Genomic DNA, 57671 nt, shown 5'->3' with positions numbered 1-57671 from the left:
CCCTATCGTGTATGGAGAGAAGATGATAAATCCTGATCTCCCTACGGTTTTAGTATATGGACATTATGATGTACAGCCACCAGATCCAATTGATCTTTGGGATAGTCCCCCTTTTGAACCAGTTATTAAAAAAACAGAATTGCATCCTGAAGGAGCAATTTTTGCAAGAGGTTCTTGTGATGATAAAGGGCAGATGTATATGCATGTCAAGGCAATGGAATTAATGACTAAAACGGATCAACTTCCTTGTAACGTAAAGTTTATGATCGAGGGAGAAGAAGAAGTAGGAAGTAATAGTCTTAGTTGGTTTGTAGAAAGAAATCAGGAGAAGTTATCCAATGATGTAATTCTTATAAGTGATACGGGTATGATCGCTAAAGATGTTCCGTCAATTACTACAGGATTACGAGGATTAAGTTATGTAGAAGTAGAGGTTACAGGCCCCAATAGAGATTTGCACAGTGGGTTATATGGAGGAGCAGTAGCGAATCCAATTAATATCCTAACCAAAATGATTGCCTCTTTGCACGACGATAATAATCACATTACTATTCCTGGTTTTTATGATAAAGTAGAAGAGCTATCTAAAGATGAGCGAGCAGAAATGGCGAAAGCTCCATTTTCTTTAGAAGCATATAGAAAATCACTAGATATTAACGCCGTATATGGAGAAGAAGGATATACAACCAATGAACGTAACTCTATTCGTCCTACATTAGATGTAAACGGAATTTGGGGCGGATATACTGGAGAAGGGGCTAAAACTGTGATCGCTAGTAAGGCATATGCGAAAATTTCTATGCGTTTGGTACCAAATCAGGACTGGAAAGAAATCACCGAGCTGTTTAAGAATCATTTCGAAAGTATTGCTCCAGAAGCAGTAACGGTAAAAGTTACGCCACATCACGGTGGACAAGGATACGTTACTCCAATAGATAATATTGGATACAAAGCTGCAAGTAATGCATATCAGGATACTTTTGGAAAAACTCCGATACCACAAAGAAGTGGAGGAAGTATTCCTATTGTTTCTCTATTCGAAAAAAAATTAAAGAGCAAAACAATTCTTATGGGATTTGGTTTGGACAGTGATGCAATCCATTCACCAAATGAACATTTCGGTGTTTGGAATTACTTAAAAGGGATTGAAACGATTCCTTTATTTTATAAGTATTTTACAGAGTTAAGTAAAGATAATTAGGGCGTTACCCCGATTCTAATCGGGGTCGGGCTATTCGCTATATCTTATTTATTAAGCACCCTTCGAGAACCTCAGGGTACTTGATAAATAAGGATGCCGCTACTATCCCTAACGCAAATAATAACATACCTGTTGGGTTTTTAAGACCCAACAGGTATTTTTTTTATTAAAATATTTGGAAATATAAATTTTTACTCTACATTTGTAGAGTAAATTCTAATAATGTAGAGCAATGCAATTATCCAAAGCCGAAGAACAATTAATGAAATACCTCTGGAAACTAGAGAAAGCTTTTATGAAAGATTTACTCGATGCTTTTCCAGAACCCAAACCAGCAACCACTACGGTAGCTACTTTGCTTAAGAGAATGGCTGATAAAGGATTTATAGCGTACACCTTATATGGAAAGTCTAGAGAATATTATCCTTTGGTAAAAAAGGCTGACTATTTTTCTAAACATGTAAATGGTTTGATAAAGAATTTTTTTAATGATTCTGCATCCCAGTTTGCATCGTTTTTTACTTCAGAAACGAACTTATCAACTTCAGAATTAGAAGAACTGAAAAAGATTGTAGATCAGGAACTTTTAAAGAAACAAAAATGATAGCCTACATAATTAAATCATCACTTTGTCTAATGCTCTTGTGGGTGTTTTATAAGTTGTTTTTAGAAAAGGAAAATATTCATTTTGTCAAAAGATTTTACCTTCTTTTTAGTTTAGTTTTTGCATTGATCATACCATCGATAACGCTTACTTATGAAGTAGAAGTAATTACTCATCCAGAAATAATTTCAGAAATAACAACTCCTTTGATCATAGTGCCTGACACAGAAATAACTCGGGGATCGGTTGATTATCTACCAACTGTTTTGTGGAGTATTTACGCAATAGGTGTTTTGGTATTTGGTTTCAGATTTGTCCGAAATATACTTGTTATTTCTAAAAAGATCAGAGCCAATGAAAGACTGAAAGAACCATCGCATATTAATGTGTTATTAAGTAGTTCAATAATTCCACATACATTTCTGAGTTACATTTTCGTTCCTAAAAAAGAATTTCAGAATAAAAATATTCCTGAAGAAGTATTGCTTCATGAAAAAACACATGCATTACAAAAACATACACTAGATATACTGTTTGTAGAGGTTTTGCAAGTAATTTTTTGGTTTAACCCCTTGTTTATTTTTATAAAAAGATCTATAAAGTTAAATCATGAGTTTCTTGCAGACCAGAATGTGTTGAAACAACGATTTTCAATACAAAACTATTTTAATTTGCTCCTTAATTATCCCAACAGCTCTAATCAAGCTGTATTATCGAGCCCTATTAATTATTCATTAACAAAAAAACGATTACAGATGATGACAAAAGAATTTTCGAAAAAAAGAACAATGCTAAAGCTAGTAACTTTAGTACCGGTTTTATCACTATGCGTATTATTTTTTAACAACGAAATAGTGGCTAAAGAAGTAGAACGATCACTTGATGAAATTAGGTATCCTGATGTTGAAAAATTTCATACATTAGAAAAATCCTCAATTATTGTTTTAAGAAATGATGAAAAAACAGCTATTTCTGAAACAGCTATTCAGGAAGCGATTACCAAGGAAATGATAAAAGAGTATAATGTCTGGGCAAAAGATTTAAATGCTAAAATCAAGGGTAGTAAACAGATTACTATCAGAAAAAATGAGGTTGATCGCATGGAATATATTTATAAAAACATGACTTCCGATCAACGCAAAGGAGCTGAGCAGTTTCCTGAGATACCATCTCCGCCTCCAGCCCCGAAAGTAATGAAAGGAGAGAAAAGCGATATTCCACCACCTGCTAAGGCTCCTAAAGTGAAAAAAGGAGAGAAAAGTAATATTCCACTGCCTCCACCACCTCCAGCTCCAAAAGAGAATTGGACGGAACAAGAAAAGGAAGAAGTAAAAGAACAAGTTGAAAATGAACTAGCAAGAGAAAGAGCAGAGGTTGAAAGAGAACGTGCAGAAATTGAAAGAGAAGAAGCAATGCTTAGGGTTGAGGAAGCAGAAAATGCGCAAGAACTTGCTTCTGAATTGGCAATGCTGAATGCCGAAAAGGCTCGAGAAGCTGCAGAAAATGCAAGGGCTAACGCTCTAGAAGCATCTCAGGAAGCAAGATTAAGAACTCGAAACCGATCTAGAGAGTCAATGAGAGAGGCTGAAATGCAAGCTCGCAAGATCGAAAAAGAAATGCGTAAGGCTGAAATGGAGACAAGAAAAAACGCTATGGAAGTCGAGTTGGAAGCTAGAAAAGCAATGAGAAAGGCAGAAATGCAAGCTCGTAAAGCTGAGATGGAAGCAAGAAAAAGTGCCAGAAAAGCAGAAATGAAGGCTAGACAAGCTGAGCATAGAGCAATGCAAGCTGCTGAGAACCATTCACCCGATAAATTAATAGAAAGGATGGCTGAAAAAGATGCTGATTTTTATTATAATGGGAAACAAATTTCCGCCAAAGAAGCACTAAAACTAGTAGAAGATTCTAATAACAACCTTTCTATAGATGCGTCCACAAAAAATGGTAAATCAAAAGTAAGACTTAAAGATTGATTAACATTTAACTGTTATTAAGTGTACAAATTATCTTAAACCTCACCTCGGTGGGGTTTTTTGTGCAACATTTAGTTAGAAATCAGCGTTATAAGTCTGTCTATCAATCAAAAACACCCTTAGATTATGTTAAAAAGATTTTTTATTATGTGCTCTGGTGCTGATGCCGATATATTGGCTGATAGTTCTAATGGAGAACAAAACAAGTATGCAGGTATTGGTGCAACTGTATTTTTTACTGCACTTATGGCATTTTTGGCAGCGAGTTATGCTTTATATACTGTGTTTGACAATTATTTTACTGCCGTTTTCTTTGGATTAGTATGGGGCTTATTGATATTTAATTTGGATCGATTTATAGTATCAACCATAAAGAAAAAGGATAATTTTCTGGATGAACTTTTACAGGCATCACCTCGAATTATTCTAGCGGTTATCATTGCGGTAGTTATTTCAAAGCCTTTAGAATTAAAGATTTTTGAAAAAGAAATTGATCAAGTGCTACTGGAGCAAAAAAATGATCTAACATTAGCGAATCAAGAACAAATAGCAACACAATATACACCGGCTATCGCGGCGGTTGATGCTGAAATAATCTCTTTGAAACAAGAAATAGGTACTAAAGAAACTGAGGTTAATAACCTGTATGAAACCTATATCGCCGAAGCAGAAGGTCGAAAGGGAACAGAACTTGTAGGTAAAGGTCCTGTATATAAAGAGAAAAGAGAAAAACACGATACAATGCTAGCTGAGTTGGTAGCACTCAAGAAGACCAACGCAGAGAAAATTACTGGTTTAGAAGCACAAAAAACTGAATTAGCTGTTCTGTATGATAAACAAATAGAGAGCTCGCAGCCAATAATTGATAATTTTGATGGATTAATGGCACGTGTAACTGCACTTAATGAATTGCCTTGGCTACCTTCATTTTTTATCTTTTTGTTGTTTTTGGCTATTGAAACTTCTCCTATTTTTGCAAAGTTACTTTCACCAAAAGGCGAATATGATTTTAAAATTGAGGATGTAGAAGGTGAGGTAAAAATATGGACAGCACAGAAAGCGGATCAACGAAAAATTCTATTAGCAACTGATCATACCGTGAATGATCGAGTATATGGTGATATTGCAGAAGAAGATGAACTGTATCAATACAAAAAGAAAATAGCAAGAGAATTAATGCAGAAGCAACAAGATGCTTTTTATAAGAGGCAAACGGATATATTGTAGCATATAATAAAAAGACCTAACAGGTTTCCAAAACCTGTTAGGTCTAACTAAATAAAGGCTTTTTTTAAAACCGTCGATCAGGGTGATACACCTCTAAGCTTAAGGATGGTTTTTTATCCGAAATCAGTTCCGAAACTAATTTACCGGTAGCTGGCCCCATACTCCAACCCATCATAGCATGTCCAGTGGCGATGGTTAAATTGATACATTTACTAGATTTGCCAATGTAAGCCATACCGTCAGGAGAAACAGGTCGTAAACCACAGGCAGCATCATTCTTTTCGTTATTAGTGAGAGTAATATCTGGATAGTATTTATGAGTAGCATTGGCAATGGCTTCGACTCTTATTTTATTAATAGTATGATTGACTCCAGCGATTTCCATGGTTCCCGCAAAACGAGTAAATCCTTGCATTGGAGTAACTGCAACTTTAGCTTCCGCTAGAATTGTAGGCATAGTAATTCCTAAATCTCTTTTAGAGTTTATTCGATATCCTTTTCCTGCTTCTAGTAATAATTTGATTCCAAGTTTTTTACTCAATAATTTAGACCAAGAACCAGCAGCCAATATAAATTCATCTGCGTTATATGTATTGGAAGCACTTCTTACCGAAACGATTTTGTCATTACTTACATCAATATCATTGATCTTTTCATTTTTTCGAAATGTAACTCCAGAAACTTCCAGATAAGATTTCATTTCTTCCATAAATAGATGTGGTGTGGTATGTCCATCACATTCATATAATACAGCACCTTTAGCATTTAGTTGTATGTTAGGTTCTATTTGTTTTAATTCTGGGAAAGAAAGATTTTTAACTGGTAAACCCTCTTTTTGAGCCATTTTTCCTATGTGGATTTCCTCTTCTAGCATCTTATCTGTCTGACAAAGCATTAATAATCCTTTTCGTTCTAAATGAAAGTTAAAATTCTCTTGTTCCTTAATTTCAGTATATAAATCTCGACTTAATAAATTTATATCCTTAATAGAGGAAATACTGCGCGTCACATTTTCTGAAGAGCAGGATTTATTAAAAGCCCAGGTCCATCTCAAGAAATCAGATGTTAAGCGAGGTTTTATAAATAATGGACTACTTGGATTGAACATCCATTTTAATCCTTTTTTCATAACTCCTGGAGCTGCTAATGGGATAATATGGCTTGGAGTTAAATATCCAGCGTTCACATAAGAGGCCCCAAAATCCATAGAGGATTGATCTATAACGGTTACCTTATGGCCCTCTTTATACAAATAGTATGCGGAACAAAGTCCAATAATTCCACCTCCTATGACAATAACTTCTTTCATTTTTTAATTAAAACATTATCATATTGTATTATTGATCATCTAAATCACTTGAAAACCAAGAGCATAAGGATCATTTTGATCATCAATAATAATTGTATTGTATCCGTAGATTTTTGCCCATCCTTGTATACTAGGAATGATAGCTTTTTGATTAACTAACTCAGTTTCTTCTTCGATTCTTCCTATAAATTTAGAACCAATAAAACTTTCGTGTATGAATTCCTCTTCTTTTTTTAATTTTCCTTTAGCATATAGTTGGGCCATTCTTGCGGAGGTTCCGGTACCACAAGGAGAACGATCTATAGCTTTATCACCATAAAAAACAGCGTTTCTTCCGGAAGAACTAGGATCGATTGGATCTCCTGTCCAGAGGATATGACTAACATCTCGGATAGTTTGATTTTCTGGATGAATAAAATAATCAGGATATTTTTCATTAATTCGATCTCGAATAATCTGAGAATATTGGATCAATTTAGAAGCAGTAAAATCCTGTATACCACTGAAGTTTTTCTGAGGATCTACAATTGCATAATAATTACCGCCGTAAGCCACATCGAATCTAATCTCATCGAGTTCTGGACAGTTGATAGTTAGCCCTTCTTTAGCCAAATAAGATTTCACATTCTTTAGTTTTACCCAATCTACTTTTTCATCTGTTTGTTGATATTCAATTTCTACCAATCCTGCAGGAGCTTCCATTCGTATTTTCCCAGGAATTTTAGGTTGTATTAAACCCTCTTCTATAGCAATAGTAATAGTTCCGATAGTTCCGTGACCACACATTGGTAAACAACCTGATGTTTCTATAAAAAGAATAGCGAAATCATTTGCAGGATCGTGTGGTTCAAATAAAAAGCTACCACTCATCATATCATGACCACGAGGTTCGAACATTAATCCTGTTCTTATCCAATCATACTCTTGTAAGAAATGTTGCCGCTTTTCGCTTATAGAATTGCCTTTAAGATCAGGATGTCCTGTAGTAACTACTCTAACCGGATTTCCGCAGGTATGAGCATCGATACATGTATAGGTGGTTCTGGGCATAACTAGATCTTATCATGAGTTTGCTTACCGTTCACTAAACGTGATATCTCTAGCGGATTTTCATTTTTAAGTTCCTCAGGTAATAGATTGTTTGGCCAACTTTGATAACTGAATGGTCTAACCCAACGTTTTATAGAATCAATCCCTACTGCTGTAAATCTACTATCTGTGGATGCCGGATATGGCCCTCCATGAAGCATAGCTGGGCAAACTTCTACTCCGGTAGGTACGCCGTTGAAAATCATTCTTCCCACGCGATTTTGGAGTGCTTCTATTACAGAAGGATACATTACAATTTCATCATTTTCTGCTAGTATCGTTCCTGTAAGTTGACCTTCAATATTATTAATAATAGTTTCTAATTCATTTGCATCTGCACATTGTACTACCATAGAAAAGGGGCCAAATACTTCTTGATGTAAAGTAGCATTTTCTAAAAAAGTTTTTCCTTCTACTTTGGTTACTGTTTGTCTTGCGTGATTAGTTGCTACATCATTTTTATAATCTGCGGTAACCGTTAATCCGTTTTGCTGTAATGCAATGGATTTGTTTTTTTCATAATTGCCTATGATATTAGGATGTAACATACAAGATGATTCAATTTTTATAATCTCATCAGAAAGGATATTGATAAAATTATCAAGTGCATCGCCTTTTATTCCTAAAATGAGTCCTGGATTTGTGCAAAATTGTCCAGTTCCGAGTGTGATAGATTGGGCATATGTTTTAGCGAGAGCTTCACCTTTTGATGCTGTTGCTTTTGGAAGTAGAATTACAGGATTAATACTTCCCATTTCTGCAAAGACAGGAATAGGTTCTGGTCGCTGTGATGCTAAATCAAAAAGAGCTCTACCTCCTTTAATACTTCCTGTAAATCCGACTGCCTTTACTTTAGGATGTTTTACTAATTGGACACCGACTTCTATTCCTGAACTGTTAAGGTTAGAAAACACACCGTTAGGCATTCTGGTTTTTTGAGCAGCCTTAATAATAGCAGATGCAACTAATTCTCCAGTTCCTGAATGCATAGGATGTGATTTGACAATCACTGGGCATCCTGCGGCTAATGCAGCAGCAGTATCGCCACCAGCTGTAGAATAGGCTAATGGAAAATTACTAGCTCCAAAAACAACAACTGGACCTAAAGGAACTAACATTTTACGTATATCTTGTTTCGGGATTGGTTTTCTATCTAAATCAGCGGTATCTATAGTAGCTTCCACCCAAGAACCAATTGCTACTAGTTCTGCAAACATTCTTAATTGTCCAATAGTTCTGCCACGTTCCCCTTTTGCTCTTCCTTCTGGTAAGCCTGTCTCAGATGTATAAGTTTCAATAAGTGTTTGATCTAGTGCTAAAATTTCATCGGCAATAGCATTAAGAAACTCAGCTTTTTTAATACCAGATACTTTTTTGAAAGATCCGAATGCTTCAGATGCTAGTGACACTGTTTTTTCTATTTCATCTTTAGAGGCTTCAAAAAAAGTATGTTCATTTTCGATATTCAACTTAGGGTTAAAAGTTGTGTATGTTTTGTGCCCTTCCGAAGAAAGTTGATTTCCGATATAGTTTTTGCCAGTGATCATGATTAGTGATTTAGTGAGTTTTATAACGATTTAATAAACTAATGATTTATAATTTGGTAGAGATGGTCTTGTCTTTATCCCATTTTCAATAATCTCTAATACTTTTTTACGTTCTTCGTCAACCAAAGGAAGTCTGGGAGCACGGACATTTTCTGTACCAATACCAGTAGCAACTTCTGCCAATTTAATGTTCTGCACTAATTTAGGGTTTATATCCAATTCCAGCAATGGTAAAAACCAACGATAGATAGCTATAGCTTTTTTAATTTTTCCTGCTTTTTGTAGTTCATAAATAGCCACTGTTTCTTCAGGAAAAGCGCAAACTAATCCAGCAACCCATCCATCTGCACCCATCAATAGACTTTCAAGTGCCAAGGTATCAACTCCGCTAAGAATTTTTAATCGATCTCCAAATCGATTTTTCAAACGAGTGATATTCGAGATATCTCTGGTAGATTCCTTTACTGCCTGAATATTATCAAGTTCAATAAGTTCATCAAACATGTCCAAGGTTACTTCAATTTTATAATCTACAGGGTTATTATAGATCATAATAGGTAGATCAGTGCTTTTTGCCACTTCTTTAAAATAAGTTACAGTTTCTCTATCTCCAGCTTTATACCGCATCGGTGGTAGCATCATTAATGCATTTGCACCGTCTTCTTCTGCTTTACGAGCTGCTTCAATAGCACCTTTTGTACTTTGTTCTGCAATATTAATAATAACCGGAATTCTACTCTTCACAATGTTTACCGTAGTTTTTACCAAAGTACTTTTTTCAGCATTATCCAGAGTACTGGCTTCTCCTAAAGTTCCTCCCAGGATGATACCATGAACACCAGCATCCAGCTGTGCTTTGATATTTTTAGTAAACATTTCTAGATCCAAAGTGTCTTCATTTGTAAACTTTGTAGTAACAGCTGGCATTACGCCTTTCCAATCTATAACCATTCCTTATAATTTTGGTTCAAATATATTGTCAATTTAGATGTAAGGATATTATGAAATTATCTTATAGTGATACTATATTATCTCTTATTGTGTTGATTTACTTAATTATGACTAATATTGAAGTAGATATTGCTATAAATGAAAGTTTTACCTTTTAAAATACCAAAATCTTCAACTGATACGTTAATCGTCCAAGAAGATAAGGAAATTGTCTTATATGATAAATTTCATCAGCATAAAGAAATTCAGATTTCTATTATTATATCGGGAGAAGGTAGCGTAATAGTTGGTGATACTATTACTGATTATAGACCGGATGATATTTTAGTTTTTGGCAGTAATGTTCCTCATGTATTACAAAGTGCAGTTTCAGATCAGGAATCTTATATGATTTCTCTTTTTTTTACGAAAGAGTCTTTTGGAAATATGTTTTTTGACCTTCCGGAATTTGAAGATTTATCGAATTTTTTTAGAAGTTCTGTATACGGAATTAGAGTGCTTTCAAAAAAGCGAAAATTAAAAAAACAATTTCTTAGAATTCTTAAAACAGAAGAAAGATTGGACCGTTTTACGATTTTTATGAAGATATTAAAACTATTAAAAATAGCAAAGATAGAAACGATATCTTCATTTATCTCAAAAAGAGCGTATACGGATAATGAAGGGAAGCGGATGGCTAAAGTTTTTCAGGCAGTGATGAATGAATTTAACCGAGATTTTTCGCTTAAAGAAGTAGCAGATCTAGCGCATATGACTCCAAATGCTTTTTGCCGTTATTTTAAACAACGTACAAACAAAACATTTTTTCAATTTTTGATTGAGGTCAGAATTGAAAATGTTTGCAGATTACTATCTAAAGAAACTGAGATCACTATATCCGAAGCTTCCTATAATAGTGGTTTTAAAAATTTATCCAACTTTAATAGAAAGTTTAAAGAAATAAAAGGAATTACCCCTTCTAATTATAAAAAGAGATTATACGATTCCCATTTTGTTTAATAAAAAGGAAGCATTCATGTTTTGACAAATACCATCTTTAAATTTATAATCAAAATATAGTTCATCATCTACGATCTGCGCATCAAAGAATCGGTTTTTTACTTCATCTAGTTCTGATGCTATTTCGCATAAACTTAAATCATGAGTGGCTATAATTCCTGTTGCGTTGGCTTTGACTAGTTTCTCTACAAATTTACGAGATCCTGCTGCCTTATCTTTACTGTTCGTTCCTTTTAATATTTCATCCAAAATGATGAAATATTCATTTTTTTCTAGTGCATCAACAATTCTTTTGAGTTGTGTTAATTCTGAAAAGAAGTAAGAAGCATCATCACTTAGTGAATCAGAGGTTCTCATACTAGTGATCAATTTAATCGGTCGATATACACAAGATTTTGCGCAAATCGGCAGACCGATATTAGACATTACAATCTGTAACGCTACAGTTCTTAGAAACGTACTTTTACCAGCCATATTAGCACCGGTAATAATAAAAAATTCTTCTTTAGTAATGGTGATATTGTTATCTACTCGTTTCTTTTGATTTAGCATAGGATGCCCTAATTCTCGCGCATTAAGGATTGTATTTTCTGCAGTCAACTCTGGATATATATAATCAGGATTATTAAAAGCAAAATTTCCTAATGAGTTATACGAGTCAAAAAAGGCAATAACTTCAAACCATTTATCTACTTTATCGTGATGAGTAGCGATCCATTTTTCAATACGATAACACTGAATGATATCCCAAAGAAATAAACCATTTGCTAAAACTCCAAACATCATATTGTTTCGTTGATCCAAAGCATTGAGGATACCGGCAAACTGTTTTAGTATTACCGATGCTTTTTCTTTTTCATTGATTACATCTTGTTGTTTTTCTTGGAGGAAAGTAGATTCGAAATTACTTTTCTCAATCTGATCTACCAGTTTGTAATATTGTTCGAAAGTATCTTTTACTTTATTAGACCTGCTATATAAACTGTTGATTTTTTTAAGTTGAGATCCTGTAATCCCTAAACCTATAAAAAACCATAGTAAAAAAACTTGGAATGTAACAACTTCTAAAAATAATAAAACTAGCATCACCACAGAAATTACCGAAACAACTGTAGGAAGTATTCGCATTACTTTAGGGACAAAAGGGACGTAATGTTGTAACCATTTGCGGATGGTAGAAACCGAAGCCGATACATCAACCAAAGATGCAATAGCACTGAATTCCTGTCGCCATTCGGGAAGTTTAGAAAGGTTTTTTATCGCTTCTTGTTTATGTTGTATATCCTCAATATCATTACTTCTTAATATAGCGGCTAATTTATTTTTTCCGGCAGCTGTTGTAGTTCGATTGATATATTGAAAGAAAGAGCGATCTCCAAATAAATCAATATCATGACTATATGGATGGGAAGGATCGATATATTTTTTTCCTGTCGGCAGTTTACTGAAATCACCGTCAAAAACATCAAGTTCCAGTTGATTAAGTGCAATCAATTTCTGAAGCTTATTTTTTATATATGAAAGATCAGTATGACGATTTACTAAAATAATAAACAGTACAATACCTATTACAATACTTCCTACTATAATTTGAGTATTCGGATACCCGAAATAGATGCTTGCTATGATGCCTAGAAATAGAAATAGTCTAATTGTACTGGAAAAGGCAAGTTGTTTTTTTACCTTTTTTAAAGATACCTTATGTTGTTCTATTTGTGATCTATAAAATTGTTGTGGGTTATTCATATTTATATTAGAAGGAGGATGCGATAAAAGAACCTTTCCTTTTAGTTTTTTTTAATTTGTAAATTTTCTAATTCTTGTTTTGCTTTTTTGGTTAAACCGCTTACAACTAGGTCATAAGAGTGGTCAGTCAATTCGCATATCATATTAGTAGCTAAACTGCCCGAAAAGTTAACGGTATTCCAATGTTTTTTATTCATGTGATATCCAGGCTCAATTTCTGGATGGAATTCTCTAAGTTCAATAGATTTGTCCGGATCACATTTTAGGTTTGCACTAAAAGGAAGTCTATTCAATCCTGTTAAGGCAAACATCTTTCCCATTACTTTAAAAACTAATGTTGTTTCATCAAAAGGGAATTCTTCGGTTACTCCTTTTTTTGATAAACAATACTCTCTAAACGCTTCTATATCCATGTATTGTTTTATTATTTATCAATCCTGGCCATAATCAGATTTGGATCTTGAGGCGCATCAAATCCAAATTGTTTATATAATCCGTGAGCATCTGCTGTGGCTAACATCCAGCGGTGAACTTTTTGTAATTCGGGATGTTCTAAAATTGTTTTCATTAATTTTTTCGAGTACCCTTTTCCTCTGTGGTTTTCTGCAATGAAAACATCCATAAGGTAACCGAATACAGTATAATCAGTAAGCACTCTGGCAAAACCAATCTGTTGCTCGTCTAAATAAACGCCAAAATTAAAGCAATGTTCTATGCTTGTTCGTACTTCTTCTTTTGTTCTTCCTTTTGCCCAGTATGAATTAGTCAAAAATTGATGAATAAAGTCGATATCTAATCTCGAATTCTCTGTAGAAATAATAATGCTCATTAGTTTTAATTTATAAGCTTTTGATCAGGGTCATTGTTCAATTCTAATGCAGAATAATCTAATGTCCAACCAATAGATTCTGCTACAGTTTCCATCAAAGAAATCACGGTAAGCAATTCTTTTCCGGCCGATTCGATTAGTCCACTTTCAGGAATTTTGTCTATAATAAATTGCTTAGCTTCTTGATTGATATCAGTAAGATCATTGGAAGTCATTGGGTTAAGCCACCCTTCTTTTTTGTCATAGTATTTAAAATCGGTTTCTATCGTTAGTAGTTTTGGCTTTGGAAATTGAGTTAAAACTATTTTTTTATTTTTAGTATCACTATTTAATTTTATTTTAGAAAGATCGAAACCTACATGTGCTTTTGCATCAATAAGGATTAAGGCTTTTTTCTTTCCTCTAATGGTTTTAAAGAATTTTTCTTTAACACTTTCATAGTGATAGATCTCGGCAAAATCTCCTTCGACAGTGACAAGTTTACAAACACTTCTAATTTTTTCCATTAGGATAGTGGATTGTGTTTGTATACCAGCTCTTTTTTTTGCCGCATTAAATCTGGAGAAAACAAAATATGCCAAAACAGAACCTATCAATAATCCAATAAATAATAACTCCATATTAATTCTTTTTACCTATCTCACCAAGGTGTGTAAATTTAAACCCTTTTTCATATTTTAATCCATAACCTAAAACTCTATCAAAGGCAGCATGCGAAAATAAAATAATTCCGCACAGTTGTATGAGCTCGTTTGATAAATATATTCCAACACAATACATAAAAACAGCTAAACCTTTATGATGAAATATGTTGTAGAGAAGTGCACCAATTTTGTTATTAATAAGATATCCTAACATTCCTATATCTGGTACCAAAAATAAGGCCAAGAATAACCACCAAGAAAAAGATAGTAGGCTGAATAGATAAATTCCTAACCCTAACATAGCAAGTTCTTCTAGTCGTAATGTAGTTTTCATTATGATTTCAGTATTTTATATAAAATTGGTTTGCTTGGTGAAGCGTCATTCTCGAAGGATGCAATCTGAAGATTTAGGATGTAATTACCATCTAGTATTTCGTTTTTTACAAAAATCATTTCAGTAATAGTAGCTTCAAGTCGTGGAGCTTCTGGATGGTTCCAAAAAGCTTTATGAGCTAGTAGTTTACCATCATCTTTTTCTTTATCCACTGATGGTAAATCGATCAAGAGGTGATCAATTCCTCTTTCTTTTATATATATTGCAGCCTCTTCAGACAGATAGGGCCAGTTGGTATGAGAATATTGTTTGCTACGTTTTTCTTCCATATTAGGAAGTGTTCGGATAATTAAAGCTCGTGGGTAAGATTGCAAAGTTGTCTTTATTTGATTTTTAGTAATGACAAAATCGTTTCCCCTTTTTTCCGGGTTTATGGTAACAAGTTCGGCTGTAAAAAAGAATTGTTTTAATGTTTGATTAATACTGTAAAACTCTTTGGTTATATGTCCAACACATTCCGTGTGTGTTCCGTGACCGTGAGGATTAAAGTAGATGTTATTGAAATTTGTAGAAGCACCTTCAGAAACTTTTCCTATCCAATCTCCATCTGTAACCGGTTCGATTTTTGGAGCTGGAATATACCAAGCATTGACGTTTTCATTGGTTGCCCTTAATGGAATTGATATGTCAAGAGGATGAGATAGATCCACCTTATATGTAATGCTTTTATAATCTATATTAGTAATCATTAAGTTGTTAATCTGTAGTTTTGACTACAAAAAACAGATAATCTCCATCTGTATTTTCATAGTTTTTTATAATATCGTTTATTTTGCCCGAATCTATATCTTTTTTTAAAGTAATTAGACCATTTTCTACCTCTAAAGCGTTAGAAAGAGATGAGAAAGATGATATTCCATGCCTTACTTTATGATTAAAATATAGTTTTGGATTGTGTTTTCCTGAATATAGAAAAAGATCTTCTAGATCAGATTTAATAAAATACTTTTCTGTTTTCTCTATAACTAATCTATTTTTATGCAGGTTTTTTTTAACCGTTTCTAGCGAAGGCATTTGATTCATGGAAGCTTCTAACATTTTCGGAAAGTAATGGCATAGCCAATATCCTTTCATTTGTTCTGGAGTAGCCGTGAAAATTACAATATTTCCCACTGGTTTTAAAACTTTACGTAGTGATGCAAAACCTTGATCCAGATTATCCCAATGATGAAGGGTTAAACTTGCTACTATTCCATCTATACTATTTTCTGAAAGCCCGAGAGTTTCGGCCTTTCCAATTTTCCATTGTATATTATTGCTAGGGATTTTAGCTTTTTCTAGCATTTCTGAAGAAGGATCAATACCTATAAATTGATATCCTTTTTTGTCAAATTGTTTTGTATAATTGCCTGTACCACATCCAATATCTAAATAAGTTCCATTGGGTAAAGGATTAAGAAGTGTAAGCAATCGATTAAAAAGATAAGGATCTGCTGAACGAGTGGTATTATAATTGGTCCCTATGAGATCATATTTTTCTTGCATTACCTAGATTTTGATTTAGGAGAATTGATTACCCTAAATTTAATAAGAAAAGATCACTTGCGATACCATCACTTAAAAACTTTCCTTTTTTGGTAACTACTAATATATCTCCATCAAGAAATAAAAGATGTTCATCAAGATGTTTCTGTGCTTGTTTCAATAAATATTCTTTATAAGTAAGCCCAAAATCATCTTCTATTTTTTGTAAAGAAACTCCCCAGATGGTTCTCAGTCCAGTCATTACATACTCATTATATTGATCTGTAGTTGTTAGTGTTTCTATCTCTCTTGGGAGTTCGTTTTTCTGAAGTGCTTTGATGTATTTTATATTATTGTTAATGTTCCAACTGCGTTCTTTTCCATTATATGAATGTGCAGAAGGACCAATCCCTAAATAGTGTTTGCCTTGCCAATAGGCTGTATTGTTTTTGCTAAAATATCCAGGCTTTCCGAAATTAGAAAACTCGTAATATTCAAATTTGGCTTGCTCCATCGTTTTCACAAGAATATCGAAATGTTCCTGAGCCAGTTCATCCTCAACAGGAGAAATGATTCCTTTCTCAATAAAAGACGATAAAGCAGTGTGGGGCTCTACTGTTAATGCATAACTAGATATATGGGGAATTCCAGTATCTAGCGCTATTTTTAGATTTTCTTGCCATCGTTCTGAAGACATTCCCGGAATTCCATAAATTAGGTCTATCGATATATTGTCAAATTCGCGAGTGGCTATAGATAAACAATCCAAAGCTTCCTGAGCGTTGTGAGCACGATTCATTAGTTTTAGATCTTCTTCGAAGAAAGATTGAATACCAATACTTAGTCGATTTACTTCAGTAGGAACTAGTGATTTTATATAAGCTTCTGTTAGATCATCTGGATTAGCCTCTATAGTAATTTCTACATCATCAGAAACAAGGTAGTTCTCGTAAATTGTATCAATAATAAATTTTAACGCAGAAACAGATAAAATACTCGGAGTTCCACCACCAAAATATATGGTTTTAATAACTTCATCATTATCAATTTCTGATCGTCGTAATTTGATTTCATTACATAATGCAAAAACCATCTGATCTTTGTTCTTAGTAGAAGTGGAGAAATGAAAGTCACAGTAGTGACAGGCTTGTTTGCAAAATGGGATATGGATGTATATGCCGCCGATGATTTTAGATTTTATATGTTGTGATGAACTATGTTACTTTAGTAATCAAAATACGTGATTCGTAATCACTTTTTTACTCTTTTTTCATTTTGTTTTACAAAAGCGGCCCAACCAGTATAACTTTTGCCAACTATATTGGCCCTACCCATATTATAAAAATGACAAACTGCTGCTGCTAATCCATCTGTAGAATCCAGGTTTTTGGGTAATGTTTTTAATTGCAAAAGACTTTGTAACATTTTTGCTACCTGTTCTTTACTAGCATTACCATTACCAGTAATAGCCATTTTTATTTTTTTTGGAGAGTATTCAGTAATGGGTACCTCTCTACTTAACCCAGCCGCCATGGCTACTCCTTGAGCACGACCAAGTTTTAACATTGATTGCACATTTTTACCAAAGAACGGTGCTTCTATAGCTATTTCGTCTGGATGATAGGTGTCAATCAGTTCGATGGTTCGTTCGAAAATTAGTTTTAGCTTTACGTAATGATCATCATATTTACTAAGCTGTAGTTCATTAAGCTGTAAAAAAGACATTTTTTTCTTTACCACTTTAATCAATCCAAACCCCATAATAGTGGTTCCCGGATCAATACCTAATATTATTTTTTCACTTTCCAAGTAACAATGAATTTTTACAAAACTAAGGAATTAAGAATAAGAAGAGGTTCTTAATTGATACGAATTACAATAGGTAATTTATAGCGCGTAGTCACAGGAGTGCTACGAGTATGAGCAGGTTCTACCTGTGGAAGATTATCGATGCTCTCCTCAATAATATTCTTGAAATCAGGAATCTGAGATACAATAATATCCGGAATCAGAAAATCTTCGAGTTTAATCTTTCCATCTTTAGTAATTAACAATGGAATCCAGACAGTGTCATTAATAGCCTGTTTTACAGTAATTGTATGATTTGTAAGATAATCGGCAACTTGTTCATTTATGGTTCTTTGAAAACAAAGCTCCAGCTCATCTTCAGATGCATTTTTACAAGCGTTAAATAATGGAGGCTCATCAACTTGGTTTTTATCAATTTCGTTCCACTTTTCTTTTAATACCTGTTGACTATCCTCTTTTTTAACAATCAAATTATCACAAGAATATAATGTGAAAATCAAAATACATATATAATAAACCCTCTTAATCATTGACAATTTTATTCGCTATAAAAATACGCGATGTATTCCTAAGCGCGTAAAATTAAAGTTTTTTATTTAGAAGGTTGATGTAATTGTAGTTAGAATCTAATAGTTTGATATATCTAAAAGATTATTTCCTTTCAGGCATTTTTTTTTCAGCTTCAATTTCTTTTTCTAATTGAGTAATTCTTTTGTTAACAGTTTCCTTTAGAAATTTTTTATATGTGTTACTATCCTTATCCGCTTCTAATTGTTTGAGACAGTTATTGTAGTGTCTTAGTTTAACTTTAGGGTCTTTAAAATAAGCATCTGTATATGTAGCTAATTGATATTTTATTTGATAAGAATTAGGTTTTTCTTTAAGGGCAAGTTTTGTATGCTTTATAGCATTTTCCCATTCTTCTTTATGTCTATATGTTTTGGCTATGTTTAATAAGTCTTCAACTATGGGAGTATCTTTTAGCTCTAGTGCCAGTTTATAAAAGAGCAAAGCTTCATCATATTTTTGAATTGATGTATAAGCGTCAGCTAAGCGTTTATGTCTTAATGGAACTTGATTATTATATTTTAGGGCTTTCAGATATTGAGGTATTGCTTTTTCCCATTCATAATTATTATGATAACACAGGCCTAAGGATGCGTGTACAAATTCATTCCCGAAATTTAAGTCGATAAGTTTTTCGAAATAGGGGATAGCCTTATCATAATATTTTCTTAGAAGATAGTTCTGAGCTAATACATTCATTAATTCAGGGTTTTCGCGATAAGAGGATAATCCTTTGTTGGCAATATTGTCTACTTTGTCGTACTTTCTTTTTTTGAGATAATGCATAGACACTTCAAAACAGCTTTTTTGATGGGTGCTATCAAGCCTAAAAGCTTCTTCGAAATATATTATCGCAGTAGAATCCTTTAGTTTTTTCTTTACTAAACCAAGACGATATTGAAAATTGGGATTCTTGTCATGTTTTAAAACAAGGTTTGAATATACACTATCGGCTTTTTTAAATTTATTCGTAGTCATTAATAATTTGGCATATTCTAATTCTGCTGAGATTATTGTTGTATCCTGACGAATGACTTCTTCATAATATTTTAAAGCATCCAAATAAGTTCCTTTGGCTCTATGGGCTTTAGCGATTTGTAAAAGAACATATTGATCTTTCGGGATTATTTTTTGATATGTATGAATCGCTTCTGAGTAATTTTCCAGTATATAAAGACTATCTGCAATTTTTAAATCCGAAATTTGCGCTCCAACTATAGACTGTGTGAGAGATGTAACTATGAATAGAATATACTTTAACTGATTATGGAGTACCATTATCTTCTTTATTAATTTCTTTAAGTATCGTTTCCAGATCTTCAATATTCATATCGTTTTTCTTTACAAAAAAGGAGACCATGTTTCTAAAGGAACCATTGAAGTAATTGTTCATCAACTTATTTAATGATTGATTACTATATTCTTCTTTTTTAACCAACGGGAAATACACATACCCTTTTCCTTCTTTACGATGAGATACGAATTCTTTGTTTTCGAGTATTCGTATAATCGTAGAAATAGTATTGTATGCAGGCTTTGGTTCGGGCATTCGATCGATAATAGCAGCTACGTTTCCTTCAGTTAGCTCCCATAAGAGCTGCATTACTTCTTCTTCTGCTTTGGTGAGTTGCTTCATTTGTTTTTTCTATATTAGTTTACGCTGAGTTTATTGAATTTTAAGAATATAAAAGTCTTCCTTAAATTGACCGTCAAAATCCGAACGTAGCATTTCTTTTGCTTTTTCTAAGGTATCGTATCTTTCTAGATATACATAGAGATAGTTGTCTTTAGGGTTTTTAAGGAATTTATATATGGTGTTCCAAAAAATAAAAGTATCCTTTTTATGAAATAAATCATATGCTAACATAAATATTAGTTGAAATAATACGGTCTGAACTATGTATTGAAGCATATCTTTTGATTCTATCTGATTAATCTATTATTTGTTTTCATTTTGCATATCTATAGTCATGGAATAAGAAGGAACATTAATACCTTTTGATGATCGTATTATATTAAAATCTAGAATATCTTCTCCTTTTTCTTCCACCTTTTTGTTAGTAAACGAAAGTAGGCATTTTTCGTTCGTTGAATTTTCTTTATACCCTTCTCCGTAGACAATTTTTAAGTTATAAATACCTTCTGGAATGTTTCTTATGAAATAATTTGTATTTTTTGGTAGATACACGGTTCTAACACTTTCTGCGCTTTCAGTAGAAACGATATCAATAATTACCTCTGCATTTTTTCCATTAGTTATTTTTAGATAATTATCTATGTTGTAGTCATATCTTAATTCGTCCTGGTTTGCGCAGTAAGGTTCTGCTTCTTTTTTGTATATCACATTGTCTCTAACTGAGTATTTGGAAGCCTTGTCTTTACTTCGACGATATTCTTCTGTTACTTTTTGGGCAATTTCTTCAGTTTTTTCGTCTTCAGTTTTTTTGTCTTTAGTATTGCTAATATTACCTGTATTATTATTCCTAGAATTCTCTGTTGGTAGATCTAATTCTAAGGAATAAGATGGAACGTTTTTACCTTGATCTGTTATAATTACATTATAATCAAGAATGTCTTCTCCGGTTTCGGAGAAAAACTCTTTTTTAAAACCACCAGAACAAGTATTGTCGGTTTCCTTTTCAGTATATTGATTTCCATATGCGGCATCTACTCGATAAATACCACCAGGTATATTTCTTATAAAATATGATTGAGACCTGAATATTATAGCTGTTCTAATGACTTCATCAGTTTCTAATGATATTATTTTAGCTATTATATCAGCATTTTTTCCATTGGTAACTTTTAAATAATTATCTAACGTATAATCATATTTAGAATCCTTATTTAGGCAATCAGGCTGATTACTAGTGCCTATATTATCTTTAGTATCTGCTTGTTCACTGTCATAAGTAGTAGAAAACTCGGTTGATTTATTGGTCTCTGTATCTTTACAAGAAGTGTAGGTGAGAATGCCCGTAACCATTGGAATTAAAAGTAGGTATTTAAATTTAGCAATGGATTTTGATTGAGATTTCTGTAACATAAGTATTCGTTTTTTGATTAATGATTGATTGAAAAATTGATTGATGAATGTTATTTTTTCTGTTTGAAAAGCAGCGTTAAGTAGCTGTTCTATATAATTTTTTTGATTGACTTTACTAATCGTAACGGAGTCTGCGATATATTCGTGAAGTAAAGTGATTCGCGCCTGATAAATATAAATCAGCGGATTCCACCATAGTGATATCTTTAATATTTCTATACCTATTTGATCAATGGTGTGTTTATGATTTACATGAACTAGCTCATGTGATATAATATTTTTCTTCTCTTCTTCTGTTAAAGAATCTCCTAAAAAGATAGTGTTCCAAAAGGAGAATGCGTGAGAGCTATTATGAAGTATTACAATTCTTTTGTCAAATGCCTTTGAGACATGGGAAATATTGCTTAGGATATGTAGTTTATGGAACTTAAGAATAAGATTTATTAAGCTAATCAATATCCCAAAAGCGTATATAATCATCAACCAATTAACTGAATGAGAAGATGTCTTAGTGCTAGCTTCGGTTTGATTAATATTGGTAATGATAGTGTTGGTAGAAGCCTTAATCGTTCTTTCTATATTTAACACATAAATTTCTGCTGAACTTGAATTTAAAAAATCAATTTCTATAAATGGTAATATCAAGGATAGAAATGGGACAGCAAGCAGATACAATCGGTTCCAATTAAAAAAAGTGTCTTTTTTATGTAAAAGATCATAAATCACAAGAAATAAGAGCTGAAATACTAAAACTTGAAGTAGGTAATGGAACATATTTTTCTTTTAAAAATTATTAGGGTGCAATGTCAATTCTAAGTCTGTTTATTATTAGTCTTTAAGACAATAAACCAGACTCAGATTGACGACCCCAATATCGCTTAATACATTCAACTAATATTTTAGTTGAATAGCAAATATATGTATTTTTTCTTTTAACTAACAATTTAGTTAAAAAATATTTCACTTCTCTAGATTAGTTTTGTAAAGTCTTTTTAATGTTCGTTAAAATAGCCTAAGGAGTTTGGGTTATAGGTTAGTGATGGTATTTTTAATCTCAAACTGAATTAATATATTATAAAACTCTTCGGAATCTATATTGGTTTCCGGAGGCGAGGTTGTAGGAAGAATATCAGTAAATGACATTAATGTTCTAAAAGCTTCTTTTTCTAATTCTGGTGAGAACCCTTTAGTTTGTATATTACTAATTTGCCCTTCATTAGTAATGTTAAATCTCATATAAATACGATTCAGACCAGATTGCGCATAGGAAGATATAGATAAAACATTGTAATTTTCTTTAACGTACCGTTCGATATCATTGCAGACGCAATGTTTTCGAACACGTTCTATGGTTTTGTCTTTACAATTAGTTGTAGTAGGTTTGTTTTGTGCATAGAAATTAAATCCAATTAATAATATCGGGATAACTCTCAGAAACTGTTTCATGATTTTGGAGGGTAGATTGGTTGGTTAAAACTTTGTACTTGTTATGACAAAAATAATTCGTCTACACCCTTTAGATGTTACCTAAAGTTTAATTATTAAGGTTGATAATAATTTATTTAACCGTAACAAAAAACAATATTCTTAGTCTAATTAGTTACAATGGATATAGTACTAGTGATTATTGGTTTTATTTTGTGCCTTGTTGGTATTATTGGTAGTTTTCTGCCCATATTACCAGGGCCGTTAACATCTTGGATTGGTTTATTAATACTTCATTTTACTGATGTCATTCCTCAGAATTGGGCTTTTCTAGGAATCACATTAGGTATTGCAGTGTTGGTTTGGATATTAGATTATATTGTTCCTGCTTGGGGTACAAAACGTTTTGGAGGAACAAAATATGGAATGGTTGGCAGTTCTATTGGACTTATTATTGGTTTGCTATTTTTAGGTCCTTTCGGCATTGTTATTGGCCCTTTTGCAGGTGCCTTTGTTGGAGAGTTGATTAAGGATAGTAATAATTCTTCTAAAGCATTAAAAGCGGCCTTTGGATCTTTTTTAGGATTCCTTGCTGGTACTTTTGTGAAATTTATAACTTCTATTGCATTTGTTATTCTGTATGTAAATAAGGTTTGGGAATATTGGAGAGAACTGTTTTAATCTTATATTGATATTAAACATAAATTAGAATAAACAAAAAAGAGCGTCTCCACGCTCTTTTTCTTCACACAAATCATCTTAATTTAGGGGCTTATTCTAAAATTAAAACTCACTTTTTATAAAAACTTTCATTTTGGGGATAATAAAAGCACTAACTCATTTTCACTTCGTAAAGATAGTATAAAATTCGTTACCACCAAACTTTTTGTGTATTTTAACCTTTAAAAATAACATTTTAGCATTTTTATTGATCTATTTATTTTTAGAAGTAGTATTAATCTTACATTTTTGTAGATATCTTGAAATTTAGAAATTACAAGTTTCTTTAAGGGCTTTAGAAATAGAAGATACTGCAAGTGTATTAGTGTATTGGTTTTTAGAACTACTTGATTTGTGTTCTTTACAAAAAGATAATATCACTATAAATTAAAAAAAGCCTCTCCATTTTCAGGAAAAGCTTCTCATTGGTTTACTAAACCACCCACGCAACAGGCGTGGGACAACACAACATTTTTAATTGCAAAAAAAAGCTTCAACCGAGATTGAAGCTTTTGCAATTTTGCGGTCTGGACGGGACTCGAACCCGCGACCCCCTGCGTGACAGGCAGGTATTCTAACCAACTGAACTACCAGACCATTGCCTTATTGCGGATGCAAATATACACCTCATTTTAATACTCGCAAATGTTTTTTCAACTTTTTTTGAGTTAATTTTCTTTATTTTATACAAATTTCTGCCTTTCAACCAAATAGGTGGTTAAGATTTTGTCGAAATCTTTTGTAACATCTGCTTCTACATATTTTATTTTATACTGCGAACATTTTAATTTAAGATCATAAAAATAAGATGAAACAGCTTTTTGATAGTTTTCCTTGATATTGTCTGCATATAAGTTTACGTGTTCACCGGTTTCTACATCAATAAATCTAGTAGGGCGATTATTAAAGTCAAAATTTAACTCCTTTCTACTATCAAAGGTATGGAACAATACTACTTCGTGTTTGTTGTATTTCAGATGTCTTAAAGCTTCAAATAGTTTTTCAGGACTTGATGTGGCTTGTAGCATATCTGTAAATAAGAATATCAATGATCTGCGATGAATTTTTTCTGCTATCTGATGCAAAAATTTATAGGTATCCGTATTTTTTGTGTCAGGTGTAGCAGTTACAATTTGACTTAACTTACTTAAAAGCATTTGATGGTGCCTCTCACTACCTTTTTCTTGAGTGTAATAATCATAAGTGTCACTATAGATACTAAGACCGATTGCATCTCTTTGCTTTTTTAAGATATTCATTAAACAGGCAGTTGCTAATGCAGAAAAACTAATTTTATTTAGTGATTCCAAATGATGTTCTTTCACTTCAGGATAATGCATAGAAGAGGAATTGTCAATAATAATATGACATCTTAGATTGGTTTCTTCTTCATACCTCTTAGTAAATAGTTTATCCGTCTTAGCATAGAGTTTCCAGTCAATATGTTTTGTGCTCTCTCCATTGTTGTATACTTTATGTTCTGCGAATTCCGCAGAAAACCCGTGGAAAGGACTTTTATGCATTCCGGAAATAAACCCTTCCACTACTTGCTTAGCTAAAAGTTCAAGATTAGTAAAACCTCCAGTTTTATTTATTTCATTTTGGATATCTATCATCCTTCTTGATTATTAAGGGGCTATGGAATTAATTTTATGCAAACAATATACGTATAACTAATCTATTTTATATAAAAAAAGGGTTGACAATACGTCAACCCTTTTTTGTTTGTTATATCAATTCTTACATCAATGAATCGAGAGCTTCTGCATATACATTTTTAGGAGAAACACCAACTTGACGACCAACTACTTCACCGTTTTGAAAAACTAGAACAGTTGGGATGTTTCTTACACCATATTTAGCAGCGAATTCTTGGTTAGCATCCACATCAACTTTACCTACAACTGCTTTCCCGTCATATTCTTCACTGATTTGCTCAATGATTGGACCTACCATTCTACAAGGACCACACCATGCTGCCCAAAAATCAACTAATACAGGTTTATCGCTTTTAAGTACCACTTCATCAAAAGTAGCATCTGTTATTTCTAATGCCATAATTATTTATTGTTTAAATTCTTATTCAGTTTTAATCTCACAAAATTAGTCAATAATTCTCCCAAAGCTTACAGTGATAATATTTGTTTTGGCTATGGGGTTATTGAATTTCCTGATACCAAATATAATATTAAATTATTCCGGCTAACAATAATTCTTTAATGGATTAATAATTTTATTTACTGTTTATGGTAGAATTGGGATAGGATTAATTCAACTTAGGAAAAAAAAATAAGATTATATTTACATCTGTAATAAACAGAATGAAAGAGATCGAACTGTCATATTGTAATCTTATTTTTAAAGAAACTCATGCTATTTTAGTAATGAAAGTAGCTTCTTCCATTACAATGGAAACGGCAGGAGAAATTACGGATCATCTTGAAGCAATTTATAAAGGAAAGAATTTCATATTTATTACTCATAGAAAATATCCTCATGATATAGACCTAAATGTTTACAGTGGACGGATATTAAAAAATATGATTGGTTTTGCCATTGTTTCTGAAAATCCTGAAGAAATAAAGAGAGCCATGCAAGAGCAACCATTGTGGAACGAAGCCTTTACTTTTTTTAAAGAGCTTAATGAAGCTGAGGACTGGGCACTTAGTTTTTTTGATTAAATATTCTTTAATTCATCCTTCTACTTATAGATTCCTATTAGGTGTGTTCTTACATCAACGGAAACTTCATCCCCATCAGGGATTTGTATTTTCATCGTTTTGCTTTTTACTAAGGGCATGTGGCATTGGATGCAATTATTTCTCGTTTTTTTAATTTCCTCTTTGTTACCAGAGCAATTGATAGGTTTTGATATTGTTGTATGGCAATCCATACATTTTTGATTAAATGAAGAAATATTTCCTCTTTCTTTTTTGTGAGGATTATGACAAGTAGTGCAGTTAAGAGAATTACTATTTGTAAAACATTTACTAGCTTTTAGTAAGCCGTATTGATTGCCGTGTACATCAAGATCTTCTAAACTAGATTCATCGTAATCGGGGGATGAAAATTTTTTTAGCGTATCTCCAATTGCAAAAGAAAATGCACGTTCTGTAGTTTCTGTTCTTAAACCAGAATGGCAAAGTGCGCAAGCATCTAGTCTTTGTTGGCGTGATAAAGAACTATATTTTATAATATGTTTAGCAATTTTATCATTTGGGTTTTGTTTATGATGTACTATGTGTTTTTTCACTGGGCCGTGACAACGTTGACAATCAATACCATATACTAAGTTTTTTTTATGAAATTTGCTGCCGTTTTTGCTTCCAGAAATATTCTGTGCGTATGTAGTATGACATTCTAGACAACGCTCTAATACGGGTCTTGCGGGTGCTAATTGATCTGGAGCACCTGGACTATTGATCCAGCTATTGGTAGGAGTGAAATAAGAAGCTTGTAATTGGAGCAAATTATTGTTGTTCCACATTAAATAAGATTGCCCTTTTGTACCAGAACCTACTACAATATCCATTTTAGCGGAGTAAAAAGGGGTGTTTTGATTATTAAATATGGGTTCTTGATAGAAACCAGAGTCTTTTTCTGTAAAGTTAAAAGTAACCTTGTCACCAAGGTTTAAGGTGTTTTTATCTTTTTCGAAACTACTCTTAATAGTCTGTTTATTTGCTGGTTGGAAAGAATTAAAATGCGCTGTTTTATAATGATCTTTCACTATTTGAGCATGACATTCTATGCAAGTAGCAGAATCTATAAAGTCCATTCCATTAATGTGAGTAGCAATCGGAGTAATCTCTATATATTCGTTTGTATAGCTTGATTCTTTTCGATGTAAAGTAAAATAACTTATGATACCAATAAGAATAATAACAATACTAATTATATATAAAACACGCTTTTTCATAAAATTTTAGAATCTCATACAAGATAGGGTTATTTAGTGTCTGATAAATTTATAAGGTGTTCAAGAATTGATATAGATCCGTTTCTTTATCTAAATTCAGTTTCTTTTTTAAACGATATTTTGATTTTAATACGCTATCCGGTAAAACATTCAGCATGGTTGCTATTTCTTTAGTAGTAAGGTTCATTCGTAAGAAAGAGGCTAATCGTATTTCTTTTTCTGAAATCTCATAATAGATTGACTTTAGTTTATTATCGAAGTTGTTATGTACATCGGCAAAGTAAGACTTAAACACTTCCCAATCTTTATCTTCTGCACTTTCCTTTTTTAGTAATAATACTAAACGTCTGAATTCTACTTTAAAAAGTTCTGGAGAATTTTTAATGCGTTCGAGGTTTTCTTTTAATTCCTGAATAAAACTATTCTTTTGTACTAAATGCAGCGTTTGCGAAGTCAACTCTTTCTTTTTGAACTCGATTTCTTGTTTATATATTTCTTCTTGTTTTTCGCGCTCTATTTTGTTCTTTTTGATGCGTTGTTTAAATCCAAAGAATAATAATCCAGAGACAGCTATAAAAGAGATCATTCCTCCGGCATATAGCGTTTTTCGAAGGTTGCTTATTTCTACTTGTTGGTTTAGGTTTTTTATTTCTTCTTTTTGTAAAGCAATTGCAGCTTCTTTTTTTTCAGTTTCATATATAATTTTCAGTTCTTCAATCTGTTTTGATTTGGTAACATTATCGAGGCTATCCGCGATTCGATTAAACTCTTTTGTATCTGATAAGGATTTTTGATACTCTTTTAAAGATTCAAACGTGGCGGCTCTTTGCTGAAAAGCATTTTTTAATTGATAGATAGCTCCCAAAGAATCTGCTTTTCGAATAGATGTCTGCAAGTATTGCAGTGCTTTTTTTTCTTCTCCTTTTTTGGTTAGCACATATCCCATAGTATTAAGAATAGAAATATGATTCAAAAAATCATTTTCAGTACTCATTTCTAGGCTTTTGTTTAGATATTCCACTGCTTTTTCATATTTTTTTTCTTCAGCATAAATTTCTCCAAGTCCGGATAATGCATTCATTATATTGTCTTTGATGTTGTATTTTTTAGCTATATCCAATCCTAAGTTGATATTTTTTTTTGCCTCTTTATAATTTTTAAGACTTTGGTAGGACTCGCCTATTTTAACATATGTATTGCTTATATAGATGTTGTCATTTGTTTCTATGTATATATTTAAAGCATTATTGTAATATTTTATAGCCTGGTGTAGATTATTGCGTCGAGCTTCAATATTTCCAATCTGAGAATTGATGTCAGCTTTCCGATAAGGTTCTCTATCTATGGTGTCTAAAATTCTTAAGGCCAATAAACTTTGTTCTACAGCTTTTTTGAAATCACCTTTATCGTTGTAAATCATTGCTTTACTGCCAATTCCAATTCCATAATTTAGATAATCGTTAGCTTCTTTAAATTCTTGGTTGCCAAAATTCCTTAATTGTAGTGCCTTTTCAAAACTTCCTTCATCCTGTGCAATCTGTGCTAATTCAGAATACGCCTTCGAGATCATAACTCGGTCTTGTGATGCTTGGGCAAGATCTAATGTTTTGTTATAATAAAACTTTGCAGAATCTAATTCGCGAACCAGATAAAAATATACGCCTATATGAAAATGGCCTACAGTCACTCCTGATGTGTAATCAATTTTTTGAGATATCCGAATTGAATTTCTTGCGTGCTTTTCTCCTTTTTGAGGGTTGGTATATACTTCTGCATAATATAATCTGGCTGATGTCATTATTTTTTCATAATTGTCAGGAAGAGAGTCATAGACTCTTACCATACTATCGATCACCTTTTGATTTTGGCTGTATATGTTTTGAATACTAAAAAGAAATATGAGTAGAATAAAAGCAGAAAACTTCATAAAAGATGATCATTTAGTTTCCATCTAAGTTAGGTAATAAATACTATAATTATAAGAGTTTGTTCATTTTACAAATAAGCTTTTTTATAAGAAAACCTCTTTTTGTAATGAATTTTTCTCCTGCTTAGAATCCTGTAAATCATTGAAAACACTAAGAAATGTACAACATGGACTTACAATAAAACAAAAGACAATGAATTCATGTAACTCATTGATTTTTAATAGCTGTCCATACTTTGTCCATACCAAAAATTAGGTACGGGGAGACTTTTCAGATAGTTTTGACTCGTTGAATCGAAAAAACATAAATCATGAAAACATCAATTTTAAAAATGCCCCAAGCATTTATTTTAATTTGTATAATAAGTACATTAATAGCATGTGGTTCTTGTAGTAAGGATGAAGATCCTATTCCAGGAGAACCTACTAATCCCGAAGCGAATACTATTAATGATTTTATTAATAATCTTGAGTATGATGCTAATCAGTTATTGGGTGTAGAAGATACAGGAGGAGAAGCATTATTAAAAACTGCCGGAGATAGTTCTACAGATACATCGTATGGTGAAGGTGTTAATACAACCTGCGTTAGAGTAAATTACAATTTGAAAGCTAATTTCGAAGATGTTGCCATTCTTCGCCCTACCAATGGAATTGTTTGGCCTGGAGCATTGGTGATTGGGAATGAATCTATGAGAGATGGCCTTCCTGAAGCATTTACCTTGGGTAGAGCACCTATGACAATCCGGTTAGACTTGCCCGGTATTGGTGAAGCTGGAAATATTAGAGTTGAGGATCCTAGAAACTCTAATGTACAATCCAAAATTGATGAAGCCTTAGAATCGTGGAATGCAGATGCATATCCAGACGGATATGTAAATGCGTCTAATTCTTCATATTCTGCAAGCACATCTTATAGTTCTAAACAAATGAGTTTAGAAGTAGGAATGAATACGGAGTGGGCAACCGGGGATGTGTCTGCGCAATTTAATTATGAAACTACATCTACTAGAAGAGTAGCTATCATGGTGTTTAAACAGGTTTTTTATACAATAACGATGGATACACCCGATAATCCGGCAGTTGTTTTTGGAGCTGATGTGCCCTTATCAAGAATAGAAGCTGCATTTAATTCTAGTACGCCACCAGCATATGTGCATTCAGTAAATTATGGTAGGATTATTATGTTTAGAATGGAAACCACTGCCGAGGCTACAGAATCAGAGTTAACAGGAGCATTTAATTATGCGAGCGGAGTTACAAACGCATCTGGAGATGTAGAAGCTAAGTATCAAGAAATATTGAATGAATCTAATATTACCACGGTAACTATAGGAGGGAATGCTGCAGTAGCTTCTGAAGCAGTTTCTGCCCAGAATTTTGGAGATTTACAATCTATTATTAAAGGAGAAAATGCAGTATATAGTAGAAACAATCCAGGAGTTCCTATAGCGTATACAATACGATTTTTAAAAGATAATAGTTTGGCAAAAATGGGATATACTACGGATTATGTAGCCTTAAATTGTACTACCGCAAAGCGTGAACATAATCGAATAATATTTAAGAACACAGTAGTTGATAATTTTAGAATAGGAATAGAGTATAAGCTAAAAGAAGGTGCTAACGTGTCTTATGATGATATTGTTTGGAAAGAAAACAAAGTAGATGGGGAGAATACTACAATTACTCCACCAGCTGGCGCTTACGATATTTTTTATTATATCGACCGAGCGAAAGCAGGTACCGGTTATGAAAACAAATGGACCGATAATATTGGGGGTTATGTCCATAATTATGAAGATTGTTTTGAATCTTATCGAGATTACTTGGAAGTAAAAGTAAGAACATGTCAATAAAAAGAAAGTATTATCCTTTTGTAAAGTCGGTGTCTAAAGTTGTGATTCAACAACTTGATGCCGGCTTTTTATATATTTAATTTTAATTAAAAAAATTGAAGAATTATAGAATCTTTCTAAAATATTTCTGAAAATGAAAGTAATAACGAATAGCTTTCGGAATAGGAGGGCTTATTTGGCTTAAATTCTATGATTGATAATTTTCTATGTAAAAAGAAAAGCTCAGTACCTATAGATTACTGAGCTTTTACAGGTTTTAAAAAAGTTGCTATTAATTGTTACGAGGTAATCCAATCTGAGTTCCAATTACACTTGCGTTTGGTTGTGTAATTACAGGGCAGTTAATGATTGCTCCAGTTGCAGTTAATAAATCAGATAATGAATTTGCAAGAGGGCTTGGATTTCCATTTCCTCTAAAAGGAATTAAAGTGCCATCTGCTAAAAGTTCATTTACTTGGTCAAAACTTCTTAAGATTGGGCGCTCATTTTCAGGAACTGTAAATTCAGTAATATGTGCATCCCACATTGGTGCGTATCTTGTGTCTCTAGGATCAATTGGAAATGTGTTAGTTGGATCTTGTACTTGTCGATCACTTAAAGAAGCAGTGTTTAAACCTTGTACACCAAAACCGTCCGTGTCTGTAGTTCTACCATTTGCTGTTGGGCTAAAAGGCAACATAGATCCTCCAGGGAATAATCCAAATGTTGGCAAGTTAGCTAATCTTGGAGCAAAAACTCCTAATTCTATAGTCGCTGGTCCTGGGTCAGAAGTATCAGTAACTATATGAAAGTAGTATGGTTTTCCATCTTGCCATCCATCCAAAAGTTGCATTACAACGGATGCTTGATTAATAGCCAAGTTAGGATTGTTTAAATCATCTTGATCATTAATACTGTTTCCGTTTGGGTTAGGAATTCTATCGTGAATACCAGTACTATTTGCTACCGGTTGAGCATTAATTACAACTCCACTAGGAAGTACAACATAAGACGACCATTTAGAATCTGCTATAGCACCAGGATTAGCTTCTGCTGGAGGGAAACCAAATAATAAACCATCAGCTCCACCTGCTACTAGAGATCTTTTTGGTGAAAAATCTACAGACCCTTCAAAAACAAGTCTTCCTCTGCGATTGAAACGCCCTTTTTGTTCTCCTCCTGATCCTACTGATGCCGCCATTCTAGGAGCAAAAATAACCCCTAATTTTTTAGCCATAAATTTATCGGATGCTTCTGTTATAACATAATATCCTTTTCTTAAACTCCCATCAGGTAAGGTCTCCCAGCCCTGAAACATAGGAAATCTAGCTGTAGGCCCCGCTGGTACGACAGACCTGTCTATCCTGAAATCAATACCTAACACACTAGGTAAAAAAACATTTTGAGAAGATGTAAAACGAAGTGCTGGATTAAATACATTAAAAGGAACCCCTCCGTCTTGTTTTATACTATTTAATAATACTTTAGCTTCTTTTAAAGCTTTTAATGATTGGATTAAGCCTCTTGATTTAGCTTCTAATTCTAATTCATCATCTGCTGTTTCATTTATTATTAGTTGATCTTCTTGGATTATAGTATCATCATTACTACAGGCCATAAAAAAGAAAGCTGCGAATACGCCTAAGAGCGATAATTTGAAATTTTTCATTTTGTGAGTTTTAAGGTTTATATTCTAAAAAAATAAAAACAATTGGCCAATCATTTTCGAAGCATCAAAGGTTTTAAGATTTGATACACAAGTTGAGACGATATCAATATTTTGTACTTACAAAGAGGAATCTTGAAATAAAAGGATATTTTTTTAAATTAATTCGATTCGTTTTTTAATTAATTGATATTTAAGTATTTGCGTTATTTTAGGGAAAAGAAAATGATTTTCAATAATTATGTTTTTAACAAATAATTATTATATTTTCTCACTTTTTAAGAACGTGTGAAAATTTCACATGTGTTAGGCAACTAACATGTAAAGTAGATATTTTTGTTTTTTTATAGGAGTAAACTGAAGAGTATATGTCTATATAGAAAATCTAGTAATGTTTAATTTTGCTGTAGAAATTAATTTAAAATTTTAATTCAGTTTATAATACACAGAATCGTTTTCCAAGGCGATCAATAATTCTGGAGAAATATTTACTTTTTGTTTTCTGCTAGGCATATGTAATTTTAATTTTTCAGCCATTTCAAATATTACAAAGTTTAAGGTGTGATTTCCGGAATGCTCTGTTAATAATTCTTTAAGGCCATCAATTCTTTTGTCGGATAGGTCGTTGATGTCCAATTGTATTGTTAACTTTCTAGCATAGGTTTCCATCACATCGTGCAGTAGTTGAAAACTATTGAACTGTATTCTTGGATCGCCTTTTTTACCAGTATCTCGATTTACCCAGCCTTCTTTTATAAACGCTTTGGTGTATACAAATGTACTTTGTACTAAGAAAGGCCTATGTTTTAGGTAATCTTCACCAAAAATTCTAAACTCATGAGCTGTTGTATAATCTTCGATACTAAAAATAGCCCATCCTTTACCGTTTTTAGAAGTTCTATGTTCAACCCCCGTTATAACTCCTCCAAAGGATACTTCTCTATTAAGGTTGTTTTCCAAATCAGAAAAAACTGAAAGCGTACCATTACAGAAATATTTCATTTCATATTTAAAATCATCTAATGGATGTCCAGAAAGATAGATACCTACTACTTCTTTTTCTCTAGCTAATTTTTCCATGGTTCCCCATTCTTCACATGGAGGAACGACAGGCTCAGGAATCTGAACATCACTGGCTTCTCCAAACAAACTTACCTGAGAAGAATTTTCGTTTTCCTGATACTTAGAACCATATTTCGTGGCTTTTTCAAGAAATGTTATTCCGTCTCCGTCCTGATGAAAATATTGGCCTCTATGTGTTTCGGCAAAGGAATCAAAACCTCCAGCTAGTGCTAAGCTTTCAAAAGCCTTTTTATTTGCGGCACGTAAGTCAATACGTTTTGCCATATCAAAAATGGATTTATAGGGTCCATCTTCTTTTCTGTTTTCTACAATAGTTGCAACCGCTCCCGTTCCAACGCCTTTGATCGCGCCCATGCCAAATCGCACCGCACCATCTTGGTTCACAGAAAATTTACGATAAGATTCATTAACATCAGGTCCTAATACATCTAATTTCATCCGCTTACATTCTTCCATAAAGAAAGTAACCTGTTTGATGTCATTCATATTATTAGACAGTACTGCCGCCATATATTCCGCTGGATAATGAGCTTTTAGATAAGCAGTCTGATAGGCAATCCATGCATAACAAGTAGAGTGAGATTTGTTAAAAGCATAGGCAGCAAAGGCTTCCCAATCTTTCCATATCTTTTCTAGACTCTCTTCGGCATGACCTTTGGCAGAAGCTTGCGAAATAAATTTTGGCTTCATTTTGTCCAAAACTGCTTTTTGCTTTTTACCCATCGCTTTACGAAGAACATCTGCTTCACCTTTAGTAAAATCTGCAAGTTTTTGCGATAGTAACATTACTTGCTCCTGATATACCGTGATCCCATAGGTCTCCTTTAGATATTCTTCACAAGCTTCCAGGTCATAAATAATTTCTTCAGTACCGTGTTTTCGGTTAATAAAACTAGGGATATATTCTAAAGGACCTGGGCGATACAATGCATTCATTGCTATAAGATCTGCAAAAACAGTGGGTTTTAATTCCTTCATGTATTTTTGCATCCCGGGAGATTCATATTGGAACACACCAACAGTTTCTCCTCGCTGGAAAAGTGCATAAGTTTCTTCGTCATCCAAAGGAAAGTTCTCTGGATCAAGATCTACATCATGTTTAGCTTTTACAATTTTTACGGTGTCTTTGATTAAAGTTAATGTCTTTAATCCTAGAAAATCCATTTTTAATAGTCCCGCATCTTCTACAACAGAGTTGTCAAACTGTGTACAGTACATATCCGAATCCTTGGCTAAAGCAACGGGAACGAATTTGGTAATATCATCTGGTGTAATGATCACACCACAGGCGTGAATCCCAGTATTTCTTACAGAACCTTCTAGTATTCTTGCCTGATTCAGTGTTTCTGCTTCAAGGTCACTTCCTTCAGCAATATTTAGTAATTCATTTACTTTTTCTAATTCATCACTTCTAAATTTTTTCTTCAGTGTTGCTTCGTCTACTCCAAAAATCTTTCCGAGTTTAGACATATTAGGAATCAATTTAGCAATTCGGTCCGCATCCCCGAGCGGAAGATCTAATACACGAGCAGTATCTCGTATAGAAGATTTAGCTGCCATAGTACCATAAGTAATTATCTGCGCAACCTGATTTGATCCATATTTTTCGATTACATAATCCATTACACGACTTCGGCCTTCGTCATCAAAGTCAATATCAATATCGGGCATACTTACACGATCAGGATTTAAGAATCTCTCAAAAAGTAAATCGTATTTGATAGGGTCTAGATTGGTAATCCATAAACAATAGGCAACTGCCGATCCTGCTGCTGATCCACGACCAGGTCCAACTGAAACATCCATAGCTCTTGCTGCACGAATAAAATCTTCTACAATTAAGAAATATCCTGGATATCCAGTTTTTTCGATTACTTTTAATTCAAAATCAAGTCGCTCATCAATAGCGGGAGTAATTTCTTTATACCTTATTTTTGCACCTTCATAAGTGATGTGTCTTAGGTATGCATTCTCCCCCCTTTTACCGTTATCAGCTTTATCTTCTTCGGATTGAAATTCTTCAGGAATGTCAAAGGCTGGTAATAATACATCTCTGGCAAGTACAAAAGGTTCTATCTTATCAGTAACCTCCTGTATATTAATAATCGCTTCTGGAAGATCTTTGAATAGATTTTTCATCTCATCAGAAGACTTAAAATAATATTCTTGATTAGGTAAGCCATAGCGATACCCTCTACCACGACCTATTGGTGTAGCTTGTTTTTCTCCATCTTTTACACATAAAAGAATATCGTGTGCATTGGCATCTTCTTTCTCGCAATAATACGTGTTATTAGAAGCAATGGTTTTTATATTATGTTTTTTAGAGAAATCAATTAAGACCTGATTTACACGATTTTCATCTTCCTGATTGTGGCGCATGATTTCTATATACAGATCATCACCAAACTCTTGGTGCCACCATAGCAATGCTTCTTCGGCTTGTTTTTCTCCTATATTTAATACCTTGCTAGGAACTTCTCCATAAAGATTTCCAGTAAGTACTATGATGTCTTCTTTGTATTGTTTAATGACCTCCTTATCAATTCTAGGCAGATAATAGAACCCATCAACAAAACCGATAGAAGACATTTTTGCTAGATTATGATAGCCATTTTTGTTTTTAGCGAGTAGTACGATTTGATACCCGTTATCTTTTCTGGATTTATCTTTATGATTTTCACAAACAAAAAATTCGCAACCAACAATTGGTTTTATTTCTACTCCTGTAGGTTCTTCTCCATTTTCTAAAGCTTCTTTGTTAGCTACTTTTACACTTTTGTTATGATTGGTGACCGCAGATACGAAATGAAAAGCGCCCATCATATTTGCATGATCGGTCATTGCAACCGCCGTCATTTTATGTTTAGCTGTTTCTTTTACTAAATCAGGAATACTCGTAGTGGATTGTAAAACCGAGAATTGAGTATGATTGTGGAGATGTACAAAGTTAACCGCATCAAGAGCTGCAATGTTTTTTTTGATCTCTTGCTGAGAAATATCAGAGCTACCTTTTTGATCTAGTGCCTCTTGGATTTTTTGTGAGGCCTTTTTAAGGTTTATGTGTTTTAAACCTATTAATTGTATAGGTGCTGGATTTATTTCTTTAAAGTTTTGAAAATAATCCGATTGAACGTCTAGTTCTTCCTTTGTGAAAACTTGTTTGCGGATCAATTCCAAAAAACATCGAGTAGTAGCTTCTACATCTGCAGTGGCATTATGTGCTTCACCAAATGCTGCTCCAAAAAGGTATTCGTGCAGTTCGGTTAATGTAGGTAGTTTAAATTTCCCTCCTCGACCTCCAGGAATCTGACATAAACTAGCAGTAGTTTCCGTACAAGTATCTAATACAGGAAGCTCTTGTAACTGGTTTTCAACACCAAGTCTGTAAAACTCAGACCCCATAATGTTTACATCAAACCCTACGTTCTGACCTACAACGAATTTGGTTTTGGAAAGTGCAATATTGAATTTCTCTAAAACTTCTGCTAATGTAATACCATCCTGTTCTGCTAATGCAGTAGAAATTCCATGAATTTTTTCTGCGTCATAAGGAATGTTAAACCCTTCAGGTTTTACTAAATAATCTTCATGCTCTATACAATTCCCCATTTCATCGTGTAACTGCCATGCAATTTGGATACATCTTGGCCAGTTATCAGTGTCGCTTATTGGAGCATCCCAACGTTTAGGTAAACCTGTTGTTTCGGTATCAAAAATTAAATACATAAAAAGATCAGTTTCGAGAAAGTTTAATCTTCCAGTGGAAGTGATTTTCAAAAATAACTAAAATGATAAGTTCATTGATTAAAAGTTATTCTAATTTATCAACGATCAGGTATTCGGCTTTTTTGAAAAAAAAAGCGTTCACCAATCATATTAGTGAACGCTTTTCGAACTATAGTTGAGTTGTGGTTAATATCCGTAATCAAATAATCCTTCTGAGACAATTATTCCAGTTGCTGTGGTAAATTCAAAACTACCACTGATACATTTAGAGTCAGTGTCATGTGATGTTATCGTAAGTGTTCCTCTGATTGCTGATGATTTATCATTGTATAAGCTGTAAGTAGCACTATAATTTCCAGATCCTGTCAAAGAATGTGTTCCTACGGCAACATTTATTGGAAAAACAATCTCTATTTCTTCATCCTCATTACTTGCTTTGATAAAAATAGAAGGGTTATTTACTCCGAATGGAATTGCATCGTGATCATCTGTGATCATTTCGTTACCGTTTATCATAGCAGTTAGAGATGCATTAAGAAGACAAGGATTTATTTCAGGATCTTCTTCTTCCTCTTCAATATTTATAATAATTTCTTCTTCTTCCTCTTCTTCTTCGGGTTCAGGAACAAAGTTCTCTATAGGTAATCTATAAAACCATCCATTCTTGAAGCTCATAGATTTTCCGTTGCTACCTTTTAAGTCTTCAAAATAGAAATTACCAGAAACTCGATTGTTGTAAATTTCTGTAATCACTATCTGTCCGTTGCTTACTCCATCTTCTGAGATGAATTTCACATCATCTTCTTCAAAACTAACTTTGTTAATGGCTTGCTGTTCTAGCCTATAGGTTCCAATATTAGTAGAAGAGGTGGTGAAATTTATTGATTCCGTGCCAGTGTTTCCAACAATTACTAATGTGCCATCATCATGAATAATTGCTTTTCTGATGTCAGGTCTAAATAATTTTCCGTCGATTGTAGCTTGTAATCCTGGTGTGTTAAATTCTACATCGTTTGTGCAAGAATTAAAAATTAAGCAGATTACTGCTAGTAGTGGGGTAATTTTTTTAATCATACGCTTGGGGGCTTTAGAAATTTAATTACGGAAAAACCATAGTTAAATATTCGAGACAAACATATGGCTAAAATCTCAAGAAAACAATTTTTGTTGAATAAAAATTTCATTTTTTAACGATTAAATACAAATAATCATCGGTGAAATACATAAAAATAGAGTTTCAGAATGTATTAAGTAGGTATTTTATACTTGTTTGTGTTTTTGAAACTTACAAGAAATAGAATTGATTCTTTGAGTTACTTAATAAAGACAAACTATTTTTAGTGCTAATTTTCTAAAAATGATTACATTTGCGCACTTAAATTATAAACGGGGTCGAGCACCCAAAAATTAATTAATTATGTCTGTTAAAATAAGATTACAGAGACACGGTAAAAAAGGAAAGCCTTTTTACTGGATCGTAGCAGCAGATGCTAGATCAAAAAGAGATGGTAGATATTTGGAAAAATTAGGTACCTACAATCCGAATACCAATCCAGCGACTGTTGACTTAGATGTTGATGGAGCTGTGCAATGGTTACAAAATGGAGCACAACCTACTGACACGGCTAGAGCTATTCTTTCTTATAAAGGAGCAATGCTGAAAAACCACCTTGCTGGTGGAGTTAGAAAAGGTGCTTTGACTGAAGAACAAGCTGAAGAAAAATTCAAAGCTTGGGTTGAAGAAAAAGAAGGAACTGTTGGTGCTAAGAAAGATTCTTTAGCTAAAGCAGAGTCTGATGCTAAAGCAAAAGCACTTGCTGCAGAAAAAGAAGTGAATGCTAAGCGTGAAGCTGATGCTGCAGAAGCAGAAGCAACTGCTAAAGCAGAAGAAGCTGCTGCTAACGCTACAGAAGCGGAAGCAAATGAAGAAACTAGCAACGAGGAAGAATAGTTGCATTACTAACGATGAAGAAAGAAGATTGCTTCTATCTAGGCAAAATCGTAAGCAAATTTAGTTTTAAAGGCGAATTGTTGATAAAGCTTGATACTGACGAGCCCGAAAGTTATGTAAAAATGGAATCGGTTTTTATTAATTATAATAAAAACCTGGTTCCATTTTTTATTGAAAAAAGTTCACTTCATAAAAGTGATTTGCTTCGTGTGAAATTTGAAGATGTAGATTCAGAAGAAGATGCAGATGATCTGATGAAAGCAGAAATATATCTGCCTATCGATCTTTTACCTAAACTTGATGGAGATAAATTCTATTTTCACGAAGTTATAGGTTTTAAAATTATAGACAGTACTTTTGGAGAGGTAGGCGTTATTAAGCATATCAACGATACCACAAGTCAGGCACTTTTCGAGATTGATCGGGATGGTATTGAGATTCTAATACCAATGAATGATGAATTTATAGATAAGGTCGATAGAGAGACTAATACAGTTTTTGTAAATACTCCAGAGGGATTGATCGATCTCTACTTATAATAGATGTCTAAACCATTCCAGTTTAAGCAATTTACGATACATCAGGACCGTTGTGCTATGAAGATAGGTACCGATGGGGTTTTGCTGGGTTCTTGGGTTCCAATATCTAATGAGATAAATTCGATTTTAGATATAGGTGCAGGAACTGGAGTTATCGCATTAATGATGGCTCAACGATCTTATGTTGAAACCATAGATGCTATAGAAATTGATGATGATGCGTATGAGCAAGCAGTAGAAAATTTTGAAGCCTCGGATTGGGGAGATAGATTGTTTTGCTACCACGCTTCTTTTCAGGAATTTTTTCAGGAGATAGATGATGAATATGACTTACTAATTAGTAACCCTCCGTTTTACACAGATGATTATAAAACAACTAATGTAAGTCGAGATACGGCTAGATTTGAAGACGCCCTACCATTTCAACATCTATTTATAGGTGTATCTCATTTATTGTCAGAAAACGGAAAATTTGCTATCATACTTCCTTATAAAGAAGAAGATAATGCTATAGATATAGCGAAAAGTGTAGGGTTATATCCTCGAAAAATTACAAGGGTTAAAGGAAATACTTCTTCTGAGATTAAAAGAAGTATGATGTTATTCGGATTTGATAAATTGGATTTCGAATCAGAGGAACTGATTATAGAAAAAACAAGGCATGAATATACTAAAGAGTATATAGAATTGACTAGAGATTTTTACCTTAAAATGTAATAGAAGAGAAGTAAATAAAAAAAGGAGCATTATAATAATGCTCCTTTTCTCCAAATTCAATCACTCTACGAAGTTTAATTTATATTTCTATAAATCAACACTCTTAAGATTTTTGCAGTAATTAGTCTTTTGCAACCCAATTTCCTTCAGCGTCACAATGTACTTCTACTGCTTCTCCATCTTCTTTAGTAAGTTCTAACTTAAACTCAGAAGCATCTTCCTTAGCGGCAGCTTTACTTATAGTTGCCCCTGCAAAGTCTTTTGCCACAGCGTCAAGTACAGGTTGTGGTAAGTTTTCAACAGCTAATTCGATATATTTTTCCTGAGCAGTAATCTCTATAGTTTCGTCAGAAGACGTTTCTTCTGCATTGATACTTTGCGTTCCTAATAAAAGTCCAAAAGCTACTACTGGTAATACAAATAAATTTTTCATTTTGTTCTTAGGTTTTAATTATTCTTTATTTCGTTGCTTAGTATAGAGGAATAATTGTGCCATATGATTTTTAATGACAATTTATGAGATAATTATCTAATTATCAGTTTTTTAAATAAAATATTAATAATGTTAAGAGTATCTAAAATGTGTAGAAATCAGTTTACAAATGCGGAATTTATCCACAAATTCTTAAAAATTTAAAACCGACGTACTTCTGTTATGAGTGGTTTTGCTATTATAAATTTTATTGTATTAGATATCCTTAGTGTTTTGTATTATATTTTAACAAGTCAAAAAAAATTGGTTGCTCTTTTTTCATTAATTACATTTGTTAGTGGTTTAATGGCCATAATTTTGAAAATAGTATAAAACTTAAATAAGAAATATAATGAAGCCCGATCTTTTTGAAGCACCAGATTATTATAATTTAGATGAACTCTTAACAGATGAGCATAAGTTAGTTCGCGATGCTGCTCGTAGTTGGGTAAAACGAGATGTATCTCCTATCATCGAAGAATATGCTCAGCGTGCAGAGTTTCCAAATCAAATTATTAACGGATTAGCAGAAATAGGAGCATTTGGTCCTTATATTCCAGAGAAGTATGGAGGAGCGGGATTGGACCAGATTAGCTACGGATTGATTATGCAGGAAATAGAAAGAGGCGATTCGGGAGTTCGTTCTACGGCTTCAGTACAATCTTCTTTGGTGATGTATCCTATTTGGAAATACGGTAGCGAAGAACAACGAAATAAGTATCTTCCTAAGCTAGCATCAGGAGAATTTATGGGATGTTTTGGGCTTACTGAACCTGATCATGGATCGAACCCTGGCGGCATGACTACTAATTTTAAAGATAAGGGTGATCATTATTTGCTTAACGGAGCTAAGTTATGGATATCCAATGCTCCTTTTGCCGATATAGCAGTGGTTTGGGCAAAAAATGAAGAGGGAAGAATCCACGGACTTGTTGTAGAACGGGGTATGGAAGGTTTCTCTACTCCAGAAACTCATAATAAATGGTCACTTCGTGCTTCAGCAACAGGAGAGCTTATTTTTGATAATGTAAAAGTGCCTAAAGAAAACCTATTGCCAGGAAAAAGCGGATTGGGAGCTCCTTTAGGGTGCTTGGATTCTGCTCGTTTTGGAATCGCTTGGGGTGCTATTGGAGCGGCAATGGATTGTTATGATACAGCGTTACGTTACTCTAAAGAACGAATTCAGTTCGATAAACCTATTGGAGGAACGCAACTTCAACAAAAAAAGCTTGCAGAAATGATTACCGAAATAACTAAAGCACAATTGCTTGCTTGGAGATTGGGAGTTTTAAGAGAAGAAGGAAAGGCTACTACTGCTCAGATCTCTATGGCAAAACGTAATAATGTAGATATGGCGATAAAAATTGCTAGAGAAGCTAGACAAATTCTTGGTGGAATGGGAATTACAGGAGAGTATAGTATTATGAGGCATATGATGAATCTGGAAAGTGTAATTACTTATGAAGGAACTCATGATATTCATCTATTGATTACAGGAATGGATATTACTGGGATTTCAGCTTTCAAATAATACTTAGTTATTAAAATAATGACGCTTTAGTTTTTCTAAGGCGTTTTTTATGGATATTTGCCGCTGCAAAAAATCAAATCAATGAAAAAAGTAATTTTTATTTTAGTGTGTAATCTATTTGTGTGTTCCTCTTTTGCTCAGGATATGACAAAGGTAGAATCTGTCCAATTTCGAATAAATTTTTTAGCTCCAGGAGCAGAAGTTGAATTTGGGATTACTAAAAACTCTACCTTATTATTAAATGCGGGTTTTTTATGGGGTATTGGATCTAGCGAGGATTTTAATGGAAATTTAGAGACTAACTTTGCGATTCTTCCAATAATTGATGGTCAGTACCGATACTATTATAACCTGAAACAAAGAGAAGAAAAAGGTAAAAACATTTCCAAAAACAGTGGTAATTTTATAGCATTAAAAGGGACTTATTATTTTACAAAGGGTTTTCTTGAGAACCTAGAAGGTAATGAAGAAGATCTTTTTAGAGATGAAAGTGACCTGTCAGTAATTGGGTTAGCGTATGGAATACAGAGAACATATTTCGATTGGCTCCATATAGGTTTTGAAGGCGGTATAGGTTATGGTCAAACTCGTACAGATAATATTGTGTTGCCAATACTATCATTTACGATAGGATATGCTTTTTAATTAATTTATAAGTGATTAAAAATATTTAAGCAGATGAAGATATTTGGACATCGTGGAGCAGCTGGATTGGTTGCCGAAAATACATTAGAGTCTATAGCCGAGGCTTTGAAGTGTAATGTAAACGGAGTAGAAATCGACGTTCATAAATGTAAATCAGGGGAACTTGTAGTTATCCACGATGAAACATTGCAAAGAACAACCAATGGTACAGGAAAAGTTTCAGAATTTACTTTACAAGAATTAAAAAAATATAGAACTAGAGAAGAATATAAGATTCCTACTCTCGACGAAGTATTAAATTTTGTGAATGCTAAATGTACTCTTAACATAGAGTTAAAAGGAGTAGGAACGGCTATTCCTGTTGTAGAGCTTTTAGAAAAACAAATCAAAGATTCGAAATGGGATTATGATCATTTTATCTTATCTAGTTTTGATCACTCTCAGTTATTTCAAATAAAATCTAGCACTTCTACATTTAAATTAGGAGTGCTAACTGAAAAAAATATCCCTTCCATATTAAATGTATCGGAAACGTTAGAAGCATTTTCTGTACATCCACCCATCTATTCTTTGCAAAAAGAAGAAGTTATTTTGGCTAAGGATAAAGGTTATGAGGTGTATACCTGGACTGTAAATGATCTGTCCAAGATAGAATCATCAAAAACCTGGAAGGTTGATGGTATCATTACAGATTTCCCTAATTTTGCTTAATGCAGTATGATCTCTTAATAATTGGCGGTGGAGCAGCTGGATTTTTTACTGCGATTAATGTAGCAGAAAAAGATCCAAGTCTGAAAATAGCTATTCTCGAGAGAGGAAAAGAAGTGCTATCTAAAGTCCGGATCTCTGGAGGAGGCCGATGCAATGTAACACATGCAGAGTTTATTCCTGATGATTTAAGTAAGAATTACCCAAGAGGAGAGAAAGAACTAAAAGGACCTTTTCATACTTTTATGACAGGGGATACTATGGAGTGGTTTGATCATCGTGGGGTGGAATTGAAAATAGAAGAGGATGGAAGAATCTTTCCTGTTTCTGATTCGTCACAGACGATTATTGATTGTTTTTTGTCAGAAACCAAACGGTTAAGTATTGAGGTTCTGACGAATCATTCGGTTAAAGATTTTTTTAAAGAAAAAGAGATTTGGAAACTAATCACTAGTCACGGGGATTTTGAAACAGTAAAACTGATGATCGCGACAGGTAGTAATCCTAAAATTTGGACAAAACTTAATTCCTTGGATCATCAAACCATCGATGCAGTTCCATCCTTATTTACCTTTAATATAAAAGATAATAGAATTAAAGGTTTACCAGGAATAGCAACCAATGCTTCCGTTCAAGTAAAGAATTCCAAATTATCTAGTGATGGCCCATTGCTTATTACGCATTGGGGGATGAGTGGTCCAGCGATTCTTAAACTTTCTGCTTGGGGAGCAATAGAGTTAAATTCATATCAATATAATTTTGAGATAATTGTTAATTGGATACATGGGTATTCCCAAGAAGAAGCATTGAATATGCTCAAAGTATTAAAAAATAAAAATTCAAAACAACAAGTGTCTAAATATGCCCAGTTTGAACTACCTAAAAGACTTTGGCAAAGTTTAGTAGCTGCTTCTGGTATGGAGAGTACAACTCGATGGGCAGATACTAATAAATCACAACTCAACAAGCTTTCAGAAGAACTGACCAAAGGTGTTTTTAGGGTAAACGGCAAGAGCACATTTAAGGAAGAATTCGTTACAGCAGGAGGAATTGATCTTAAAGAGATAAATTTTAAAACTTTTGAAAGTAAGAAACATAAGAATTTATATTTTGCAGGAGAGGTGTTAAACATAGATGCCATAACAGGAGGGTTTAATTTTCAGAATGCTTGGACAGGTGGTTATATTGCTGCTCAGGCTATTACATCAAAATAAATGAATGTATATATCGCTTTACTTCGTGGAATCAATGTGGGTGGTCATAAAAAGATTAAAATGGCTGACCTTAAAGAGATGCTGGAAAAGTTAGGATTTAGCGATGTTGTAACATATATACAAAGTGGAAATGTTGTTTTTAGAGATACTTCGAGTAATATAGATGTTTTACAGGCTAAAATTCAAACAGCTATCAAGAAACGATTTGATTTTGATGTCCCTATATTAATAATTACTTATGATACTCTGAATGAAATTCTTCAGAAAAACCCTTATAGAAAAAGACTGGATAGTGGTCAGATTGATGATAAAAAAATGTACTTCATGCTTCTATGTAGTCGGCCTGATTCTTTTGCAGTAAAAGAACTTTCTAAAGCATCTTTTGATCCTGAAGAATTTATAATTACTAAAAATGTAATTTACTTATTTGTCGCTAATGGTTATGGAAAAACAAAACTGAATAATATTTTTTTTGAAAAAAAATTAAAGTGCCAAACAACGACTAGAAACCTTAGGACTTTGAATAAGTTGTTGGAATTAAGTTTTTTAAAAAATTAAGTTGTTTTAATACTTCTCGGAAATCTGTGTAAATTTTTGTATCTTAAAAAGGTTTAACCATTACCTTACTAACTATGAAAAAAATTACACTAGCATTTATTATTATTTTTATTTGCAATAGCACCTTTGTTGCTCAGGCCAGCGTTGAAGAGCCGATAAAAAAGCTATTGATGGATTATATTAATAAGATTAACGATCTACAAAGAGGCGCTAAAAAAAATGATGTTTTGTATCTATTTGATGAAAAATATAGCGGTAATACCGTTTATGTTAATTTATCAGGTGCTTTAGTTAGGAAAAACTATGATAAGAAAAATGTTTCTTCACAATTAGATGATATTATCAATGATGATAATTATAGTTTTAGACTCACCTTAGATAAAATTGTTTTTCAGAATCAAAAAGATAATGCAGGAATCATCTCGGCTGTTGTTGGTTTTGAATCATTCATTAATAAAAAACTAGCAGAAAAAGGGACCATGTTAATGGATATGGTAGGAATTCAGATTGATGAAAGATGGCGGATTGTGCAAAACAATATGGTAAGAGTTTCTGAAGCAAAAGATATCGGAGAATGTGTTTGTTATATGTATGGGAATGGAGATACTAAGTTTGTTACTGAGGTGTATTTTCCAGCAGGATTAGAATATGATCAGAAATTAGAATCTTTTCAGATTACAAGGAAAGATGGAGTTAGGCTTATAAAATCTCATAGCGAAGAGTTTTCTTGGAAAGGAAATGGAGGGGTGTATTATAAAGGAAAACCTGTGGGTAAGACAAAAGATCCAAAACTAGCGATACAAGCAGCCGTCAAGAATTTGTATAAAGATTCGTGTGTTAATGTGGTATTTAACTAAATCACCAACCAGATTTTTTTTTTTTTAAACTATAACTCAATATATCCTGTCAAATAATTATTCGACAGGATATATTCATTCAATTTTAAAGATCAACGAATATTAATCTTTTAAGAATCCCTTCCAGGATATTTCTATAGCTTGATTGATGTGTTTATCTAGCAGTTTTACTTTTTCGTTTTCGTGAATTTTTACAATAGATACCACATTACCAAAAAATAATTCTTCCATGACCATGGAATTATATGATTTAAATACTTTTTGGCGAATACCTGTTTTGAAATAATTCTCGATTTCACCATAATATTGTCTAGCCTTATCCTTTAAGGATTGAGGAATTTCTGGTGATCGGGCTATTTGTTCAGAAAACACAAAAGCAAGAGGGTTATTCACGAAATAATGAAATAAATTAAGCCACATAATTGAAAACTGCTTTTTAATATCATCTTCAGGGATGTTACGCATAACAACAGTCCCAAAATCTTGAGTAAGCATTAAATAAAGTTCTGTTATAATTTCTTCTTTATTCTTGAAATGATGATATACGGTTCCATTAGCAACACCAGATTCTTTAATAATTTGCGAAAGAGAAGTAGCCTGTATTCCTTGTTTTGTAATTAATTCTAAAGTTGTCTGTAAGACGATTGACTTTTTGTTCATAAAAATTTTATTCCTTCATTCTTGGTTTAGTTAAGTTGCCATATACTAAAATTTAATGCAGTTGCAAAAGCAACCCAAATCAAGTAAGGGATAAGTAGGTAAGCGGCTGTTGAGTTTACAACTTTGAACCACTTGATTGTAAACAATAATAGGATAAACAGGGCAAGTATATCCACAAGCGCAATCAATGGATTACGCATTCCAAAGAAAAAAATGGACCACGCAGCATTGAGTAAAAGTTGAAACCCAAAATGATATAACGCAGTTTTTACCCATTTATGATAAAAACCTTTACTCCAAACAATTCCTGCTGCTATTCCCATCATAATATAGAGGACTGTCCATACAGGGGCAAATAGCCAATTAGGCGGAGTAAAAGATGGTTTTTCTAAAGTTACATACCAAGTACTAATGGATGTTTGAGTAGCAATATTGCCTAAAAAACCTATTAGTAGGCATAATAATAAGGCAACAGCTATTCGTAGTAACTTTTTTTTCATTAGGATTAGTTAGTTAAATACTAAAATAGCAATTTATTTTTACTAGCTTACTTTTAAAACCACTTAACAGCTTATCTTTGCCAAAATAATTTTGCATTATGGGTGATTATAGCCAATTTGTCTCTAAAATATCTTCAGTAAAACTTGATAGAGGATCTATTTCTTGTTCATCACCGAGTAATATAGCTTTAGTTAAATATTGGGGAAAGCGACCAGTACAATTACCGGAAAACCCTTCGATAAGTTTTACCTTAGATATTTGTAAAACAGAGACAACATTGCAGTATGAAAAGTTAGAAAATACTTCTGAAGATTTTCAGTTTGAATTGTTTTTTGAAGGTGAGCCAAAACCAGATTTCAAGCCAAAAATCCAAAGTTTTTTCCAAAGAATTATAGAATATGTTCCTTTTCTGAAGCATTATAAGTTTGTTATAGATACAAGTAATACTTTTCCACATAGCAGTGGTATTGCATCTTCTGCAAGCGGTATGAGTGCTTTAGCATATTGTTTAATGCAATTAGATAAACAAATAAATCCGGCGATGACTGATGAAGAATATATACAAAAAACCTCTTTTTTGTCTAGATTAGGATCAGGAAGCGCTAGTAGAAGTATAGAAGGACCTATAACTGTATGGGGAAAACACAAAGAGGTTGCAGAAAGCAGTGATGCTTATGCAATTAAATTTCCATATGATGTTCATCCAAATTTTACTAATTATCAGGATACTATTCTTCTTGTAGATAAAGGAGAGAAGCAAGTAAGCAGTTCTGTTGGTCATGATTTAATGCATGGTCATCCTTTTTCATCAGAACGATTTATACAGGCGAATAAAAATATCATTAGACTAAAAGATATTTTGACGTCAGGAGATTTAGACGAGTTTATTGAAGTTGTAGAAAGTGAAGCATTGACGCTACATGCAATGATGATGACTTCGCTACCTTATTTCATTTTAATGAAACCAAATACATTGTCCGTAATTAATAAAATCTGGGAGTATAGAAAGGAAACTGGATCTAAGATCTGTTTTACACTAGATGCTGGTGCAAATGTACATATATTATATCCGGATTCTGAGAAAGACGGAGTGATGGATTTCATTAAGAGTGAGTTAGTTGTATATTGTCAGAAAGGGCAGTATATTTGCGACAAAATAGGATTAGGTGCTAAATTGTTGTAACTTTATCCTAAATGGTTAGACAAATTGGATATAAGAATAACAAACTAATGAAGGGACCACTATTTTACTCGAAAATACTTTTGTTCGGCGAATACGGAATAATTAAAGATTCTAAAGGTCTTTCTATTCCCTATAATTTCTTTAAAGGTGCTCTCAAAGTATCTGAAAATCCAGATGAACAAGCCGTTAAATCCAACAAAAGTTTAAGCGAGTTTACAAATTACTTGGATAAAATTCAGAATAAAGGTGTTGTTAAATTCGATTTACAAAGATTGAAAGAAGACGTTGAATCTGGAATGTATTTCGATAGTAGTATTCCTCAAGGATATGGAGTAGGAAGTAGCGGAGCATTGGTGGCTGCGATTTATGATAAATATGCGGATAATAAAATTACGGTTTTAGAAAACCTAACACGCGATAAACTACTGAAACTTAAGGAGATTTTTGGGCTAATGGAATCATTTTTCCATGGTAGTAGCTCAGGTTTAGACCCTTTAAATAGTTATTTGAGTCTTCCGATCCTTATCAATTCTAAAGATAATATAGAACCGGCAGGAATTCCTTCGCAAAGTGTGGACAATAAAAAGGGAGCTGTGTTTTTATTAGACAGTGGAATCGTTGGAGAAACTGCTCCTATGGTTAGTATCTTTATGGAAAACATGAAACAAGAAGGCTTTCGTACAATGCTTAAAAATCAGTTCGTAAAGCATACGGATGCATGTGTTGATGATTTTCTTCAAGGAGATATAAAATCATTATTCTCAAACATCAAACAATTATCTAATGTTGTTTTAGATAATTTTAAACCTATGATTCCTAAACAATTCCATGCATTGTGGAAAAATGGAATAGAAACTAACGATTATTATCTTAAGTTATGTGGTTCTGGTGGTGGAGGTTATATTCTAGGATTTACTCAAGACTTAGATAAAGCTCAATCTGCTCTTAAAGATTATAAATTAGAAGTGGTTTACAACTTTTAATAAGAACATATCAGAATGCTTTCCAGAAAAAATAAACTCATTCTTCTAAAGTTATTGAGTCTTTTTTCTATTGTTAGGGGGTATAATATTCTCGTGATTGTCTTAGCACAATACCTTACTTCTGTATTCATTCTAGCTCCTCATATACCGTTAAGAAATGTTCTTTTTGATACTAATTTGTTTGTAATTGTTTTAGCGTCTGCAGGAGTAATTGCAGCTGGATATATTATTAATAATTTTTACGACCGAGAAAAGGACCTCATAAATAGGCCTCAGAAAACTATGCTGGATCGTTTAGTAAGTCAGCGCACTAAATTAACTGGGTACTTTGTGCTAAACTTTCTTTCAGTAATACTTGCTAGTTATGTTTCATTTAGGGCAGTTATGTTTTTCTCCTTATATATTTTTGGGATATGGTTTTATTCCCATAAACTTAAAAAAATGCCTTTTTTAGGAAATTTTGTTGCTTCAACATTATCTATAACACCTTTTTTTGCTGTATTTATCTACTATAAGAATTTTGACGAAGTTGTTTTTGTTCATGCAACTTTTTTATTCTTAATGTTGGTGATGAGAGAAATGGTTAAAGATCTGGGAAATCTTAGAGGTGATGTGGCTCAAAATTATAAAACCATACCTATTCTATATGGAGAGAGGACTTCTAAAAGATTAATTAGTTTACTCGTACTTGCTTCTTGCTTTCCTATTTATCTGTTATTAACAAGGTATGAAATAGGTTTTATGCACCTCTATTTCTATATATGCTTAGGACTGTTATTTTTATTTCTGATTGCTTTATGGAAATCATACGAGAGAACACATTATGTTTGGTTGCATAACACTCTTAAGCTGATTATTGTGTCTGGTGTGTTTAGTATCGTATTAATTGATGTTCATATGATTTTGGATAAGATATTTTGGTAGAAAATCAAAAAGCAACTACATTTTACCAATGTAGCTGCTTTTATATGTTTTTGAATGTAAGTTTAAGAATCAGGATTCAATACCTTTAATCTTAACGTGAATATTTCATTTCCTGTTCTTGTGATATCAGAATCTACTTTTTTGTAGTTTAATCTATTTTTTACATAATCTACTACTGCTTCTTTTTCTGAATCAACGTTTAGGATTACAATTTCACCTTTAATATTTAATACAAACTCTATACTAGCGTTAATTTCATTACGATCTAATTTGATCTGCGGCTTTTCTAATAAAAGAGCTATTTCACTTCTTAGTTTTTGTTTGTTTGTTTCTTTTGTGTTTTTGTCATTTGCAAAAATTTGAGTTGATGCTAGAACTACTACTAATAATACAATTAACTTTTTCATTTTTAATGTTTTAATTTGAGTTATAAAATATTGTTTGTTTAAATTTTATACTACAAATGTAGATGTGGCAGGTAGATTTTTTTTTGTTTGAATTTTATTAGAATGTGTTCCTAAGTTTACCATTATGTAAAAAAGTGAACGTTTTAACATAAATTGAACTTTGAATAATATATACTTTTTATAAGTTTACTTTGGGAGTATGAAGGCAGATTATTTTTTTTGCTGTTAAATTCTCAAATCTTAATATTGTTGAAATGCGAATAATTAAATTTTAGCGACTCCTTTAATGTTAACTTAACGTTATCTTGGGGTTTAGCCGTATCGCTGATATTTGAATTTAAGTAATTGAAAATCAATTTTTTGAATGTTAATTATTCGTTAACTAAATCCTTAAAATTTGTAAACCTTAACGGCATGCTTGAATACAAAAAGATAAAACTAGACATTCTTAATGAAGAATCAATTACTTACTGTTGCATTGGCACAGATATCACCAATATGGTTAGATAAAAAAGCCACTATAGAAAAAATAAAAAATTCAATTGTCGAAGCTGCCTTAAAAAAAGCAGAGCTTATCGTTTTTGGAGAGACATTGTTACCAGGTTATCCGTTCTGGGTTTCACTAACCGACGGAGCACAATTTGATAACACAATTCAGAAAGAAATTCATGCGCACTATGCTCAGAATGCCGTAGTAATAGAAAAAGGTGATCTGGATACAATTTGTAGTTTAGCAAAAGAACACGAAATAGCGGTTTATTTAGGTATTATAGAACGACCATTAGATAGAGGAGGTCATAGTTTATATGCTTCGTTGGTATATATAAATGAAGATGGAGAAATTAAATCAGTACATCGTAAATTACAACCCACATATGAAGAACGATTGACTTGGGCACCTGGAGATGGAAATGGACTTCGGGTACATTCTCTCAAAGCATTTACTGTGGGAGGTTTAAATTGCTGGGAGAACTGGATGCCATTACCAAGAGCAGCTTTATATGGGCAAGGAGAGAATCTGCATGTTGCCGTTTGGCCAGGAAGTGATTATAATACCAAAGATATTACTCGTTTTATAGCTAGAGAATCTAGATCCTATGTGATTTCTGTTTCGAGTTTAATGAGTAAAGAAGATTTTCCTGCAACTACACCGCATTTAGACGGAATTTTAAAAAAATCTCCGGATGTTTTGGGTAATGGAGGTTCTTGTATTGCAGGGCCCGATGGAGAATGGATTCTAGAACCTGTTCTTAATAAGGAAGGATTGTTAATGGAAACCTTAGATTTTAATCGTGTGTTACAAGAACGTCAGAATTTTGATCCAGTTGGACACTATTCTAGACCTGATGTTACACAATTGAGTGTGAGTAGAGAACGTCAAAGTACTGTTAGGTTTGATGAAGAATAGTTGTTATTTCTAACAACTAAACAGCTATCTTTGCAAAAAATGTAAGATATGAGTCGTGGAGACAATTCCAATAGCGGAAAAGGAAGTGGAAGACAAGGAGGGAATCCTAAAAAGAAATCATATACTAGAGGTAATGCTCCTGTGAAAAAAGCAAATAACTCACCAAAGAAGATTTCTGATTCTGATGAAATTCGATTAAATAAATTTGTGGCTAATTCTGGTGTTTGCTCCAGAAGAGATGCAGATCTCTATATCAAAACAGGTAGTGTTTGGGTAAATGGTAAACCAATTACCGAAATGGGTTATAAAGTAAAGCTAACTGATGAGGTTAAATTTGATGGACGACTGATAACTCCGGAGAAAAAAGAATATGTATTGCTTAATAAACCCAAAGGTTTTGTAACCTCTACTAGCCCAGAGAAAACTAGAACAGTAATGGATTTAGTAGCCAATGCTTCTAAAAACAGATTAAAACCAGTTGGTAGATTAGAACGTAATACGACGGGATTATTACTGTTTACAAATGATGTGGATTTAGAAAAGAAACTGACTCATCATAAAACAGGAGTTCGTAAAATATTTCATGTAGAATTAGATCGTAATCTTAAGTTCGAAGATTTTCAAAAAATAGAAAAAGGGATCAAATTAGAAGAAGGTTTTATTCAAGTAGATGAGATTTCTTATATAGAAGGAGCTGCTAAAAGTGAAATTGGAATTCAATTGATGTCTTCTAAAAATGGAATAGTAACAAAACTTTTTGAACACCTAAAATACGGTGTTGTGAAACTAGATAGAGTTATTTTTGCAGGATTAACTAAGAAAGATCTTCCTAGGGGTCATTGGCGTATACTTACCGAACAAGAAGTTATTAATTTGAGAATGATGTAACTGTAAGATTAATAAAAAGGTAAAAAAATGAGCAAGACTAATAATCTTGCTCATTTTTTTTAATACCTATCTAGCAATTCTTTTAACTCATCGTAATATTGTTTAGAAAGATAAATACCATTATGCCCAGCACCTTTGATGAGTGTAAGTTCGATTTTATCGGGATATAACTTTTTTAATCGTTTAGAATGATCTTCTGGTTTGATCAGAAAATCTTTAGCACCGTGAAAAACCCGAATAGGGGATTGAACCTCTCCTAAGAATTTATAGGATGGAATTTCGTAATTAATCAATGCTTGTGGAACAGGAGCTATATTGGCTATGAATTCGTTCCAAGCATAATAAGGAGCTTCTAAAATAAGAAGTTTAGGGTTATTCTTTGCTGCAGTATACGATGCAAAACCTGTTCCTATTGAATACCCTAATACAATTACTTCTTTTTCTTCATAACGAGTAAGCACATAATCATATATTTTTTGGGCATCATTATACAGTTCAGATTCTTCCTCGTAAAAGCTATCACTTTTACCATATCCTCTGTAATCTACGAATAAGACATCAAAGCTATTTTCTGTATATAAATATGCTCGTTCTCCCCATTCATGAATTGCCCCTGCATTGCCATGAAAGTATAGGATTATGCCTTTACTAATCGAATCAGTTTTAAATAATAAAGCATTTAAATTCACATCATTCTCTACAGCAATATTGATTTCTTCAAAAGACTGATCAAAAGAATATGTATAATCCTTGGGTAATATTTTAGGGTTAAAAAAGAAACGTTCTTGTTTTACATATAGAAATATATATCCGCAAAGAATCAAAATAATAATGAATACTATAAATCGTAATAATCTTCTTCCTATTTTTCTGAAATTAATTTTCAAAATGTTGTTATGTTTTTTTTAGTACAAATAAATTTGCTGAAGACTCTAAATAAAGTATAAAGCCTTTTTCCTTTTCGTTAAAGAGCTTGATATTTTCAGACCCTAATAATTTCAAAATTTCATTATTAAATGTAGAGTTGAAATTAATCGAGAAAACATTGTCATAATGATGTTGAATTTCAAAATCTCCGCTATCAATTTTTTCTGAATCTTCAAGTAAGATGAATTGATTTTTAATAAACTTAATTTGATAATTACAGTACAATCTATTCGAATTCGATTCACAGTAATGTTTAGTGGTCATATACTTACATAGATCCCAATCGTTTTGCAAAGACTCTATTGCAACAGAAGAAGTATCTTGAGAAAATAAAAAACCACTTATAAATGGCACTATAAATAGATAGTATATTGTACTATGTAATGTAAATCTCAATTATAAATAGATTTTAATGAAACTATTTTTGTGTTTTTAAACACTTCGAAAATAAAAATACCAAATACAATACTATATTCTAGAGCAACAAACCATAAATTTTCTTTAAAATCAGGGTGTATATATGCTGTGTAGCTAAATATAATAACAAAAGACCACCATATAGGGAACTTATATTTTGTAAAAATACAAAGCGCTAAAGGAACCGCTAGATACCAGGGATGTACTGTAGTTGACAAGAAATAATAGCTGCAAATACCTATCATCATTACTGTAATTAGCTGATTAGTATTTTTGTTTTTCCTTAAAAAAGTGAGTAGTAGAAGGATCCCAATCACAATTAACGGTAAAATCTTACCAACCGTGCCAATAATATTCCAGCCAATAGTTTGGTAACCTACCCAACGAATGATATAATAAATACTAGCATTGAATTCAAAATTTTGAAACCAAAGACCAATAGTTTCGCCGAAATTGGAGATAAATTCTAAAGATAAGAAAGGAGCAAAAAGAAGTACAGTGGTTATAATAACGATACAATAAAATCCAATAAGTTTTAAGAACCTATATGTTAGGTTTAGATTGTCCGAGTTTATTATGAACTTCTGAAAAAATAGCGGTAAAAATAATAATGGAATTAGTTTAACTGAAACAGAAAGGGCTAGTGCAATAGCCGCCCAATACCAATAACCTTTTTGTAGTAAATATAATGACCAGATAATGAAAAATATCATAACTGATTCAAAATGAAGGTTTCCAGTGAGTTCGAGAATTACAAAAGGATTCAGGATATACCAAAATATTCTGTTTTCCGGTATCTGAAGTATTTTTAATAATTTTCTTCCAAAGAAAAATGCACCGACATCTGCTAAAATAATCAGTAATCGCATAACTACTACCGAACCTAGAATACTTTTTCCAGCAAAAATTCCGGCGATTAAGTAACAAAATTGACTGATTGGAGGATAATTGGTATAATGACTACCATTAAGTGTCCCCATGCCTTCATATAATTCTTGTGCTTGAGCAATTGGAGCACTGCCTTGTGCAATCCATGTTTTTGGTAATGATAGATATGGATTAAATCCTTCCAGTAACATGCGACCATCCCAGATAAATCGATAAAAATCTTGAGATAGATTAGGTATGGCTAATAGAAATACGATTCTAAATCCCAAAGCAATACCGGCGAGTAATTTAATGTTATTAGGATTGGTTTTAATAATTTTATAAGAAAGAAAGAATAATCCGGTCCATAAACCAAACATTTTTATAAAATCTATTCGTTCTAATTGATATGCAAAACTCCAATAAAATAAAGCACAAATCAGGGTGAAGATGATGGAAAATTTATTGTATTTCCATAGTCCTATCATTACATTTTAGAAGTAACAGATTTAAAGAATACAAACCCGAACCCAAGAAACAGCATAATATGGAATAAAAATAATCCAAAATCTTGAAGTTTAAAGGCGCTGTAAAGAGCAAATCCAAAATAACACATAAGCAATGCTTCTATAATTGTGTTTCCAGAAATATTTTTATTGACATACTTATTTCCTTTCCAGGAATCCTTAAGTGTATTTATATTAAATTTTGGTGTTCTTACAAATTCACTTTTCTTTCCGAAATGACCTTCTAAAACCGCCATTGAATTATGTACAGAGAACCCCATAGCTATCGAAAAGAATGTGAAAAACATCTTTATATATTCTATAAAATTCCAAAATCCACCATTATGAATTTTCTTAAAGGTGTGCCAGTAGCAAAAGAAAAATATGACAGTACTTAACGCAAAAAAGGCAATCACATTAAAGTACCAACTAAACATTGGGTTGCTATTCTTTATGTACATCACTGGAACACTTAATATTGCAACTAGTAGTACTAATAAAAACATACTACTATTTAGTAAATGAAAGAAACTATGGAATTTGGTTTTAAACGGTACCGTTTTGTCTTTCAACATTTTCCAATACAGTTTTTGGAAATTTTCTGCAGCACCTTTGTTCCATCTAAATTGTTGTGAACGGGCAGCACTTATAACAACTGGTAATTCTGCAGGAGTCTCTACTTCTTCAAGGTATTTAAATTTCCATTTTTTGAGCTGTGCTCTGTAGCTTAAATCTAAATCTTCTGTCAATGTATCTCCTTGCCAGTTTCCAGCATCTTCAATACATTTCTTTCTCCATACACCCGCTGTACCATTAAAATTAATAAAGTGATCTTTGTAATTACGACCAACTTGTTCCATTGTAAAGTGAAAATCCAGTGCAAAAGCTTGAATTTTAGTTAACATAGAATAATCTCTATTGATGTGTCCCCAGCGTGTCTGAACAACACCAATATTTTCTTTTTTGAAATAAGGAATTGTCTGAAGCAACCATTTTTCACCTGGTAGAAAATCAGCATCAAAAATTGCTATAAATTCACCTTTAGCAATTTTCAGTCCTTCTTTTAAGGCTCCTGCTTTAAATCCAGTTCTGTCCTCACGAC

At 32.9% G+C, this 57671-nt stretch carries 56 protein-coding genes and 1 tRNA gene (2 of these 57 running past the window's edge); 22 read left to right on the top strand and 35 right to left on the bottom strand.

Annotation, left to right across the window (positions count from 1 at the left end):
* The 4 genes from Q0921_RS21485 to Q0921_RS21470 form a co-directional block, all read left to right on the top strand.
* Positions 1-1201 carry the 3' portion of a dipeptidase gene (locus tag Q0921_RS21485; protein ID WP_299260560.1) on the top strand. The gene continues 194 nt to the left of window position 1, outside the view, so the window shows 1201 of its 1395 coding nt (coding positions 195-1395); the start codon falls outside the window, past its left edge; the stop codon is at positions 1199-1201.
* Between the two features lie 232 nt (positions 1202-1433).
* Entirely contained in the window at positions 1434-1805 is a 372-nt protein-coding gene (locus tag Q0921_RS21480) for a BlaI/MecI/CopY family transcriptional regulator (RefSeq protein WP_299260558.1), read from the top strand.
* The gene (locus tag Q0921_RS21475) at positions 1802-3778 is read left to right on the top strand and encodes a M56 family metallopeptidase (RefSeq protein ID WP_299260557.1); all 1977 of its coding nucleotides are present in this window, start codon (positions 1802-1804) and stop codon (positions 3776-3778) included. The genes Q0921_RS21480 and Q0921_RS21475 overlap by 4 nt, the downstream gene beginning before the upstream one ends.
* Positions 3779-3904: 126 nt before the next feature.
* Positions 3905-5005 carry a DUF4407 domain-containing protein gene (locus Q0921_RS21470; RefSeq protein ID WP_299260556.1) on the top strand — a complete coding sequence of 367 codons (1101 nt, stop codon included), beginning with the start codon at positions 3905-3907 and terminating at the stop codon, positions 5003-5005.
* A 64-nt stretch (positions 5006-5069) separates the two neighbouring features.
* Here the strand turns inward: Q0921_RS21470 and Q0921_RS21465 are convergent, their stop codons facing one another.
* The 4 genes from Q0921_RS21465 to Q0921_RS21450 are packed head-to-tail and all read right to left on the bottom strand — an operon-like array spanning position 5070 to position 9901.
* Entirely contained in the window at positions 5070-6314 is a 1245-nt protein-coding gene (locus Q0921_RS21465) for an FAD-binding oxidoreductase (RefSeq protein ID WP_299260555.1), read from the bottom strand.
* A gap of 39 nt (positions 6315-6353) precedes the next feature.
* Positions 6354-7364, bottom strand: coding sequence for a 4-hydroxyproline epimerase (locus tag Q0921_RS21460; protein ID WP_299260554.1), 1011 nt, complete (start codon positions 7362-7364; stop codon positions 6354-6356).
* A gap of 2 nt (positions 7365-7366) precedes the next feature.
* Positions 7367-8950, bottom strand: coding sequence for an aldehyde dehydrogenase (NADP(+)) (locus tag Q0921_RS21455; protein ID WP_299260553.1), 1584 nt, complete (start codon positions 8948-8950; stop codon positions 7367-7369).
* A gap of 30 nt (positions 8951-8980) precedes the next feature.
* Positions 8981-9901, bottom strand: a complete 921-nt coding sequence (locus Q0921_RS21450) for a dihydrodipicolinate synthase family protein (protein ID WP_299260552.1) — start codon at positions 9899-9901, stop codon at positions 8981-8983.
* 138 nt (positions 9902-10039) lie between these two features.
* Here Q0921_RS21450 and Q0921_RS21445 point away from each other — a divergent pair, with 138 nt between their 5' ends.
* Positions 10040-10900: an AraC family transcriptional regulator gene (locus Q0921_RS21445; protein WP_299260551.1), complete on the top strand. Its 861-nt coding sequence runs from the start codon at positions 10040-10042 to the stop codon at positions 10898-10900.
* Here the strand turns inward: Q0921_RS21445 and Q0921_RS21440 are convergent.
* From Q0921_RS21440 to Q0921_RS21370, 15 genes are all read right to left on the bottom strand, one after another.
* Positions 10877-12646, bottom strand: coding sequence for a DNA mismatch repair protein MutS (locus Q0921_RS21440; RefSeq protein WP_299260550.1), 1770 nt, complete (start codon positions 12644-12646; stop codon positions 10877-10879). The two genes, Q0921_RS21445 and Q0921_RS21440, sit on opposite strands and share 24 nt — an antisense overlap.
* A 41-nt stretch (positions 12647-12687) precedes the next feature.
* Complete coding sequence (locus tag Q0921_RS21435) at positions 12688-13059, bottom strand: MmcQ/YjbR family DNA-binding protein (protein WP_299260549.1); 372 nt, start codon at positions 13057-13059, stop codon at positions 12688-12690.
* A gap of 11 nt (positions 13060-13070) precedes the next feature.
* Positions 13071-13475: a GNAT family N-acetyltransferase gene (locus Q0921_RS21430; protein WP_299260548.1), complete on the bottom strand. Its 405-nt coding sequence runs from the start codon at positions 13473-13475 to the stop codon at positions 13071-13073.
* 5 nt (positions 13476-13480) lie between these two features.
* A complete protein-coding gene (locus tag Q0921_RS21425; protein ID WP_299260547.1) occupies positions 13481-14095 on the bottom strand; it encodes a DUF4230 domain-containing protein in 615 nt (204 codons plus the stop codon).
* Position 14096: 1 nt separating this feature from the next.
* Positions 14097-14453, bottom strand: coding sequence for a DUF4260 domain-containing protein (locus tag Q0921_RS21420; protein ID WP_299260546.1), 357 nt, complete (start codon positions 14451-14453; stop codon positions 14097-14099).
* Complete coding sequence (locus Q0921_RS21415; RefSeq protein WP_299260545.1) at positions 14453-15202, bottom strand: cyclase family protein; 750 nt, start codon at positions 15200-15202, stop codon at positions 14453-14455. Before Q0921_RS21415 ends, Q0921_RS21420 begins: the two co-directional genes overlap by 1 nt.
* A 7-nt stretch (positions 15203-15209) precedes the next feature.
* Positions 15210-15998, bottom strand: a complete 789-nt coding sequence (locus tag Q0921_RS21410) for a class I SAM-dependent methyltransferase (protein ID WP_299260544.1) — start codon at positions 15996-15998, stop codon at positions 15210-15212.
* Positions 15999-16026: 28 nt separating this feature from the next.
* Positions 16027-17163, bottom strand: coding sequence for a radical SAM family heme chaperone HemW (gene hemW, locus Q0921_RS21405; protein WP_299260603.1), 1137 nt, complete (start codon positions 17161-17163; stop codon positions 16027-16029).
* Between the two features lie 65 nt (positions 17164-17228).
* Positions 17229-17786, bottom strand: coding sequence for a crossover junction endodeoxyribonuclease RuvC (gene ruvC, locus Q0921_RS21400; RefSeq protein ID WP_299260543.1), 558 nt, complete (start codon positions 17784-17786; stop codon positions 17229-17231).
* A 50-nt stretch (positions 17787-17836) separates the two neighbouring features.
* Complete coding sequence (locus Q0921_RS21395) at positions 17837-18316, bottom strand: hypothetical protein (RefSeq protein ID WP_299260542.1); 480 nt, start codon at positions 18314-18316, stop codon at positions 17837-17839.
* A gap of 121 nt (positions 18317-18437) precedes the next feature.
* Positions 18438-19631, bottom strand: a complete 1194-nt coding sequence (locus tag Q0921_RS21390) for a lipopolysaccharide assembly protein LapB (RefSeq protein ID WP_299260541.1) — start codon at positions 19629-19631, stop codon at positions 18438-18440.
* Positions 19618-19989, bottom strand: a complete 372-nt coding sequence (locus tag Q0921_RS21385) for a BlaI/MecI/CopY family transcriptional regulator (protein ID WP_299260540.1) — start codon at positions 19987-19989, stop codon at positions 19618-19620. The genes Q0921_RS21390 and Q0921_RS21385 overlap by 14 nt, the downstream gene beginning before the upstream one ends.
* 30 nt (positions 19990-20019) lie before the next feature.
* Positions 20020-20265, bottom strand: a complete 246-nt coding sequence (locus Q0921_RS21380) for a hypothetical protein (protein WP_299260539.1) — start codon at positions 20263-20265, stop codon at positions 20020-20022.
* Between the two features lie 27 nt (positions 20266-20292).
* Positions 20293-22173 (bottom strand): M56 family metallopeptidase, encoded by a 1881-nt coding sequence (locus tag Q0921_RS21375; RefSeq protein ID WP_299260537.1) that lies wholly within the window; start codon positions 22171-22173, stop codon positions 20293-20295.
* 252 nt (positions 22174-22425) lie between these two features.
* Entirely contained in the window at positions 22426-22845 is a 420-nt protein-coding gene (locus Q0921_RS21370) for a hypothetical protein (protein WP_299260535.1), read from the bottom strand.
* Between the two features lie 159 nt (positions 22846-23004).
* On the opposite strand from Q0921_RS21370, the gene Q0921_RS21365 reads away from it, so the two are divergent.
* Complete coding sequence (locus Q0921_RS21365) at positions 23005-23505, top strand: DUF456 domain-containing protein (protein WP_299260533.1); 501 nt, start codon at positions 23005-23007, stop codon at positions 23503-23505.
* Between the two features lie 562 nt (positions 23506-24067).
* Here Q0921_RS21365 and Q0921_RS21360 read toward each other — a convergent pair.
* The 3 genes from Q0921_RS21360 to trxA form a co-directional block, all read right to left on the bottom strand.
* Positions 24068-24141 (bottom strand) — tRNA-Asp (locus Q0921_RS21360).
* Positions 24142-24227: 86 nt separating this feature from the next.
* Positions 24228-25157 (bottom strand): DUF58 domain-containing protein, encoded by a 930-nt coding sequence (locus Q0921_RS21355; protein ID WP_299260601.1) that lies wholly within the window; start codon positions 25155-25157, stop codon positions 24228-24230.
* Positions 25158-25284: 127 nt separating this feature from the next.
* Complete coding sequence (gene trxA / locus Q0921_RS21350; RefSeq protein WP_024772480.1) at positions 25285-25602, bottom strand: thioredoxin; 318 nt, start codon at positions 25600-25602, stop codon at positions 25285-25287.
* A 263-nt stretch (positions 25603-25865) separates the two neighbouring features.
* Here trxA and Q0921_RS21345 point away from each other — a divergent pair, with 263 nt between their 5' ends.
* On the top strand, positions 25866-26225 hold the full coding sequence (locus Q0921_RS21345; RefSeq protein ID WP_299260531.1) for a hypothetical protein: 360 nt from the start codon (positions 25866-25868) through the stop codon (positions 26223-26225).
* A 20-nt stretch (positions 26226-26245) separates the two neighbouring features.
* On the opposite strand, the gene Q0921_RS21340 is transcribed toward Q0921_RS21345, so the two are convergent.
* Together Q0921_RS21340 and Q0921_RS21335 are read right to left on the bottom strand one after the other, a co-directional pair.
* On the bottom strand, positions 26246-27463 hold the full coding sequence (locus Q0921_RS21340) for a multiheme c-type cytochrome (protein ID WP_299260529.1): 1218 nt from the start codon (positions 27461-27463) through the stop codon (positions 26246-26248).
* 49 nt (positions 27464-27512) lie between these two features.
* Complete coding sequence (locus tag Q0921_RS21335; protein ID WP_299260528.1) at positions 27513-29390, bottom strand: tetratricopeptide repeat protein; 1878 nt, start codon at positions 29388-29390, stop codon at positions 27513-27515.
* A gap of 311 nt (positions 29391-29701) precedes the next feature.
* Here Q0921_RS21335 and Q0921_RS21330 point away from each other — a divergent pair, with 311 nt between their 5' ends.
* Positions 29702-31249, top strand: a complete 1548-nt coding sequence (locus Q0921_RS21330; RefSeq protein ID WP_299260526.1) for a thiol-activated cytolysin family protein — start codon at positions 29702-29704, stop codon at positions 31247-31249.
* A 271-nt stretch (positions 31250-31520) separates the two neighbouring features.
* Here Q0921_RS21330 and Q0921_RS21325 read toward each other — a convergent pair whose 3' ends face one another.
* The 3 genes from Q0921_RS21325 to Q0921_RS21315 form a co-directional block, all read right to left on the bottom strand.
* Positions 31521-32897: a hypothetical protein gene (locus Q0921_RS21325; protein ID WP_299260525.1), complete on the bottom strand. Its 1377-nt coding sequence runs from the start codon at positions 32895-32897 to the stop codon at positions 31521-31523.
* Positions 32898-33320: 423 nt separating this feature from the next.
* Positions 33321-37706 (bottom strand): DNA polymerase III subunit alpha, encoded by a 4386-nt coding sequence (gene dnaE, locus Q0921_RS21320; protein ID WP_299260524.1) that lies wholly within the window; start codon positions 37704-37706, stop codon positions 33321-33323.
* Positions 37707-37892: 186 nt separating this feature from the next.
* The gene (locus Q0921_RS21315) at positions 37893-38780 is read right to left on the bottom strand and encodes a DUF6252 family protein (RefSeq protein WP_299260523.1); all 888 of its coding nucleotides are present in this window, start codon (positions 38778-38780) and stop codon (positions 37893-37895) included.
* 343 nt (positions 38781-39123) lie between these two features.
* Between Q0921_RS21315 and Q0921_RS21310 the strand changes: the two genes are divergently transcribed.
* Genes Q0921_RS21310 through Q0921_RS21300 form a run of 3 tightly spaced genes read left to right on the top strand, consistent with a single transcriptional unit; the run spans position 39124 to position 40913 of the window.
* A complete protein-coding gene (locus Q0921_RS21310; RefSeq protein ID WP_299260522.1) occupies positions 39124-39657 on the top strand; it encodes a 30S ribosomal protein S16 in 534 nt (177 codons plus the stop codon).
* A 14-nt stretch (positions 39658-39671) separates the two neighbouring features.
* The gene (gene rimM, locus Q0921_RS21305) at positions 39672-40196 is read left to right on the top strand and encodes a ribosome maturation factor RimM (protein WP_299260520.1); all 525 of its coding nucleotides are present in this window, start codon (positions 39672-39674) and stop codon (positions 40194-40196) included.
* Between the two features lie 3 nt (positions 40197-40199).
* On the top strand, positions 40200-40913 hold the full coding sequence (locus Q0921_RS21300; RefSeq protein ID WP_299260519.1) for a methyltransferase: 714 nt from the start codon (positions 40200-40202) through the stop codon (positions 40911-40913).
* Between the two features lie 121 nt (positions 40914-41034).
* Here Q0921_RS21300 and Q0921_RS21295 read toward each other — a convergent pair whose 3' ends face one another.
* Positions 41035-41346, bottom strand: coding sequence for a hypothetical protein (locus Q0921_RS21295; RefSeq protein WP_299260518.1), 312 nt, complete (start codon positions 41344-41346; stop codon positions 41035-41037).
* Positions 41347-41737: 391 nt separating this feature from the next.
* Between Q0921_RS21295 and Q0921_RS21290 the strand changes: the two genes are divergently transcribed.
* The 6 genes from Q0921_RS21290 (at position 41738) to Q0921_RS21265 (ending at position 46898) form a co-directional block, all read left to right on the top strand.
* Entirely contained in the window at positions 41738-42916 is a 1179-nt protein-coding gene (locus Q0921_RS21290; protein WP_299260517.1) for an acyl-CoA dehydrogenase family protein, read from the top strand.
* 81 nt (positions 42917-42997) lie between these two features.
* Complete coding sequence (locus tag Q0921_RS21285) at positions 42998-43561, top strand: DUF3575 domain-containing protein (RefSeq protein ID WP_299260516.1); 564 nt, start codon at positions 42998-43000, stop codon at positions 43559-43561.
* A gap of 33 nt (positions 43562-43594) precedes the next feature.
* Positions 43595-44272, top strand: a complete 678-nt coding sequence (locus Q0921_RS21280) for a glycerophosphodiester phosphodiesterase family protein (RefSeq protein WP_299260514.1) — start codon at positions 43595-43597, stop codon at positions 44270-44272.
* Positions 44272-45483: an NAD(P)/FAD-dependent oxidoreductase gene (locus tag Q0921_RS21275; RefSeq protein ID WP_299260512.1), complete on the top strand. Its 1212-nt coding sequence runs from the start codon at positions 44272-44274 to the stop codon at positions 45481-45483. The genes Q0921_RS21280 and Q0921_RS21275 overlap by 1 nt, the downstream gene beginning before the upstream one ends.
* Complete coding sequence (locus Q0921_RS21270) at positions 45484-46041, top strand: DUF1697 domain-containing protein (RefSeq protein ID WP_299260510.1); 558 nt, start codon at positions 45484-45486, stop codon at positions 46039-46041.
* 74 nt (positions 46042-46115) lie between these two features.
* Positions 46116-46898: a hypothetical protein gene (locus Q0921_RS21265; RefSeq protein WP_299260508.1), complete on the top strand. Its 783-nt coding sequence runs from the start codon at positions 46116-46118 to the stop codon at positions 46896-46898.
* Between the two features lie 102 nt (positions 46899-47000).
* Here Q0921_RS21265 and Q0921_RS21260 read toward each other — a convergent pair whose 3' ends face one another.
* Both Q0921_RS21260 and Q0921_RS21255 read right to left on the bottom strand, forming a co-directional pair.
* Positions 47001-47558 carry a TetR/AcrR family transcriptional regulator gene (locus tag Q0921_RS21260; protein WP_299260506.1) on the bottom strand — a complete coding sequence of 186 codons (558 nt, stop codon included), beginning with the start codon at positions 47556-47558 and terminating at the stop codon, positions 47001-47003.
* Positions 47559-47584: 26 nt separating this feature from the next.
* Positions 47585-48058: a TspO/MBR family protein gene (locus tag Q0921_RS21255; RefSeq protein WP_299260504.1), complete on the bottom strand. Its 474-nt coding sequence runs from the start codon at positions 48056-48058 to the stop codon at positions 47585-47587.
* 98 nt (positions 48059-48156) lie between these two features.
* Here Q0921_RS21255 and Q0921_RS21250 point away from each other — a divergent pair, with 98 nt between their 5' ends.
* Genes Q0921_RS21250 through Q0921_RS21240 form a run of 3 tightly spaced genes read left to right on the top strand, consistent with a single transcriptional unit; the run spans position 48157 to position 51149 of the window.
* Positions 48157-49242 carry a diphosphomevalonate decarboxylase gene (locus Q0921_RS21250; protein ID WP_299260502.1) on the top strand — a complete coding sequence of 362 codons (1086 nt, stop codon included), beginning with the start codon at positions 48157-48159 and terminating at the stop codon, positions 49240-49242.
* A gap of 47 nt (positions 49243-49289) precedes the next feature.
* Positions 49290-50225 carry a mevalonate kinase gene (locus Q0921_RS21245; protein WP_299260599.1) on the top strand — a complete coding sequence of 312 codons (936 nt, stop codon included), beginning with the start codon at positions 49290-49292 and terminating at the stop codon, positions 50223-50225.
* A 15-nt stretch (positions 50226-50240) separates the two neighbouring features.
* Complete coding sequence (locus Q0921_RS21240; RefSeq protein ID WP_299260500.1) at positions 50241-51149, top strand: geranylgeranylglycerol-phosphate geranylgeranyltransferase; 909 nt, start codon at positions 50241-50243, stop codon at positions 51147-51149.
* Positions 51150-51211: 62 nt separating this feature from the next.
* Here Q0921_RS21240 and Q0921_RS21235 read toward each other — a convergent pair whose 3' ends face one another.
* Positions 51212-51556, bottom strand: coding sequence for a hypothetical protein (locus Q0921_RS21235; protein ID WP_299260498.1), 345 nt, complete (start codon positions 51554-51556; stop codon positions 51212-51214).
* A gap of 451 nt (positions 51557-52007) precedes the next feature.
* Between Q0921_RS21235 and Q0921_RS21230 the strand changes: the two genes are divergently transcribed.
* Entirely contained in the window at positions 52008-52964 is a 957-nt protein-coding gene (locus Q0921_RS21230) for a carbon-nitrogen hydrolase family protein (RefSeq protein WP_299260496.1), read from the top strand.
* A gap of 48 nt (positions 52965-53012) precedes the next feature.
* Positions 53013-53852, top strand: a complete 840-nt coding sequence (locus tag Q0921_RS21225) for a pseudouridine synthase (RefSeq protein WP_299260494.1) — start codon at positions 53013-53015, stop codon at positions 53850-53852.
* A gap of 59 nt (positions 53853-53911) precedes the next feature.
* Here Q0921_RS21225 and Q0921_RS21220 read toward each other — a convergent pair whose 3' ends face one another.
* The 4 genes in view from Q0921_RS21220 to Q0921_RS21205 are tightly spaced (at most 7 nt apart) and all read right to left on the bottom strand, a layout consistent with a single transcriptional unit that may run on beyond the window.
* Complete coding sequence (locus Q0921_RS21220; protein WP_299260493.1) at positions 53912-54739, bottom strand: alpha/beta fold hydrolase; 828 nt, start codon at positions 54737-54739, stop codon at positions 53912-53914.
* Positions 54740-54746: 7 nt separating this feature from the next.
* A complete protein-coding gene (locus Q0921_RS21215) occupies positions 54747-55175 on the bottom strand; it encodes a hypothetical protein (RefSeq protein WP_299260492.1) in 429 nt (142 codons plus the stop codon).
* Positions 55172-56551 carry a mannosyltransferase gene (locus tag Q0921_RS21210; RefSeq protein ID WP_299260490.1) on the bottom strand — a complete coding sequence of 460 codons (1380 nt, stop codon included), beginning with the start codon at positions 56549-56551 and terminating at the stop codon, positions 55172-55174. The genes Q0921_RS21215 and Q0921_RS21210 overlap by 4 nt, the downstream gene beginning before the upstream one ends.
* Positions 56551-57671: the 3' portion of a cellulose synthase family protein gene (locus Q0921_RS21205; protein WP_299260488.1), read on the bottom strand. Its footprint extends 352 nt past the window's final position; only the last 1121 of its 1473 coding nucleotides appear in the window; its start codon lies off the right edge, out of view; the stop codon is at positions 56551-56553. Before Q0921_RS21205 ends, Q0921_RS21210 begins: the two co-directional genes overlap by 1 nt.

It is taken from the genome of uncultured Aquimarina sp. (assembly GCF_947496855.1).
In the GTDB taxonomy this organism is placed as follows: domain Bacteria; phylum Bacteroidota; class Bacteroidia; order Flavobacteriales; family Flavobacteriaceae; genus Aquimarina.
This window is presented reverse-complemented; position numbering and strand designations above follow the sequence as displayed.

What these genes read in the sequence shown, in the direction of transcription:
- Q0921_RS21480 (WP_299260558.1), top strand. Translation starts at nt 1,434, where the DNA reads ATGCAATTATCCAAAGCCGAAGAACAATTAATGAAATACCTCTGGAAA.
- Q0921_RS21475 (WP_299260557.1), top strand. Translation starts at nt 1,802, where the DNA reads ATGATAGCCTACATAATTAAATCATCACTTTGTCTAATGCTCTTGTGG.
- Q0921_RS21470 (WP_299260556.1), top strand. Translation starts at nt 3,905, where the DNA reads ATGTTAAAAAGATTTTTTATTATGTGCTCTGGTGCTGATGCCGATATA.
- Q0921_RS21465 (WP_299260555.1), bottom strand. Translation starts at nt 6,314, where the DNA reads ATGAAAGAAGTTATTGTCATAGGAGGTGGAATTATTGGACTTTGTTCC.
- Q0921_RS21460 (WP_299260554.1), bottom strand. Translation starts at nt 7,364, where the DNA reads ATGCCCAGAACCACCTATACATGTATCGATGCTCATACCTGCGGAAAT.
- Q0921_RS21455 (WP_299260553.1), bottom strand. Translation starts at nt 8,950, where the DNA reads ATGATCACTGGCAAAAACTATATCGGAAATCAACTTTCTTCGGAAGGG.
- Q0921_RS21450 (WP_299260552.1), bottom strand. Translation starts at nt 9,901, where the DNA reads ATGGTTATAGATTGGAAAGGCGTAATGCCAGCTGTTACTACAAAGTTT.
- Q0921_RS21445 (WP_299260551.1), top strand. Translation starts at nt 10,040, where the DNA reads ATGAAAGTTTTACCTTTTAAAATACCAAAATCTTCAACTGATACGTTA.
- Q0921_RS21440 (WP_299260550.1), bottom strand. Translation starts at nt 12,646, where the DNA reads ATGAATAACCCACAACAATTTTATAGATCACAAATAGAACAACATAAG.
- Q0921_RS21435 (WP_299260549.1), bottom strand. Translation starts at nt 13,059, where the DNA reads ATGGATATAGAAGCGTTTAGAGAGTATTGTTTATCAAAAAAAGGAGTA.
- Q0921_RS21430 (WP_299260548.1), bottom strand. Translation starts at nt 13,475, where the DNA reads ATGAGCATTATTATTTCTACAGAGAATTCGAGATTAGATATCGACTTT.
- Q0921_RS21425 (WP_299260547.1), bottom strand. Translation starts at nt 14,095, where the DNA reads ATGGAGTTATTATTTATTGGATTATTGATAGGTTCTGTTTTGGCATAT.
- Q0921_RS21420 (WP_299260546.1), bottom strand. Translation starts at nt 14,453, where the DNA reads ATGAAAACTACATTACGACTAGAAGAACTTGCTATGTTAGGGTTAGGA.
- Q0921_RS21415 (WP_299260545.1), bottom strand. Translation starts at nt 15,202, where the DNA reads ATGATTACTAATATAGATTATAAAAGCATTACATATAAGGTGGATCTA.
- Q0921_RS21410 (WP_299260544.1), bottom strand. Translation starts at nt 15,998, where the DNA reads ATGCAAGAAAAATATGATCTCATAGGGACCAATTATAATACCACTCGT.
- Q0921_RS21395 (WP_299260542.1), bottom strand. Translation starts at nt 18,316, where the DNA reads ATGATTAAGAGGGTTTATTATATATGTATTTTGATTTTCACATTATAT.
- Q0921_RS21390 (WP_299260541.1), bottom strand. Translation starts at nt 19,631, where the DNA reads ATGGTACTCCATAATCAGTTAAAGTATATTCTATTCATAGTTACATCT.
- Q0921_RS21385 (WP_299260540.1), bottom strand. Translation starts at nt 19,989, where the DNA reads ATGAAGCAACTCACCAAAGCAGAAGAAGAAGTAATGCAGCTCTTATGG.
- Q0921_RS21380 (WP_299260539.1), bottom strand. Translation starts at nt 20,265, where the DNA reads ATGCTTCAATACATAGTTCAGACCGTATTATTTCAACTAATATTTATG.
- Q0921_RS21375 (WP_299260537.1), bottom strand. Translation starts at nt 22,173, where the DNA reads ATGTTCCATTACCTACTTCAAGTTTTAGTATTTCAGCTCTTATTTCTT.
- Q0921_RS21370 (WP_299260535.1), bottom strand. Translation starts at nt 22,845, where the DNA reads ATGAAACAGTTTCTGAGAGTTATCCCGATATTATTAATTGGATTTAAT.
- Q0921_RS21365 (WP_299260533.1), top strand. Translation starts at nt 23,005, where the DNA reads ATGGATATAGTACTAGTGATTATTGGTTTTATTTTGTGCCTTGTTGGT.
- trxA (WP_024772480.1), bottom strand. Translation starts at nt 25,602, where the DNA reads ATGGCATTAGAAATAACAGATGCTACTTTTGATGAAGTGGTACTTAAA.
- Q0921_RS21345 (WP_299260531.1), top strand. Translation starts at nt 25,866, where the DNA reads ATGAAAGAGATCGAACTGTCATATTGTAATCTTATTTTTAAAGAAACT.
- Q0921_RS21340 (WP_299260529.1), bottom strand. Translation starts at nt 27,463, where the DNA reads ATGAAAAAGCGTGTTTTATATATAATTAGTATTGTTATTATTCTTATT.
- Q0921_RS21335 (WP_299260528.1), bottom strand. Translation starts at nt 29,390, where the DNA reads ATGAAGTTTTCTGCTTTTATTCTACTCATATTTCTTTTTAGTATTCAA.
- Q0921_RS21330 (WP_299260526.1), top strand. Translation starts at nt 29,702, where the DNA reads ATGAAAACATCAATTTTAAAAATGCCCCAAGCATTTATTTTAATTTGT.
- Q0921_RS21325 (WP_299260525.1), bottom strand. Translation starts at nt 32,897, where the DNA reads ATGAAAAATTTCAAATTATCGCTCTTAGGCGTATTCGCAGCTTTCTTT.
- dnaE (WP_299260524.1), bottom strand. Translation starts at nt 37,706, where the DNA reads ATGTATTTAATTTTTGATACCGAAACAACAGGTTTACCTAAACGTTGG.
- Q0921_RS21315 (WP_299260523.1), bottom strand. Translation starts at nt 38,780, where the DNA reads ATGATTAAAAAAATTACCCCACTACTAGCAGTAATCTGCTTAATTTTT.
- Q0921_RS21310 (WP_299260522.1), top strand. Translation starts at nt 39,124, where the DNA reads ATGTCTGTTAAAATAAGATTACAGAGACACGGTAAAAAAGGAAAGCCT.
- rimM (WP_299260520.1), top strand. Translation starts at nt 39,672, where the DNA reads ATGAAGAAAGAAGATTGCTTCTATCTAGGCAAAATCGTAAGCAAATTT.
- Q0921_RS21300 (WP_299260519.1), top strand. Translation starts at nt 40,200, where the DNA reads ATGTCTAAACCATTCCAGTTTAAGCAATTTACGATACATCAGGACCGT.
- Q0921_RS21295 (WP_299260518.1), bottom strand. Translation starts at nt 41,346, where the DNA reads ATGAAAAATTTATTTGTATTACCAGTAGTAGCTTTTGGACTTTTATTA.
- Q0921_RS21290 (WP_299260517.1), top strand. Translation starts at nt 41,738, where the DNA reads ATGAAGCCCGATCTTTTTGAAGCACCAGATTATTATAATTTAGATGAA.
- Q0921_RS21285 (WP_299260516.1), top strand. Translation starts at nt 42,998, where the DNA reads ATGAAAAAAGTAATTTTTATTTTAGTGTGTAATCTATTTGTGTGTTCC.
- Q0921_RS21280 (WP_299260514.1), top strand. Translation starts at nt 43,595, where the DNA reads ATGAAGATATTTGGACATCGTGGAGCAGCTGGATTGGTTGCCGAAAAT.
- Q0921_RS21275 (WP_299260512.1), top strand. Translation starts at nt 44,272, where the DNA reads ATGCAGTATGATCTCTTAATAATTGGCGGTGGAGCAGCTGGATTTTTT.
- Q0921_RS21270 (WP_299260510.1), top strand. Translation starts at nt 45,484, where the DNA reads ATGAATGTATATATCGCTTTACTTCGTGGAATCAATGTGGGTGGTCAT.
- Q0921_RS21265 (WP_299260508.1), top strand. Translation starts at nt 46,116, where the DNA reads ATGAAAAAAATTACACTAGCATTTATTATTATTTTTATTTGCAATAGC.
- Q0921_RS21260 (WP_299260506.1), bottom strand. Translation starts at nt 47,558, where the DNA reads ATGAACAAAAAGTCAATCGTCTTACAGACAACTTTAGAATTAATTACA.
- Q0921_RS21255 (WP_299260504.1), bottom strand. Translation starts at nt 48,058, where the DNA reads ATGAAAAAAAAGTTACTACGAATAGCTGTTGCCTTATTATTATGCCTA.
- Q0921_RS21250 (WP_299260502.1), top strand. Translation starts at nt 48,157, where the DNA reads ATGGGTGATTATAGCCAATTTGTCTCTAAAATATCTTCAGTAAAACTT.
- Q0921_RS21245 (WP_299260599.1), top strand. Translation starts at nt 49,290, where the DNA reads ATGAAGGGACCACTATTTTACTCGAAAATACTTTTGTTCGGCGAATAC.
- Q0921_RS21240 (WP_299260500.1), top strand. Translation starts at nt 50,241, where the DNA reads ATGCTTTCCAGAAAAAATAAACTCATTCTTCTAAAGTTATTGAGTCTT.
- Q0921_RS21235 (WP_299260498.1), bottom strand. Translation starts at nt 51,556, where the DNA reads ATGAAAAAGTTAATTGTATTATTAGTAGTAGTTCTAGCATCAACTCAA.
- Q0921_RS21230 (WP_299260496.1), top strand. Translation starts at nt 52,008, where the DNA reads ATGAAGAATCAATTACTTACTGTTGCATTGGCACAGATATCACCAATA.
- Q0921_RS21225 (WP_299260494.1), top strand. Translation starts at nt 53,013, where the DNA reads ATGAGTCGTGGAGACAATTCCAATAGCGGAAAAGGAAGTGGAAGACAA.
- Q0921_RS21210 (WP_299260490.1), bottom strand. Translation starts at nt 56,551, where the DNA reads ATGATAGGACTATGGAAATACAATAAATTTTCCATCATCTTCACCCTG.